Source organism: Alteromonas alvinellae, from assembly GCF_902705805.1.
Genome location: NZ_CACSIH010000244.1, coordinates 1 through 44,785, shown reverse-complemented (window position 1 = coordinate 44,785; position 44,785 = coordinate 1). Strand labels below are relative to the sequence as shown.

Below are 44,785 nucleotides of genomic sequence, written 5' to 3'. Positions count from 1 at the left end.
CAGTTACACAAAATTAGTTACAGTCTCTTTATGAAAGAAAAAAATCTTCTTGTAGCGGGCCTCTCTCTTAACAAGCTCGCTGACTTACTTATCTCAGCTAAAACAACTTTAACCGCAATTCTTGTAAGCGTTGGGGCTCCGATTTGGATGGTGGGCTGGTTAGTACCAATCAGAGAGTCGGGTGCACTTCTTCCTCAGGTTTTTATCAGTATCTATCTTCGCAAACATACTCAAAGGCATGTCGTCTGGCGTGTGGGTATGATGGTGCAGGCATTCTCAGTACTCGTAATGCTGTTATCTGTCGTGTATTTTTCTGGCTTTACAGCGGGAGCGCTGCTTCTTTTTGCACTAGTACTTCTAAGTTTAGGCCGCTCTGCTTGTTCATTAACCGTTAAAGACATGGAGGCTGATGTTGCGAAAAAAGGCGAGCGGGGAAACCTTATAGGGATAGCGTCTACTGTATCTGGTGTTGTGACCTTAGCAATAGCGATACCTTTAGTAATTTTCGATGAGGCTTTATCGTCCAATGTTCTACTGTTTATTTTAGGTGGAAGCCTGCTCTCATTTGTGCTGACATTGATTTGTGTATGGCCGGTGAAGACACATGTAGATACCGGAAGAGACGAGGGGCAAGCATTAAACGTTAATTTTGATTCTACCGTTTATAAGTTCATTTTTGTAAGAGGGCTTTTTGTCCATTCGGCACTCGTGGCTCCTTATTTCATGATTGAACGAAGTGAAGACGCGAAAGAGCTTCTTCCCATATATATAGGCGCTGAAGCTTTGGCGGCGCTCCTATCGTCTATTATTTGGGGAAAAGTCGCAGATAAAAGCGCTCGGTTAACTCTACAGTTGTCAGGGGTATTAGCATTGAGCGCATGTGGCGCGCTTCTTTTTTTAGAGTCCACTTCAATTATTACTTCTGCAATTCTGTTTTTCCTACTTTCAATTGCTCACACAGGTGTACGAACAGGTAGAAAGACTTATAGCTTAGATGTTAAAGATGGCCATGAGAGAACCGAACTTGTTGGCTTTTCTAACACTGCAATAGGGATAGTATTGTTATCATTTGGTGCGCTCTATGCAGCGCTAACGCCTGTTCTACCGTTTTCTGTAGTTTACATCATGACCGGTATGCTTTTGATTGCCATCGTTATGACCTTTATTCTTCCCTCTGAAAAGTAGACTAGGCAGGGTCAAAGCAAAGCGTGGCAGATGTTTGTTTAGCCATCCGCTTTCTATTAGTGTGTATTTTAAACTTTTGCATAGAGGCCGTGTCTCCAGCAGCGACCGAGAACGCACTCTCAAAGTGTCTTATTACCTGAGCCCACTGAGTTTGGTTTAGGCCGACTAGCTCAAGCTCCGAGTGATTTTCCCTTGGTGAGGCGTCCTCGTCGTGGTTACGCAATGATTTAATTGAGCTGTTTAAAAGCTCATAATAGCTTTGCAAAGAAAAGTTTAAGCAGCGTCGATTTCGACTCATTCTTTGGCATTTAAATGGTATCAATCCTTTTTCGGATTTATTGGTAGACATACGAAGAGTCAATCTTTTATGAATGCTCGTATTAAGCGATTCTTCTAGGCTCGCTGCAGCTCCTGCTCGTATCGGGTTTAAATCAACATAAGCCATACACGATAATAAAGCCTTTTCTGTTAGCAGTGCTTGAGAGCGAAAGCGTCCCTCCCAAAACCTGCCGGTGCAATCATCTTCTTCGTTCGCTTTCCTTGCGATAAACTCGTTTAAGTTTCTCATGAACCAACTAATGTCAAAGAGCCTTTTTCTATACACTTCAGCCGTACTTTTCACCGTTTCTAACTCCCTTTCGCTAAGTACTTCGCCTTTCATGTATTTTTGCGTCAAGAGTGTACCTTTGTGCATTTTATGCCACTGTTTTAACACCGAGTTTATTGACCAGGAAAGTGCCGCGTTTTTGTTAACGCACAAAACAATATGTACATGGTTGCTCATTACTGCGTAAGCACAGATTTCGATGGCGAAGACTTTGCTTAAAAACAAAAGCCTTTTTTCAACCCAGGATTTTCTGTGCTCGTAACTGATGTTGCTAACGCGGTCGAACCCGCATAGGTAGCTTCGTCTTACGCAGCGAGAGATACAATGGTAATAAGGCGTGTCTTGAAGGCTAATAAGTGACTTCCTGCTTTGTGCCATGTCTAATTATTCATCTAGGTAGTATTAATGATTTTAACCTTAACATTGTATGGGGAAGACTGTGACCTGAACGAGAGGGCGGTTTTACGCTTGAAAACTGGTTGTTTGGTAAAAAGTGAAGCGTTATTAAGACACCCAACAAATCAGTGAGGTGCTGCATAGACACCCAACATATCAGCAACATATATGCTTAAGATGGGTGTCTACTTACTAAAGGAGGCTGAATAAAAAATGACTATTTAGTTAAAAGCGCATTGGCTGCTTTCGATACAGGTGAGCGCCCTAAAACTTCAGATATATATGAAGACGCCGAAAGCAATTTTTCAATACTCACTCCAGTTGCGATCCCCATACCGTTGAGCATATAAACAACATCTTCAGTGGCAACATTTCCACTTGCTCCTTTGGCATATGGGCAGCCTCCTAGGCCAGCGACAGCTGAATCTATGGTCGCCACACCGTACCCCAAAGCCGTATATAAATTTACTAACGCTTGTCCATATGTATCATGGAAGTGGGCGGCAACTTTGCTGACATTAATCTCTTTCAAGACGTCATCTAATAACAGTCTTGTAGACATTGGTGTGCCTACGCCGATAGTATCGCCAAGGGATACTTCGTAACACCCCATGTCAATGAGTTCCTTACTTACGTGTGTTACGGCACTAGGTGAGACTTCACCCTCATAAGGGCACCCCATTACGCATGAAACATAGCCCCTCACTTTGATTTTGTTTTCGCTTGCCAAGTCAAACACGGCCTCGAAACGCTTTAAGCTCTCGTTTATAGAACAGTTGATGTTCTTTTGTGAAAAGGACTCAGAGGCAGCACCGAATACTGCAACCTCTTTCGCTCCCGCTTCAATGGCTGCTTCTAAGCCTTTGAGATTGGGTGTCAATGCAGAATAATGAACCTTGTCTTCTTGGTTAAGCGCTTTAAAAACCGCATCTGAGTTTGCCATTTGTGGCACCCATTTGGGAGACACAAAGCTTCCTGCTTCGATACGATTAAGGCCAGTTTTAGAAAGAAGTTGAATAAGTTCAATCTTTTGTTCGGCGCTTAAGGCCTGCTTTTCATTCTGAAGGCCATCTCGAGGACCTACTTCAACAATACTCACTTCTTTAGGAAACATCACATCAAACCTCGGCAGCTTCTTTAGTGGAGAACGCCAACAGTGTTGCGCCACCGTCAACTAGTTCACCAGGATTGAAAAAGAACTCTTCCACTGCACCATCGTGCGGGGCAATGATGCTGTGCTCCATTTTCATCGCTTCCATAACTAATATAGGATCGCCTTTTTTGACCAATACACCCTTTTCGACCAAATGCGCCACTATGGTTCCGTTCATCGGGGCACTGAAATTAGCATCATTAGCATCGCCACTATCGTCACCTAGTGATGCTGAGATTCTGCTGAAAGTAGCATGGGTGTCTTTGTTAAAAAGAGTGAACGTATCGTTAGTGTTTGAAAATGTGAATGTTGATTTGTAGCCATTAATCGTTGCTTGCAAAGTGCTATCAACAAGGTTGCCGTCTACTTTATAAGTTTTTTCGCCTACAGTTAGTTCCCAAGCATGTTCCGCTGAGAGGTGCTTAACCTCAACATGCACTTCGTCTTGATTGCAAAGTAGGCTTAGGGTTTCTGTATTATTTGCATTGGCCCGCCACGCACCTGCAGTTGACCATACCGCTGGGGTCTTATTACTCCCTGAAGTCTTTCTATTTAATAGCGAAAGTAATGCCATTGCTGGAATGTTAGCGTGGGTGTCATTGCTAGTTTCTTCGTTAGCGGTCGCGCTAAACAACGAATCGTGGTGTTTCTCCACAAACGTAGTTGTAAGCTCAGCGGCAACGAACGCAGGGTGTGTAGCGACACGCTTTAGGAAGTCGATATTTGTGCTTACACCATCAATATAGTAGTCACCCAAAGCACTAATTAGACGCTTGAGCGCAATCTCGCGGTTCTCTCCCCAAACTACAAGCTTGGCAATCATAGGGTCGTAAAAAACGCTTACCTCATCACCTTCGACAACGCCGGTATCAACGCGAACTACGTCATTTTCTTTTGGCGTACGTAAAAGGCACAGTGTGCCGGTAGAAGGTAGAAACTCGTTGTTTGGATCTTCGGCATAAATGCGCGCTTCGAATGCGTGTCCTGTTAACGAGAGTTCACTTTGCTGTTTAGGAAGGGGCTTTCCTTCGGCAATAGTTAATTGCCAGTGAACCAAATCCTCACGGGTGATCATTTCTGTCACAGGATGCTCTACTTGCAAGCGTGTATTCATTTCCATGAAGTAAAATGAATCGTCTTCATCAAGTAAAAACTCAACCGTTCCCGCACCTACGTAGTTAATGGCTTTCGCCGCGAGTATCGCCGCTTCACCCATTTTTTCTCTAACTGACTGAGACATGTTGGGGGCAGGGGCTTCTTCAATAATCTTTTGGTGTCGGCGTTGAACTGAACAATCACGCTCGAAAAGGTATACGCCGTTGCCATGGGTGTCACAGAAAACTTGAATTTCAACATGACGCGGGCGCGTCAGGTACTTTTCAACCAGCATGTGGTCGTCACCAAAGCTCGCCATAGATTCACGTTTGGCTGCGTTTAATGCTTGAGAAAACTCTTTTTCACTCCAAACTTGGCGCATGCCCTTACCGCCACCGCCAGCAGCGGCTTTTAGTAGAACTGGATAGCCCATTTCATCGGCAGCGCCTTTTAATACCGCTTCATTTTGATCGTCGCCGTGATAACCCGGTACCAAAGGAACACCTGCTTTTTCCATAATGTGTTTGGCGGCAGACTTAGACCCCATCGCTTCAATTGCAGATGCTGGTGGGCCTACAAAGATAATATTGTTTTTGGCGCATAGATTCGCAAATTCAGCATTTTCCGAGAGAAAGCCGTAGCCTGGGTGGATAGCGTCTACACCAAGCTCCTTTGCTTTTTCAATGATCAACTCGCCTCGTAAATAACTTTCCTTTGATGGAGATGGCCCTAAATAGATAGCTTCATCAGCCATTTGTACATGAAGGGCATTTTTGTCGGCGTCAGAGTAAACGGCGACCGTCTTTATACCTTGAGCGTTGGCTGTCTTTATAACGCGGCATGCAATTTCACCACGGTTTGCAATTAGTAATTTATTTATCATTCTTAACCTCCACCCATGAAGCACTGCGCTTTTCTAAAAAGGCTGACAGACCTTCTTGACCTTCTTCAGATGTCCTAACTTGTGCGATAAGTTTGCTTGTCTTTGTGAGAAGCGCATCGTTAATCTCTTGTGTAGACACCCATTGCACTAAGTCTTTTGCTTTCGCCACTGCTTGGGGGCCGTTTTTCAGTATGTTTGATAAAATATTGTCGATAGTGCTATCGAGTTCGTCTTCTGTAACTGATTCACTCAGAAGCCCAAGCCGCCTTGCCCTGCGCGCAGAAAATACTTCAGCGGTCTGGAAGTAGCGTCGGCATACTCGTGCGCCCATTGCTTCCACCACATAAGGGCTGATAGTTGCTGGAATAAGGCCAATTTTAACTTCACTTAAGCAAAATTTACTGAGTTTGCTTCCAATAGCAATATCGCAGCATGCAATTAAACCAACAGCGCCGCCAAAAGCTGCGCCTTGTACTCTTGCTATTGTGGGCTTCGGCATTTTATAAAGCGTCTGCAGCATGGTTGCTAATGCAAGAGCATCACTTTCATTTTGCGCTTCGGTATAACTGGCCATTTTTTTCATCCAGTTAAGATCGGCCCCTGCACTGAAACTTTTGCCTTCAGCTCTTAGGATTAGTGCCCTAACGCTTTTATCTTCCCCCGCTTTTTTAAAAACGCGAGTAAGCTCGTTTATCATTTCGTCGTCAAAGGCATTATGTTTTTCAGCTCTGTTTAAAGTAACAGTGGCAATGTTTCTTTCATCTACGCTGTAAATAACTGATTGTTCCATTACCTGCACTCCTACATTCTAAATATGCCAAATTGGGTGTCTTCGATAGGCTTGTTTAGCGCCGCTGAAAGCGATAGACCAAGCACTAATCGCGTATCTGCTGGGTCAATAACGCCATCATCCCAAAGCCTTGCAGACGCATAGTATGGATGTCCTTGTTTTTCGTACTTATCGATAACAGGTTGTTTAAATGCCTTTTCTTCTTCTTCCGACCATGATTCGCCTGAGCGCTCTTTTTGGTCGCGCTTAACCTGAGCGAGAACGCCTGCAGCTTGTTCACCACCCATTACAGAGATTCGAGCGTTTGGCCACATGAAAAGGAAACGTGGGTCATAGGCTCTGCCGCACATGCCGTAGTTGCCTGCACCGAAACTGCCGCCGATAAGGACAGTGAGCTTTGGCACATTCGCACATGCAACGGCGGTTACCATTTTTGCGCCGTGTTTTGCGATACCGCCGTGCTCGTATTGCTTACCGACCATAAAGCCTGTGATGTTTTGCAAAAACACGAGAGGGATTTTTCGCATGGCGCATAGTTCGACAAAATGAGCACCTTTAAGCGCGCTTTCACCGAACAGTATGCCGTTGTTAGCCACAATGCCTACGGGGAAACCGAAAATGCGCGCAAAACCACAAACCAAGGTTGTGCCGTAAAGCGGTTTGAACTCATCAAAGTCTGAGTCATCCACAACACGCGCAATGATTTCTCTTACATCGTATGTATGACGACTATCAGCAGGCACAATGCCGTAAATTTCTTTGGTGTCGTAGCGTGGAGGTTTTACCTCGGCCACATCTAGGCATTCTGGCTTCTTTCGGTTTAGTCTGGAGACAGCATTACGCGCTAATGAGAGTGCGTGGTGGTCGTTGTTGGCGAGATGGTCGGCAACGCCCGAAATTCGAGTATGAACGTCACCACCGCCAAGCTCTTCTGCGGTAACAACTTCACCTGTTGCAGCTTTAACAAGCGGTGGGCCGCCCAGAAAAATAGTCGCTTGTTCTTTAACGATAATGCTTTCATCAGCCATGGCGGGAACATAAGCACCACCAGCTGTACAGGAACCCATTACTACCGCAATTTGAGGAATATTCTTAGCAGACATATTCGCTTGATTAAAAAAGATGCGACCAAAGTGCTCTCTATCTGGGAATACATCATCTTGGCGAGGTAAGTTAGCGCCACCTGAATCTACTAAGTAAATACAAGGTAGGTTATTTTGCTCTGCGATAGTCTGAGCGCGAAGGTGCTTTTTCACGGTAAGGGGGTAGTACGTCCCGCCTTTTACAGTAGCATCGTTAGCTACAATCATACACTCGATACCTGCAACGATACCGATACCGGCAACGACTCCGGCACAAGGTACATAGTCTTCGTAGACTTCCCATGCAGCCAATTGGCCAATCTCTAGAAAAGGCGTGTCTGGGTCAATCAGTGCGTTGATTCGGTCGCGTGGTAGAAGTTTTCCTCGAGACACGTGGCGTTCAGCTGCTTTTTCGCCGCCACCTTGGCAAATTTGTTCGATTTTTTCGAGGAGATCATTTACCTGAGCCTGCATGTATTCGGCATTTGCGATAAATGTTTCAGATTTCGTATTTATACTTGAGCGAAGAACGGGCATAACCCCTCCTTGTGTTGGGCCTATGCGACGGCTGTCGCGTTAGCCACTAGTTAGCAAGATGATTAGCAAGACACCCATGCTAAGCGCTTTCGCTGCGGTGGGTGTCTTTGCAATTCATTAGCCTATTAAAAGTTCAGCTTTTCTAAATCTACTTAAAATGGAGAAGAGTGGGTGTCTTCCTAACTTCTATGACACAAGGAATGCCTAAGCTTTTCTTGTTTCAAACGAAGTTTTTTTCACCCAAAACTCCGTGTTATTTCGATTCGTTAAATAGCTCGCGGCCTATAAGCATTCGGCGAATTTCAGACGTTCCTGCGCCAATTTCATAAAGCTTGGCATCACGTAATAGTCGGCCTGTCGGGTATTCGTTGATGTAGCCATTACCACCAAGTAGCTGAATGGCGTCTAATGCCATTTTGGTTGCTAGTTCCGCTGAATAAAGGATAGCGCCAGCAGCATCTTTTCGCGTTGTTTCACCGCGATCGCATGACTGTGCAACGGTGTAAACATACGCGCGTGCGGCATTCATTTGCGTATACATGTCAGCTACTTTACCTTGTACTAGCTGGAATTGACCAATTGATTGCCCAAACTGCTGACGGTCGTGAATGTAAGGTACTACGATATCCATGCACGATTGCATAATGCCTAGCGGGCCACCTGACAAAACAAGGCGCTCATAATCTAGGCCACTCATAAGTACGCGAACGCCTTCGCCTTCTTTGCCAAGAATGTTCTCAGCTGGTACTTCGCAATCTTCGAATACTAATTCACAGGTATTAGAAGAGCGCATACCAAGTTTGTCGAGTTTCTGTGCGCGGCTAAAGCCAGGGAAATCGCGTTCTACGATAAACGCTGTGATCCCTCGTGGACCCGCGTTAGGGTCGGTCTTCGCGTAGATAACAAAGGTATGTGCATCAGGACCGTTTGTGATCCACATCTTATTGCCGTTTAAGATGTATTTGTCGCCGCGTTTTTCAGCTTTCAACTTCATGCTAACAACGTCCGAACCTGCATTCGGTTCACTCATTGCCAGTGCACCAATATGTTCACCGCTTACTAACTTAGGCAGGTATTTTTCACGCTGAGCATCATTACCATTTTTAAAGATTTGGTTAACACAAAGATTGGAATGCGCGCCATAGCTCAAACCGATACCACCTGATGCGCGGCTAACTTCTTCCATTGCGATAGTATGCGCAAGGTAGCCCATATCAGAGCCACCGTATTGCTCTGAAACAGTAACGCCCAATAGGCCCATATCGCCAAGTTTTTTCCACAATTGGTTTGGGAATTGGTTATCTGCGTCTGCTTGTTCAGCAAGAGGAGCAATCTCATTTTGTGCAAATTGATAGACCTGATCACGTAACATCTCGATGTCTTCGCCAAGTCCAAAATTTAAAGTAGGGTAGGAGGTGTTCATGCGATATTTCCTCGTTTGAGTTCTGCGAGTTCTTCACGGCAACGTGCTTCAACATCATCCAGTTCAGTCATTAACATCTGGATATCTTCTAACTGCTGTTTAAGCACCGCTCTTTTCTGTTCAGTCATTTCAAGCATGGCTTCTAACTGAATAGCCGAATTGGGGTTGGTGTCGTACATGTCGAACAGTGTTTTGACTTCAGCAAGGGAAAATCCTAGTCGTTTTCCTCGCAAGATCAGCTTTAAGCGCACTCTATCTTTGTTCAGATAAACGCGATTTTGTCCCGTTCTTGACGGTGACATTAGGCCTTGTTCTTCGTAAAAACGAATTGAACGAGGAGTAATGTCAAACTCTCGAGCGAGTTCGCCTATTGCATATGTTGTTTCGTCGTCGTAATTGCTCATTACACGTACCTTGTATTTCAGCGCTGTTTAACACCCTTGTTTTAACGTGGGTGTCTTTGTAATTAAATTCTCTGTATTAGGTTGGGTGTCATTGCAATAGCACTATCGTTTTAAGGTAGATGGTTTTATATACCGCTATATTAAAACGTAGTGTTTGGTTGACACATACTTAGTACAGGTTTACGTTAACGTTAATTACATTTTACGTTAAGGTAAAGTAACATTTTGCTAACGTCAATTTTTCATGGTGAAGGTAAAGCGTTGTAGCTGTTAGGGGTGTTTACTTTTGTATACATCTACGTGGTTTTCTTCACTTAACTCTATAATTTAAATGAATTTTAAGGGCACGGTTATGAGTAACGAATCAGTAGTTATTGTCGCGGCTAAGCGCACACCAATGGGTGGTTTCAACGGTAATTTGTCTTCGCTTGCTGCGACCAAACTTGGAGAAGTTGCGATTAAAGCAGCCTGTGAAGAGATGGATGTCTCTGTAATTGATGAAGTCATCATGGGGTGTGTATTACCTGCTGGTCTTGGTCAATCTCCGGCGCGACAAGCGTCACTGGGGGCGGGGCTTCCGCTTAGTGCAGGTGTGACAACTATCAACAAAGTATGTGGGTCGGGCTTAAAAGCGGTAATGATGGCGCACGACTTAATTAAAGCAGGCAGTGCGACAGCAGTCGTGGCAGGCGGAATGGAAAGCATGAGTAATGCGCCATACATGTTGCCTAAAGCTAGAACGGGATATCGTATGGGCCATGGTCAAGTACTTGATCATATGATGCTAGACGGTCTGGAAAATGCCTATGACGGCAAAGCAATGGGCTGCTTCGCGCAGGATACTGCTGATGAAGAAAATATTTCTCGCGGTGAAATGGATGAGTTTGCACTAAGCTCGCTTTCGAAGGCACATGAAGCAATAAACAGCGGAACTTTCGTCGATGAAATAGTACCTGTTACAGTTTCTTCTCGTAAGGGCGATACTGTTGTTGATACCGATGAAGGCCCAGGTTCCGCTCGCCCAGAAAAAATTCCAACACTAAGACCGGCTTTCAAAAAAGACGGTACGGTCACGGCTGCTAACTCAAGCTCAATCTCTGACGGTGCAGCGGCACTGGTTGTAATGAGCGAAAGCAAAGCAAATGAACTTGGTCTAGCACCGCTTGCGCGCGTGGTTGCTCACGCTACAAATTCTATTGAACCTGAAAACTTCACCGTTGCGCCTGTTGGCGCTATGGAAAAAGTGCTGGATAAAGCAGGTTGGACGAAAGAAGAAGTCGATCTTTTCGAAATTAACGAAGCATTTGCCATGGTAACCATGTTGGCAGTCAAGAAGCTTGGACTAGATGAAAGTAAAGTAAACGTTAAAGGCGGCGCTTGTGCATTGGGTCACCCAATTGGAGCCTCTGGTGCACGCATTTTGGTAACACTAGTTCACGCGCTTAAGCAACGCGGTGGTCGCAAAGGTATCGCATCTTTATGTATTGGTGGTGGTGAAGGCGTAGCGCTTGCAATTGAAATGCTATAGGCTGAAACGAGCGTAAATATGTCAAAAAATTAATCATGGAGTACCATCACATCGCTGGTACTCTGTGGTTCAATAAAAATAAAATCGACAAATATGAAATTCCCTCTCAACCCAGTCCGTACAGCCATTTTAACGGTGCTCATTATTTTTGCACCTGTAACTTATACTCACGCGATGCCAATACAGAAAGTGGATATCAATTTAAGTTACAAAGACACCCACATCAATAAACTGAGCTCTAGTTCGAATGATGATTCGAATGACACTCATTCAGACTCAACGCCGATTACTCACGCTAACGTCGCTGCTTCTTCTGCGATGGATGTCTCTCAAACAAGCTTAAATTACAAAGACACCCACATTAATCAACGGAAGTCGCCCTTGAATGTTTCTTCGAATGACACCCACGCCAATATCCATCCAAACCCAGACTCGAATGCAAACTCGCACTTCCTGACTCAGGTTCCATATTCTGCCTTGGGTGTCTTGCCAATGAGGGAGCATGATTCTCAGTTCAGTTATGGCGAAGACCCGCTTCAGACAGTGTATATGTGGCATGGCCGCAATGGTGTTCAGAGTAGGGTTGCTGGGGACGCCATAATTTTTGTGCATGGTGGATGCTGGCTAAATGCATACGGATACGACCATGCTAAAGGATTTTATAACGCGTTGGCGGAGTTAGGGGTGGGTGTCTTTGCAATAGAGTATCGGCGTGTCGGCGATGAGGGTGGTGGCTGGCCTGGTAGCCTGAATGATGTAACAAAAGCAGTGAAAGCATCGCTAGAAAAAATAGTTACGGCAGATGATTACCGCAATATTTTTGTGGTAGGTCACTCAGCAGGTGGCCATCTTGCCTTGCTTGCTGCACAGCAACTTTCGCGCAGTGATTTAGGCAAAAACATCAAGCAGGTGATAGGGCTTGCCGCTATCACAAATGTGCAAAGTTATGCACTTGGAGAAAATAGCTGTCAGACCGCTACGCCTCAATTTATGCAGGGCTTACCCTCTGAAAAGGAACACGAGTACCAACTGGCCACGCCAGTAGCAACTGACATTCAACCTTCCGTCACCTTACTGCAAGGTAATGAAGATAGCATTGTTCCCGAACACCACGCTACAATGCCCGGCGCAAAAAATAGAATAATAACAAACGGTGGGCATTTCGACTGGCTCCACCCCGACTCATCATCCTTTGATGCTTTACTTGAGGTTTTAGGTGAACATGATAAATAAGGTTTTTACTGCCAAAAAATACAATCTATCTTGACGGTAATTCACTAGGACCATTGCCAAAAAACGCAGAAAAGCGGGCAAGTGAGGTGGTCAAAATGCAGTGGGGTGAAAGTCTTATTACAAGCTGGAATAAACATCAGTGGATCTCATTACCGCAACAGGTGGGTGACAAAATAGGTACGCTCGTCGGTGCGAAACAAGGGCAAGTGATATGTTGCGACTCGATTTCGATTAACCTTTTTAAGGTACTTAGCGCTGCATTGAAAATGCACCCCGAAAGAAAAGTGATCGCGACAACAAGGGATAATTTCCCCACCGATATTTATATGGTGCAAGGTTTGCTGGATTTATTGGGCGATGATTACAGTATTCGATATGTGGATGAAAGTAATATTAGCACTCAGCTGACCGACGATATTGCGGTACTAATGTTAACCCAAGTCAATTTTAGAAGTGGCTTTAAGCTTGATATGAAAGCTATTACTGAGCAGGCGCAAAGTAAGGGAATTCTGACGCTGTGGGATTTGGCCCATAGTGCTGGGGCATTCCCTGTGTACCTAGATGATTGTAACGTAGACTTTGCTGTAGGTTGCACCTATAAGTACTTAAATGGCGGCCCTGGTGCGCCAGCTTTCGTTTATGTTGCTCGTCGCCATCAGGCTAGGTACAAACAGCCGTTATCTGGTTGGATGGGGCACAACTCGCCATTTTCTTTTTCTCCCGATTACACCCCCGATACCTCTGTTAAACAAAACCTGTGCGGAACGCCGGGTATTATCGGAATGAGCATCTTAGATGCAGCACTTGATGTGTTCGATGATGTGTCACTGAAGGCTATCGACGAAAAGTCGAAAAAATTACAGGCATTTTTCATAGTTGAGGCTAAAAGGGCGAGTCTTCTAGAGGAACTCAAAGTTGTAAGCCCGCCGCTGGATAACAGAGGAAGCCAAATTGCCTTTGCACATGAGGATGCCTATGCCATTTGCCAAGCATGGATTGCACAAGGTGTTATTGCCGATTTTCGTGCACCTAATATTCTTCGCATTGGCTTTGCGCCGTTGTATTTGAGTTTTGCTGATATTGAAAAAGCCGTTATGTCACTGGCAGCAATTATAAAAGAAAAACGATATGATCAGGCTATATTCAAGCAGCGACAGAGTGTTACATAGTCAAAGAATGATGTAATAAGCGAATTTATTGCATTTTTTGAATTTACCCTTAATACTCCGCGGTTGATTTGTTGTTGATCTATTTAAAATTTTTGGGTGTGCAGTTGAAAAAAATAAGAAAAAACCTGCTCAGCACAGTGCTGTTACTGGTAACCACTTTCTTTAGTACGCTTTCACAGTCGGAATCCCAGCAACCATCAGCCTCTCAAAAAGCAAGTGAAGTAACCTATTGTATCGACCCTAACTGGGCGCCTTATGAAGCGATTAGAAATGGCATTCACGTTGGTATTTCAGCCCAATATATGCAGCTTATCGCTGAACTTGCTGACCTTAAGTTTAAGCTCGTCCCAACACAAAGCTGGCAGGAAAGCTTAGAATTTGTTCAACAAGGCAAATGCCAAGTTATTCCTATGTTGAACACGTCCGACTACCGCAAGCAGTTTTTAGATTTCAGTATGCCGTATTTTGAAGCGCCCAACGTGCTTGTTGCCCGTGCAGGTATGCCAATGTTACAAGGTTATTCCGGCATTGGTAACCGCACAGTTGGGATAGTGCAGGGATATCGTCAGGTCGAGTATATTTCGCGCTATTATCCTGGTCTGCGACTAAAGCTCATCCCTTCTGAAGAAGAGGGGTTAAAGCAACTAGCAAACGGTGAATTTGATGTGATGGTAGGCTCTTTAATGAGCGTGAATATGCACATTAACAATCTTGAACTCGAAGATTTGGACATCGTAGGTTACGCAGAGCCTTTTGACTCTCTAGCATTCGGTATCAACAAGTCTTACAGCTACTTGGTAGACAAATTAAACACCGCAATAGAACGCATTCCAGAGACGCGAAAAGTAGAAATTTATAAACAATGGAATAATGTGCAAATTCGATACAGCCGCAATTATACTGTCATGATACTGAGCTCTATCATTGTATTGATGGGGCTGCTTTGGCTTATTTCGAGAAACCGTCATGTTGGTGGGTACAAGCGCATAATTCAGCAAAAGAATGAGGAGATAAGCGCGCTCCAAGCTAATTTGCTGGAAAAAAACAAAACATTAGGTTTTCTTTCGGCACACGACAATGTTACTGGGTTGTACAATCGCAATCATATGATCCAACGTGCGGAAGAAGAGATTTCACGTTTCCATCGTTTCCATACTACTGCAACCTTAATCGCTATCGATTTAACGCCTGTTGATGAAGGTTTATATAAGCACGATCCGTCTATTCGAGAAGAAGCGTTAAAAGCGGTAGCCCACAACTGCCTTAATACGGTACGAGAGGTAGACGTTGTATCTCGATTCAATGGGGAGCAGTTTGTGGTGCTTTGCCCTCAGACCCAATTAGATTCAGCAAAAATCCTCGCAGACAGGCTACTTGAATGCCTACTTGCGCACTTCCTTTTAGGGGATAAATTCAATGTTGCTATTGGTATGTCTGAATTGCGAGACGCAGAAGAGTTTCCCGATTGGCTGGAGCGCACCATTAAAGCCGTATATCAATCTAAGCGACAAGGCTATGGTAACGTGAGCATTGCTCAGTAGAGAATAAGAATTAAACGACTTGATTAAAATCGAAAGGAGCTCAGCTTTAAAAGGTTCAATTAAAGCTAAGCGCTAACTAAATGATTGGCTCATAATGCCACTGGTGAGAGTCGTAATGAATTTTAGCGCGGTCATATTCCCTTTCAGAACGCCAGTTTCTGTTATTTAACTTGGCAGAAACACCAGGGTAGAGCCTTTTATTAGCAATAAGCTTGATATCTGCTTGATAGTGCTCTTTCGCTGCTTTTACATCATTTGCTTTGTTTTCTAACCACTCAAGTAATGCACTTTCGTTGTTAAAAAGCTCAAGGGCTTCAGCGGCTTTACGCTGCAGCTCTTTAGGTATTTTTTTGGCTTGAATTAAATCAATCTTCTCTTTGTGTTTTAAGTTGTTTTCGCGAATTTGTCTTAATAGTTCGTCAAGCGAGTCTTTTCGCTCTAACAACTGATTAAAACCAGGGCTGAAATCAACTTTTAAAGTACTGCCGGAGACGGCGCCTAGGGTTCCCGCTTCAATACGGTCTTGGCTTATAATGTCACAAGCAAACAGATTCCCCATAGGCTTATCAATTTGCCCCACAATTACCGCTCCGCCGCAGCGCAGGCGGCTGTAGGCAAGTTGTCTTCCGACAGTAATATCACCAGAGCACTGGATATCGATACCTTGCCCATGCTGAACGTGAATACTTCCCGCTGCCACTAATCTGCACTGAAAGTCACCTTGCTTATCATTCACCTTTCCCATGGCGCCTTCAGTGATAATGATATCGCCACCAGATTCAATATAAGCCGATTCAACAAAGCCGTTTATTGTGACATCACCCGCTGCTTTGATTTGCATTTTTTCGGTAACATCGCCATTGACTAATACAGCACCTTCATAGTTTATGTGCCCTGTACCAACGTTCACGCCGTTACAGATAAAGGTGTCATCAATATTCATAATTTGATCGCGGTATTTCGGCATTCCTGAAATTGACGATATTAATAGGTTTGCGTCACTGTCAGACACTACCGTTCCTGTCCCCATTTTGAAATCTATCCATTCTCCTTGAACAGCAGGAATAGTGTTTCCTTTCACGTCAAAGCCTGTACGGCCCTTTGTCGGCGGTGTACGGCGCAGAACAGGCGTGTTTACCTTCACGCAAATGACTTCGCCTAAGTTACGCATATCAACCCGCTCGCCTTCGTTGGTTTGTGGCCTAAGCACGCGTTCTAGCGCGTTGGGGACAAGTGGAACAAATTTAGAATTTTTGCCATTTCTAGCGGGAAGGCCTTTGGCAATGGTTTCTTCTAAAACTGTACCGGGCGCTGCATTTCTAGCTGCTTTCAGCATTGCTTCTATTTTTTTAGTGCTGACACCGCGAACAACTCTATTTTTAACGGCTAACGACTTTACTGTTGCGAGGGAAGGGAGCTTACCGCCGTATGGCGTGGTAAGCACTAAATTTGCCACCATGCCATCTTCAGGCAAACGAAATTCAACTTCTGCATTTTTTCGTTCGCCTATACGTTCCTGAACCACGGTACCATCACCCGTTTTAAAGTAATGGTTCGCCGTGTCGCAGGCAGATTTGAGCGATTTCTCTGACACATAAAGACGCTTAGTTTCACCGCTTTCTAACTGCTGCCTAACTTCACGACTGTCAACCTCTGACGTAAACTCAGAAGGATTTAGCATGATGTTGATGTAGGTTCTTGATTTATCGAGACTTATTGTTACGCCGTTCATGACATCTTATTCCCTTGCGCACGTGTATTGTTCTTATCGGCGGAGTTTACCAATTCCTTGACTAGGTTTTATCCTTTACCGCCTTTGTCCAAGCAGGTTTAATTTATGATGTTATAAAATCTCCGTCAAAGGTTTTTAGCATATTGATAGAGCGCTCGTAATATAGCCTGCTTGTCAGGATTATCGCTGTGTTCGTGCGCCAAAGACTCAAGCCTCATCATGTAGCTTTCTAAGGTAATCGAGCCACCAAACGCTTGATCTGTTAGCCGTGCTTGGCGGTGATACTGCCATTTAGTCATTTCATCTGCGGTAAGCGTATTTGGAAAGTTTCGTGCCCGATACCTAAACAGCTGTTTGCGCAATCCCTCGTGCTGAGTGTTTTCGCTAAGCGTTGCAAGGTCATCAGGCTTTGCATTGATAACACTCTCGCACCAACGTCTATCCTCGTCATTCAAGAAACCACCACTATATAGAGCATGATCTACATCAGGTTCTGGACTGCTGACTTCTTTGTTGTATACCTCAACAAGCTTAGCTACGAGCTCAGGTTTGCTTGCAAGCGTCTTGTAATTATTAAGGCAATGTTCACGGTCAAGCCCTAATCTGACAGCGTTTTCTTCCGTCATGGCTTTAGCCGTTGTGATGAAAGGCGAGCGATTGATATGGATAAGTTTCAGTCCAGGTCGCTCTTTTGCGTCAGAGTATGCATCTGCTGGCGCATATAGCGCCTGACCAATGTCTTCGGCTGAGTCGTTTATTAAGCTGTCGATATCATGCGACAAATCTATGGCAATGATGGCATTTGAATTGGTAGGATGCTTTGCGATGGGCATCACCCAGGTACAGCAACCCTGTGATGCCGGTAATTTCGACGATATATGCAGAAGTACAGAGGGTTTGCTCAAGTCAATTTGCTGCATTACCGTGTGTTTATTGCGAAGTGAAAGCGCGTACTCAAATAAACGGGGTTGCTTCTCTTTTATCAATTTGGCAAGTGATATAGTTGCGTAAACATCGCTTAGCGCGTCGTGCGCGTTTTCGTGGCCAATATTATTTGCTTCGGTAAGCGACTCAAGTTTGAAGCTAGGCGTGCCATCTTCTCGCTGCGGCCAATTGATCCCATCAGGTCTTAATGCATAACATGCTCTTGCTACATCAATTATATCCCAACGGCTATTCCCATTGCGCCATTCTCGTGAGTAGGGATCGTAAAAGTTACGGTAAAATAAGTAGCGCGACACTTCGTCATCAAATCGAATACTATTAAACCCTACACTACAGGTATTTGGGGTCGACATTTCTCGGTAAATTCGCGCAGCAAAATCAGCCTCATTCGATCCATCCCTTATCGTTTGCTGAGGTGTTATGCCCGTCACCAAACAGGCTTCTGGATGAGGAAGGTAATCATTGGCAATGGCGCTCATAATATTGATGGACTTGCCCACAACATTTAAATCCATATCCGTTCTTACCGCGGCAAACTGGCATGGAAGATCTTTTTGTGGGCTTGTGCCAAATGTTTCGAAGTCGTACCACAAAAATGTAGGTGCGTGCATAACCACCTGTGCTTATCAAAAAAATATTGCACGCAGTGTACACCGCAAGAAATTGAATACCAAATGCTGTTGATTTTATATACCAAAGGTTTAAAGCAGAATATATAAATTTGGCTTTTGTGCTGTAAGTGCTCCGACTTTCGGCGCCTTCAGTGATTTTTACTCCGTCAACTTGCGTAACAAGAAAACCCTTACTAGCTTTGAGTTATTACAAGTTATACGGAAATTACCTGCTTGTCGTTCCTACCATCAAAACCTGCTTTTAATGAAGCGAAAAGCACGTTTGCGGTAGCCATCGCGCTCGCTGCGACGCTAATTGTGCTGGTCGTTAGTCTGTTTGAGAGCAACATTAAAGCAACGGCTGAAAGCCAAGCTTTTAAGACGCTAGAGAAAAGTGCGTTGAATGCAGAAAACGTAGCAGAAACGCAGGTTGTAAAATATCTCAATGCGCTAAATTTTTTGCATCAAACACCTCCGATAAGCGGTATTGTTCGTGCAACTCAGAATAGCAATGTAGACCCTAAAGACGGCACTACTCTTGTTCAATGGAAGCATCGCCTAGAAACTATCTTTGTTGCCTTTATCGAAAATAACCAGGAAATAGACCAGTTAAGAGTAATAAAGGCCGATAAAGAGGGGGCCGAATTTATAAGGGTTGAGCGCAAGGGGGGGAGCGTTTTAATTGCTCGCGACGCTGATTTGCAGGCAAAAGCGTCTCGCGATTACTTCATTGAAAGTGTAAAAAGTGACAAGAACGAGTTTTATATATCTGATATCAATTTGAATCGGGAACATGGCAAGCTTGAGTACCCTTATAAAAGTGTGATTCGTTTATCCTTACCAATTCTTAGCGATGAGGGAGAGCGCTACGGGTTCATTATTATGAACGTCAATGCGCAGTATTTGCTCTCCCAAATGATTAAAGCATTAATGGGAAGTCAGGCACTTTATGTCACTGACCAAGATGGATATTTCGTGTTACACCCTGACAGTCAAAAATCGTTTTCTAAAGACCTAAATCCCGCAGTAACTTGGCAGAGCGAGTTCTCAGTAACACAAAGTATTGGGCGCTCGAAAATAATGCCTCAAAGTGAACCGCAGGGTCTGCAATTCGCGGTTTCTCGGGCGTTTGCTATAGGAGCAAGACATCGTCACACGCCTTTTTACCTTCACATACTGCTACCTCAAAACCAAGTCAGCGCGTTAATAAACGAAAAACGTTTAAGTGTTTATAGTGTAATTGGTATCGTTTCAATTATTTTCATAAGCATTTTGCTGTTCGTGTATCGCAGCAATAATAAGAATATTGAACTGGCCAAAGTGCGCGGTGAGTCCGTCGCTATTGTTGATATTTCAAAGGACGCTATATTTAGTGTCGACTCAATGGGCATAGTGAAAAGCTGGAATAAAGCTGCCGAGTCACTTTTTGGCATCCCTTCTCAGGTAATCATTAACCAACACTATTCGTCTTTTAAGCCATTGTCTTTGCTAGGGCTTGAAGATGTACTTGCTAAAGGAGGCAAACAAGTCACCTTTACAAAGCCTTACGTTGATGATGAAAAATATGAACATTCATTATTGATAACTGCGTCAACGATTTGGGGCGAACAGTCACAGTTCTCTGGTGTTGCCGTCGTCATCCGCGATGTTACAGACGAACATAAGGCGAAGGATGCCATAGAACGAGTAAACCTAAAGCTTGAAGAAAAAGTGGTGAGCAGAACAAAAGAGCTGGTAGAAGCAACGCAAGAGGCTCGTAAGGCCAGTAAGGTGAAGAGCTCCTTTATATCCAACATCAGTCATGAAATGCGCACCCCTCTAAACGGTGTGGTTGGTTCTCTTGCATTATTGAAGCGGCAACCGCTTAATGAAAAAGCGGAGCAACTGGTTTCCATGATGGAGATTAGCTGTAATAACTTAAGCGTGCTGATAAATGATGTACTTGACCTGTCAAAAATAGAGGCTGGGAAACTGGATATCAACCATCAGTTTTTCGATTTAATCGAGCGCATTAATTGGTGAAATTGACAAGATTTGGCAGCGCCACGCTAGGGGTAACGATATTAGCACCATGCCTATGGTATTTATTCTTCAAAAGCTAGAGGGGGCACCTTATGAGTTTACGCATTTCACCCCATTGTATTTACCCAAGCCCTTGTTTCGCTCTACGTTTGTTACGTTAAAACAAGGTTTAGATGCCGTTCAAACCGATGGCAGGATAAAAGTAGATGCCAAGGCAAAAAGCGAATGTGATAAACAGGAAGTTGACACTCCTAGTGAACAAGATGCAGGTGCGTCACCTTTCTCTATAGAGGACACACGTCTTCTTATTGTTGACGACAACATGATTAATAGAGAGGTAGCTAAAGGTGTATTGGAGTGTTTACCGTCTAAGTTATTTACCTGCGCAGACGGGGAAGAAGTGATTGCTTTTCTTCAAAAATGTAAAAGTAAAGGACGCAAAATCCACAGTATATTAATGGATTGCCAAATGCCAAACATGAATGGCTACCAGGCTACCCGCGCTATTCGTGAGGGGAAAGCAGGGATGATGCATGTAAATGTGCCGATTATTGCAATGACTGCAAACGCTATGCTTGGTGAAAAAGAGAAGTGTTTAGAGGCGGGAATGAACGACTTTGCCACTAAACCCATAATTGCTGATGTACTCATACCCAAAGTGAGGCAGTGGCTAGTTCACCAGGTTACATCACTGGTAAGCACCGATATTATTGGTATCCAAAGCCCGGCTTTAGAAAATGCAAAACAAGGTATCTATGATGAGAACAATCCACCGCTGGTGGATAGCCTACTCAGTGCGATAGATAATGAAGTTAAACAGCGTGTTGATGCAGCCGATGATTTCAATGAAACAGGGAAACATAATATGAGCGACGATGTCCTAGCAAACGCTGAACCCAGTGAGCTTTCAGCTAAACCCGAGAAAGAGCCAAACCAGAGGTTGAACGCTTTAAGTGATGAATACTGGCAAAAAGACGATGCTATCGAACGTATTATGGGGGACAAGGCACTTTTTACTCGCGTGTGTGACCTTTATTCACAAAACGCCCCAGAGAAATTTAAGCTTTTGGAAAAGGCAGTTGAAGGGCAAGATTTTACGCAAGTGCAAGTTTTGTCGCTTAAACTTAAAGGCATGTCAGCTGATATTGGCGCTGTGCAGCTGCAAAAAGAATTCGAAGCCTTATGGGAGTTGTCAAAAGTCGCCGATTGGGTGAAAGTAAAAGCGCAGCTCCCTTCCATTGGCGACGTCTTAATACCTTTTTAGAGCTTCTTGAGGTGGCCTAGCTTGTCTGTCGTTTCTGTGTCATCGTAAGCTATTGTGAATAGGATAATAACGTCCCACGCACTAGCTTCATACATCATTACTTGAAGCGGTATTTTTTATTAAAGGAGTAACCCGTTTGTTTTCATCTCGCTTATCTTGCCAACCAGATAGGATTCACCGCACTCTGTATACCATAAGCACCCTGGCGGTTTCTTTAGCTTTCACAAGTGTTCCAGCATTTGCGGCTGATCTCGAACCGCAAGGAAAACCACCCGTAGCTATCGCTATACATGGCGGTGCAGGCACCATTTTAAAATCATCGATGACGCCAGAGAAAGAAGCGGACTACAAAAAGGTATTAACTCATGCGGTAAAGCATGGTTACACATTGTTACAGGAAGGCGAAAAAGGTGAAGTGGCGGTAGTAGAAACCATCAAAATTCTTGAAAGTTCGCCGTTGTTCAACGCTGGTATTGGTGCGGTGTATACCTTCAACGGTGAGCACGAACTTGACGCGTCGATTATGCATGGCGGCAGCAAAAATGCAGGTGCTGTAGCGGGCGTTAAAACGATAAGAAGCCCAATTGAGGCGGCGTTACTGGTAATGAATGAATCTCCACACGTTATGCTTTCCGGTAAAGGGGCTGAAGACTACGCAAAAGAAAACGGCCTTGAGCAGGTAGACAATAGCGTTTTTGATACTGAGTTTCGCAAGCAGGCCTTAGATAAGGCGAAAGCGCGTATGCAGCAAGCTTCAAATGGTTACGGTTTACAGCGAGGCAATGAACGCTTTGGCACCGTCGGGGCTGTGGTGTTGGATAGTGAAGGTAACATTGTCGCAGGAACATCCACTGGCGGAATGACGGCTAAACGATACGGGCGTATTGGAGATTCCCCCGTAATTGGTGCAGGCACCTATGCCGACAATGAAAGCTGTGCGGTATCGGCCACTGGGCATGGTGAGTATTTTATACGGTACAACGTGGCGGCTGATATTTGTGCCCGAATGAAGTACCAAGGTTTGTCGTTGAACGACGCTGCGAATACCGTGGTGAACGACGTGTTAGTTAACGCTGGTGGTGATGGCGGTGTAATTGCTATTGACGCAAAAGGCAACGTAGCAATGCCATTTAATTCTGCGGGTATGTACCGCGCTAGCATTGATGTAAATGGTAATGTGAAAGTGGCAATCTACAAAGACTAACCACTGAAAAATCTATTTGTTATTTTAATGTTAAATGTGCTGGCTTGTACGCAACGAAAGGTCTAATCTTAAAGTGTGGGGGAAAGTTGCTTTCACATGTGGTTAAAAATAATTGAAGTGCCGTAACGCCAAATAAGTCGCAGTATCGGTCACATTAGGCGCCACGGCTGGAGAATTGAAAATGGAATCGTTGCAAGTCAGTGATTATATGAATACTCACCCAGTGAAGCTTAATGTCGATATGCCCGTTGCGCAGGCTGTCGAAGCGTTGTTAGCCAGTGGGCAAAGTGGTGGTCCGGTACTCGATAGTAAAGGAAAAGTGGTAGGCTTTTTGTCTGAGCAAGACTGTATCGCTCAAATGATTGCGTCAAGCTATTATCGCGAGCAAATCTGTAGGGTAGGGGAAATCATGAAAACGCCGGTGGTGTCGGTGAAACCTTACATGTCAGTAATAGAGCTAGCGCAATTGCTGCTTAAGGAAAAACCACGGGTTTACCCCGTCGTCGATGATGATGGTGTGCTATTAGGCTCAATTAACCGAACGGCTGTGCTACGCGCCATCGACGTTCAATTGAACGATGGCTATCAGAGAGCTGGCTAGCCCTTATCAGGTTTGCGCTCCTTTTAATCACTATCAGCGCGCTAATGCGAAATTGGACATGTGTTAGCGAGCTGCGCCTGCAAGGCGCAGCTCTGTTTCAGCAATAAGTTCGTCACTCAAATCGCTTGCCCTTAGTCTTGAGGTTCTACTAGCTCCCTTATGGCATCTTTAAGCGCTGAACCTGCGACCAGTTTAAAGTTTTGATTTTGGCTTGGCATTACGTTTCGGCCATCTTGTACAACCCAAAGTCCTTCGGTGAAAGCACCGCCAAGGTCGGCATTCGTTGCTTCCAGTCCGTCAGTCTCCGATACCCCGTCAATTTGCTTTGTCCTGTCAGCAGCAATTTCAACTAGCCCCATAAGTGTTAGCGTTTTAGGGCTTTCTTCATGTATGTGATAGATGGCGTAGCTGTTATTGCCCTGACTTGATGCGATGAGGTATTTCTTGTTATCAACGGTAAATAGTGCCAAACCCTCTATATCAGCTTCAACTGGCGGGGTTATTGCTGAAATAAATGTAGGTGTATTATCAGTAGAGCTGATATCTAGCACCCAGATACCTGCGGCCTCTTCTCCGAGGTAAGCTGTATTGGTGTGGGTATCTACCACGCACCCTTCAGGCTGTGATGGAAGAGAAAAGGTCTGACTTAACTTTCCTTCAACGGCTTTGCCTTGGTTGATTGATAATTCATATCGCTCGAAGCGACCACTGGTATCATTTGCAAACACATGAGCTATCCCTTTATTGACAAAAAGACACATTCCGTAAATATCGCTTAGCGTTGTCTTAATCTCACCTAAATGTCTGAGTTTACCGCTAGAGTCTATTTCTAAAACAGACAAGCTGTTATGTGTTCGGTTTGAAGCAACGGCAATATCAGTAAATTCTTCTGCGCTGGCGGTGTTCACATTGGCTACTGCAACGTTATACCCGACATCAACATTATTGACTCTTCCTATCGGCAGGCTTTGAAATTGCTGGCCGGAAAGATCGTAAGTAACCAATGCGCCTTTTTTGTCGGTGCCAATGATGCGACTTTCTGAAGGGCTCTGCGAATTTGCCCAAATAGCAGGGTCATCAGCCGCATCACCAAAGTTTTGTACAGGCTGAGTTTGCGCAGAGGGCAAAACCTTGACCACCTTATGTTGGATATGAATATCCTTGTCGCTTTGAGCGACACCGCCTTTTTTAGCCAGACACCCATCGTTAAAATATACAGCGGCCGAATCAGCCGACAGTGCTGCTGAATAAACCCTGCCCGATGCGTCATCATCTACTACCACAGTAATTCCTGGCCCTTCTTTATTTTCAAAAGTGGCTAAGTGAATAAATTCAGGCTCTATGCTTTCAGCGGTTCCATCTTCGTCGCGCATTAACGTTACGAATTCAGCATGACATTGATTTTGAAGCCATAGGCCGCTTTTATCTGGGCTTACCCAACCAACAAGGCTGCTGTTTGAATTTAGGGTAGTTGAGGGTAAGACGCTCACGCCTTCGACTGGTGTATCTGTTTCATGAAAAATAAGCGTTTTCTCTAACTCACTCTCTATATTGGCGTTAACCTTCCATACCCCGGCGAATTCGTCGGCCAAATAGATGCTTTGCGAAACAAGGTCAACACTGCAACTCTTAATGCCAGGGCCTATGGAAAAGCTGCGTAGCGACAAAAAGCGATCATGGTGCAGTTCATATTGATTGAGAGTGCCCGTTGCATCTACATTGATAATGTGCGGATGTCCTTGCGCGCCCATTGCTGCGCATATGGCCTCTGAGCCTTTTGCGGGTTCGCTAAGCTGCTGTTGCACCGCCATGGTGTCAACAGATATGCGATACGCTTCAATTTGTTGCGTGTTGTTGTTAAACACTACCAAAGACACCCATTGCTTGTTCGCCGAGCTAGCTACTTCAGCATGTGCAACAACATAGCTTCCTTTAATAAAATGAGTTTTACCTTGGCTGTTAGTTAGTGAAATGCCTTTATGCTCGTTTATTTGAAGGTCAATAGCATGGGTGTCTTTGTAAGACACTGCTGGCATGGGTGTCTTTGTAAGCGCTGTAGTTTTTGTGTTGCTAGCATGGGTGTCTTTGTAAGCGTTAGCTTGATCATTGTTTTGGTAATAAAGCGTTTGCTTAAAACCTTCTTTAAGGTGTGTGAGCTTAAGTACAGTGCCTGAAGACTTGCTTTGGGTTTTTGAGTCTGTTTTATCTTGAACTGCACAATTAAAAAGTGTGGCTAGAGCACCGGTAAAAACGACGGCCTTTGCTGCTGCGCGAAGCAGCCCTTTTGTTTTTCTGTTATTCATTGTCATTTTTAATCCTGAGTCGTGTTCGGCAAAGATGCTGTGTGGGTGTTATTCATTGTATGTGTATAAATTGTCTTTCCATTATGGTCGATATAATTAAGGAAGATGTTTTTAGCTGTCATGCTCACACTGACAAAGCCGCCCGTCGATTTTGAGAATTGCGTAAAGTCGTAGTTACCAACAGGGCGCACTTCTGAGCCGCCACCGGATACTATGTGCACCAGATCATCCCCGGGTAATTGGTTGTGTTGAAGGTCGTGCTCGTGCCCAGCAATATAAAGGTTTACGCCATGTTCGTGAAAAATAGGTTCTAACACGTCTTTGATAGCGTCTGTTTTGCCGAAGCGTTTACCACTTGAATAAAGTGGATGATGGCCAATGACAACTTTCCAGGTGTATTGCTCTTTGTCCAGCATAGTATTTATCCAAACAAGCTGCTCAGACGCTCCTTGTGAGTAAGCTTCCTGGTATTTAGCATCCCCTGCATAGTCGGGGTTTAGCGGCGACGTATCGATAAACAACAAGAGAGCTGAGCTTCCGTCGTCAAGTATTAATGTTTTGCTGTAATACTGCGCCGGCATTTCCCATCGTCGACTCTTATTGCTGTAATCTATTTGCGCCTGCCAGTTTCCTCGATAGTCATGGTTACCTAGCACAGGGTACCAATCTATGAATAAATGAGGTTGATGGTAAATGTTTTCGTAAGAAGACAGCCAGTAAGGGTCATCAATTGAGGCTACACCGTTGTCGTAGAAGTTATCGCCGGTGGTGGCGATAAATTCTGCATCTAGTTGGTAACTTGCAATATCTAGCCATTTAGCAACGTGTTTTTGATAAAAGTGACCGTTACGGCCCCAATCACCTAACGTTAAAAAAGAAACCGCGTTATCCGGTACCGATAAGCCTTCTATAGTGGTGTGCGCATAATAATTACGTGAGTACTGCTCGTTGGTAGCGGTCGCATTATTAAAAGCGTTAGTTTTTGCCACGGAATGAACTGGGTTTGTTTGCTCTGCCTCTACACACTCTGAAGTAAGGCTGCAAGTGAAACAAAACGCAACCGCAAACAAGGTTGCCAATGTTGGCTTTGTGGTAGGGAGAAATGTAGGTAAAACGTGCATGAAAGACTCTCAAAAGCAGATGGCGCAAGCCCCATGAAAAAAGCTTGCGAACACCTGAACATTAACAACAAATAAAAGTGATTAATTTAGCTGCCAAGTAAAACCTAGCTCGAAGGTACGGCCATACTCCTCGTACTGCGCGTTTTGACTACGTGTATCAAAGTAGTTATAGAAAGGCTCGTCACCTAGGTTAATGCCGTTGAAATACACCTGCATGCTGTCGTTAATGTAATAACGGGCCATGAAATCAATCTGTACATGGTCATCTTCAAATCTCAGCATATCACCGTCAATCTCTTCAAAGTTTTCACTTTTATACGTGGTGGCAAGTCGTACGCTGAAATCATTCGCTTCGTAACCAATGGTTAAGTTACCAATGCGATCAGACTGATTCGGTAATTGGGTTTCGAACGTTTCGCCGTCTAAGAAAGTTGTCGCTTCAGAGTCGGTAAAAGTGGCGTTTGCAGATACAATAAACCCGTTATTAAACGCTTTGACCCAAGAAAGCTCCAAGCCGGTCAAGTCAGCAGAGTTGCCGTTAATTGGCTGAATAACTTCTTCAAAGCCTTCCCACCCAGTGGTACCTGCAACATCTGCATACACAACAAAGTTGTCGATAGTCTTATAGAACAACCCCGCTGAAATTACACCAATGTCACCCGGGTAGTACTCAATCGACAAATCAACGTTTTGTGCTTCGTAAGGTTGAAGGTCAGGGTTGCCAACTTCCGCCTCACGTTCTGTAACGAAAATGCCATCGTCTTCTTCGGTTTTACTTTCGATAATTTGAAACGCAGCCACATCTTCAAATTTTGGACGTGAAATAGTTTGGGTGTAGGCAGCGCGAAGCTGAAGTTTATCTGAAACAGTGTATCTGGCATTTACACTGGGTAACCAATGATCGTAGTCGCGCTCTGCTTCCCATGGCGTATTTACCACTTCTTCCACGTCGGTTTCTTCGTTTTCTACAAGCTCTACTCGCATACCCGATGTAGAAAAGTCAGTACGTTCATAGCGTACACCTGCTACCAAATGAAGTTTATTTATATCTACGCTGCCCATGATATAAGCGGCAAAAATATCCTCTTCATTCACATAGGTCGCGCCACGAGACTCTACTTCAGAATTTAGGCTGTCTAATTCCAAGCTCTCGCGGTTTTCGTTAAAGTAGCTACGCATTTCACTTCGATTAAGCCCAGGCCCAAAGTCATCAAGAGAGTAGTCTGGACTGGCAGCTCCGAATTGCGAAGCGTCTAGGTCGTCGAATTCTCCATCAAAAATAGCGATGCTGCTGTCGCGGTCTTTTTCTCGGCTTCGGTATTTCGAGCCAATTTTTAACTCACCGATATAACCACCAAGGTTGATGGGGCGGGCGGCGTCGAATTTAATACTGGTTTCGGTATCTTTCGTGTAGTTATCTTCAAAGCTGATCTCATCGACTTCATAGGTTGATAAGTCCATGGCATCAGCGTTTTGTGACACGGTTGGACGCATAGTATTTAAGTCTGCGTCGATACTGTCATTTTCGGTTTTGAATACGTAATACAGTGCATCTGGCTCGTCTTCATCAGACTTTGCATAACCGAGCTGCCAGTTTGCTTTCCAGGTATCTAATTGGTGTTCACCACCAAGCGCCACAGTAAAAATACTCTGGCTTTCAAAGCGGTCTTTACTTTCTCTTTCTATTTCTGAGTCTTCGCCATCGAACGTGAATATATTACCTTGACGGTATTCGTCGTCAGAAAACTCACTGTAAAGTGTGCGAAGAAAGTATTGGTTGTTGAAGTCAGGACGAAAATCTATATTTAACGCACTCCCCAAACGTTCGCGAGTGATCGTGTAGTGACGTTGCTCAAGCTCATCGTCACCGTTACTTTCAACATTGTCTGAACCAAAATCTCGGTCAAAGTAGGAAATGGCGCCAGCCACCCCCCATTCAGGGGAAAGCTTCTTGGTAAACGTACCAGAAAGCTTTGGACTGGTTTCATCGCGTAAATCATTTTGACTGGCTTGCACGGTAATGCTCGCGGTATCACGAGCCTTATCAAACGCACTCACGCTTTTCACCGCGACTGAACCACCAATGGCGTCTCCGTCCATGTCGGGCGTTACCGATTTAGATACCTCCAACGTTTGGATGAGTTCAGAGGGAATAACGTCAAGGGCTACTGAACGTACGCCTGATTCAGGCGAGGGAATATTCAAGCCGTTAATGGTTACGTTATTCAAGTTGGGGTCGATACCGCGTATGCCGACGAAACGACCTTCACCCTGATCTCGCTCAATCGACAAGCCAGGTAAACGCTGTAACGACTCAGCAGCATTTTGGTCTGGAAATTGTCCAATGGCATCTGCGGATACAATAGACGAAATACGATCTGACGTTCGCTGCTGGTTTATGGCACTTGCCTGACCGCTTCGTTGACCACGTACCAAGATCTCATCGATGGTATCGCCGCTGCCAAACTCCACGGCTGCGCGCGCAATGCCGTTGTCCGTCACTTTTATCGCTTGCGTAACCGTTTCCTCACCAAGATAAGAAATTTCTAGCGTGTAAGTACCCTCTGGAATAGAGGGAAACCGAAATGTACCGTCTGTGCCAGCTTCAGTAACCAGTCCTAATTCTTTAAGCTTAATTTGAGCACCGGTATAGCTGCGCGTCTGTGCGGTGTCTTTTACTGAACCGATAATTACGCCATCAGCAGCTGAAGCAGGTATAGCGACGCTAAGGCCCATTGCCGCTATGCAGGCAAGTGTTAGAGAAGAGTACGCGGTTTTAATTTTCATTTATTTTCCAATTAATTAAGCAGTAAAAAGGCGTTTTGAATAAGTGCTAAGTAAGTGAATGAGTACCCTAAGAATCCTGCATGACAGTTATATGACGATTTGATGGAACAAGCGGTACACAATCGGTAATTGTCGCCTATTTGCAATTGGCTGAGCTAAATTGACCCTTGCTTAAATTACTGATTTTGTTTGGTTTATGTGTCTTTTTTTATGCTCCTAAAGTTCGCTGCCATCAAGATGTCACATTGCTGAGCCAAACTGACCCTCGACAGTTTCATCAGATTTGGGCAAGACTCTCGTTTTGTTATGAGCGCTGGCGGTGGCCGGACTAACGCGTGATGTATCCAATTCAAGAGATTTCCAAAGAGAGCACTATGTTTACCTTTACAAATTCAACACAATTTAGGCATCACAAGCTTTGGCTGGTATTTACGTTTTGCGTGGTAACGTTGGCGGTTTGCCTGGCTTTTATGTTTGGCAATGCAAAAGAAAGCACCGTGATATCAGGCCTCGATATTGTGGGAGAGGGAAGCATTGCTTTTTTAACTTTGGCGTGGATGCTAGCTGCGCTTGCCAGCCGTCCTCCAGGTAAAGTAACGAGCCTTCTCACGGTAGGACTCGGCTTCTTTCTATTTTCAGTCAGTTTAGATTTCTTGGATGAGTTTTTTCATTATCCTGAAGAGGCTTATTGGCTAAGCATGATTGAGTCTTATCCTGCGGCTGTGGGTATGGTAGTAATGACCGCGGCACTGTATCAGTGGCACCTAGAGCAGCGCGCGTTAAATTTGCAATTACGACGTCGTGAATGGGACGTTCGGGATCACGATGCTATCGATCCTATTACTCAACTTTACCGTGCAGAGTATTGGAAAGCACAAATAAATAAATTACAGCATTCCGGAAAGTCAGCTGTAATTGCCATCATCGATATCAATAACTTCTCTAAGTTTAATCAAAAGTATGGATACACAGAAGGCGACAGGTATCTGCACGACATTGCACAATTGGTGGTTATGAATTTGCGGCAGCAAGATCTAGCGTGTCGTTACGCTGGTGATAGGTTTGCTATTTTGATGCCAGACGTCTCGCCCATGCAGGCCGATGTCATCCTGAATGATATCAAAGTAAGTATTCAGCACCTTGCTTTTAGACATAGTCTCAATGCCAACGCCATTTATACCACCGCACGCAGTACTCAAGTAACGTTGTTACCTAATCAGCGCCTTGCGACTGTGCTAAACACCATGCTCTTTGAGCTTGAGCGTTCTCATGACAGTGCAGCGTAGGTTGGTCAGATTGGTGAAAGTAGCTTGTGTATGTGCACGAAGAAGCCTGCGCTGAATATCTAATGGATTTAACGTTACCACGAATTAACGCACTGCGAGATTCTGCAAACGAAGATGCAGCTTCCGGTGCTGGGCGCTACCATTCAACACGCATATCTAGCATGGGTGTCTCTGCAAAAGGGGATGCTGATGATTTAGGCGTGGGTGTCACTGGTAGTGATAGTGCTGGTCGCGAGCAGGTAGTGATGTCTAGCCAAAATAAAGTCATCGTTGGATATTGGTTAGTGCGGGCGGTACTTAATGTGGCGCTCTCTCGTGGCGGTAATAAGAATAAACTCTTGCGCGGTACAGGCATTTTTGAGGAGTCGTTACAACCCAATTCGCTAATAAGCATAAACCAATATTCATCGCTGCTAGTCAATGTTCATAGTCAAACCAAAGGTAATGATGTCAGTTTTTTATTGGGTGGAGCTTTCGCTTCGCAGTGGCTTGCTAGTCCGCTGCACGTGCTTAAAACATGTGAAAATATTGAGCAGCTACTTTTACACCTTACTCAACACCCAACATTTAGGTGGTGTAGCTTACCGCTATGTCAGTTTCAGCGTTTTGAAAACGCAGACCAAATAATGTTAGTGCCTCAGTTTACAGGGGTAAGCAGCAAACAGCTTCAGTTCTCCATTGAAGTGGCATTCGCAAGCGTTGTTGCACTTATGAAAAGTATAGCGAATAAGCGAATTCCTTTATCTTTCTCTTTTACCGAGAGTCGACCAAGAAATATTGCTGATTACGAAACCCACCTTGGGCTTAAGTTATCGTTTAATCGCGCTTTTAACAGTATTTGCATTGAGAAAGACGTATTACGCCAACCTTTGGAGCTAATAGCTCAGTCGGATTGTTCTGCTGAATCACATGTTTCTCTGGAAGGTGTCGTTAGTAACAGCGCAACGCAAACAAAAGAAGGGGCTTCTATTGAATTGCAAAATCGCTTGTCTTTGCCTGATTTTGTGAGGCGTTATGTTTATGCATCCTCCAACACACAGGCAGCAAATATCGGACTACCTGAATTAGCGGAAACCTTAAACGTCAGTGTGGCTACGCTAAAGCGGAAACTAAAAGAGTACGGCACTAGCTATCGCGCGCTCTGCGAGGAAGTACAGCGCAATCATGTACTTTTACTTCTTTCGGTGCACAAAGTGAGTAACGAGACGGCGGCCAATGCAATGGGCATTAACGATTTACCTAACTTTCGACGAACGGTAAAACGGCTTACAGGTAAAACCCCTAGCGAGCTTAGAATTTAACGTAAATGACTGATAGCGCCTGTCCATATTTCTACGTAACAGAGCTATGCCACACACTTATGCCAAACATTTATGCAACACTGCTATTAAAAATAGCTGGGCGGCAGTCGCGTTCTACGGCTAAATGGTTGTAGCGTCACTCCTTTAATAACTCGAAATCCAATCGTAGCGTCTGGAACCGTGCAGATGAGTTAATTATTGGAAAGTAAATGTCTTTTCAATACCGTAAAAACCTTTTATCCTTTGCAGCTTTAGCTTTTCACCGTCAAAAACCGTCACAACATGGTTGGTTGAAGCTTTTTTTACGCACTCGCAACCGGCAGGTGGCTTTTCAGCGTAGCCTTTAAACCTTTGCTGTCACGCAATAAAACCCAAAAGAGAGTTTTCTGTGCACGAAAATAATGACATTGCACCAAATTCTATCGCACCCAACCCGTTAGGTTTAACGCCCATTTTGCTTTTTGTAATACTTGTTGTAGTGACAGGAATTACCACAAACGATATTACTGCGATGCCTATTTTGGTGGCGTTTTTTATCAGCGCTGGGTATGGCCTATGTTTAAACCCGAAAGGGAAAAAGGTCAGCTTCTCTGAAAAAGTACAAACGTTTTGCAAAGGCGGTGGCGATAAAAACATTATTCTTTTGGTGCTTATTTTCCTGTTAGCCGGTGCGTTTTATGCGGTAACTATTGATATTGGCGCTCGGGATGCCACGGTTAATATGGCGCTGCAATTTGTGCCTTCCGCACTTATATTGCCAGGCCTCTTTTTGATTTGCTGTTTCATATCATTTTCAATGGGTACTTCCATGGGTACCATCACTGCGCTCTCGCCAATAGGTGCAGGCCTTGCCACAAGTTTGGGGCTGCCGGTAGAAATGGCGCTAGGTATTGTGGTGGGGGGCGCAATGTTCGGTGATAACCTCTCGTTTGTTTCAGACACCACCATTGCCGCAACCCGTACCCAAGGCGTTCAGCTTAAAGACAAGTTCAAGGCAAACTTAATGGTTGCTGTGCCGGCATGCATCGTCACCATGGCGTTGCTGCTTATGGTGGATGTTGATACTTCTGGCATCGTTGAAGGCGGCAGCTACGATTTTTGGCGCATAGTGCCTTACTTGTGCATTATCGCTTTTGCGCTAACAGGGTTTAACGTCATTAGCGTACTTGCAGTGGGTATTGCCAGTGCCTGCGTAGTAGGCTTGCTACAAGGAAGCTTTACGCCACTTTCAATGATGCAAAGCATTCAAAAAGGGATGGGCTGGATGCAGGACTTAGCGATGATTGCCATAACCATAGGCGGTATTGTGGCACTTATGCACGCTAACGGCGGTATAACCTGGTTAATCGAGCGTTTAACCCGTAAAGTCACGTCAAAGAAAGGCGCTGAGTTCAGTATTGCTGGCTTAGTTAGCTTTTTGGACATTACAACGGCGAACAACACTATTGCGATTGTTACCGCTGGTCCAATTGCAAAAGACCTGAATGAAAAATACGGCGTTGACCCTCGTCGTACGGCATCACTTTTGGATATCTTTTCGTGCAGTTTCCAAGGTTTAGTCCCTTACGGCGCGCAGCTTTTAAGTGCCGCAGCCGTAGTGGGTATTTCACCATTAGCTATTACGCCGTACTGCTGGTATCCCATGCTGATTTTTGTGTTTGGTGTGGCGGCCATTTGGTTCGGTTTTCCCCGTTTTAAAACGCCCCAGGACGATGAATTAACCCAAAGCGCTTAAATTCTCGTAACGCTTAACACACTGGCTTTTTAGGGCGGTATCTTCTAGGATCACCGCCCGAATTTTATTGATGATTAGATACACGCTTTAGGATGTCACTTTGTCTTCACCATTTGCTATAAAACCTCTTTACAACAAACTAGACGATTGTTTAAGCGCAGATAAGTTTCGTTTAAAGCGACGCATTACGCAGCTTGCACAAAAAGTGAATGATACATCTGGTGTTGAAGGAAAAGGCGCGGAGAAAAAAGCTGCTAATCCCAAAGCTTCAAAACGTGACATTGCGGTTAGCGAAGAAAGCTTAAAAGCGCAGTTTGAAAAGCTCGAAAGCGACATCAATGCATCGATAGAAAAACGCCAATGGCGTAAAGACAACCTTCCTAAAGTTGAATACCCACCGCTGCCGGTTAGCGATAAAAAAGAAGATATCAAAGAGGCGATTGCGAATAACCAAGTGGTGATTGTTGCGGGTGAGACCGGGTCGGGTAAAACTACGCAGCTACCTAAGATATGCTTAGAGTTAGGTCGCGGTGTAAATGGCATGATAGCCCACACCCAGCCAAGACGATTAGCGGCGCGAAGTGTAGCCACTCGTATAGCCGAAGAGCTCAACACGCCGCTTGGCGAAAAGGTGGGTTTTAAAATTCGCTTTAGCGATCAGGTGAGCGAGCGAAGCTACGTTAAGCTTATGACCGACGGTATGCTGCTAGCTGAAATGCAGCAAGACCGCTTTTTAAATCAGTACGATACTATCATTATCGATGAAGCCCACGAGCGAAGCCTGAATATCGACTTCTTGTTGGGCTATTTGCGTCAGCTTTTAGATAAACGCCCTGATTTAAAACTCATCATAACATCAGCTACTATTGACCCAGAGCGATTCTCTAAGCATTTTAATAATGCGCCTATTATCGAAGTGAGTGGACGTACTTATCCGGTAGAAATTCGTTACCACGCGCCAGAAGACAATGATGACGATATTGATCAAAGTGACGCTATCGTAAACGCAGTCGACGAGCTAATGCGTGAAGCGCCAGGTGATATCTTAGTGTTCTTAAGCGGGGAGCGCGAGATACGCGACACCCAAGATGCCTTGAGCAAACAGCATTATCGCAACACTGAAATTGTTCCGCTGTATGCGAGGTTGTCGGCGGCAGAGCAAAACCGCATATTTCAGTCTCACAGCGGCAGACGCATTGTACTTGCTACCAACGTGGCAGAGACCTCGCTCACGGTGCCTGGCATTAAATACGTCATTGACCCGGGGTTTGCCCGTATTTCACGCTACAGCGCCAGAAGTAAAGTGCAGCGTTTACCTATTGAGCCAATATCTCAGGCGTCAGCGAATCAGCGGGCAGGGCGATGCGGCCGTGTGTCTGACGGTATTTGTATTCGTCTTTACAGTGAAGAAGACTATTTAGGCCGCCCAGAATTTACTGACCCAGAGATCCTACGAACCAACTTAGCGTCGGTTATTTTGCAAATGCTTGCTTTAGGGTTAGGCGATATCGCTGCGTTTCCATTTGTTCAGCCGCCTGATAACCGCAATATCAACGACGGTTTCCGCTTACTTGAAGAAATTCAAGCTATCGCAAAAGGCAAAGATAACCGGAAAACCAAGCAAAGCGGCAAGATGCAGCTTACTCCTTTAGGTCGTCAAGTAGCACGATTGCCTATCGACCCTCGCTATGCTCGTATGGTGATTGAAGCCGAACGCACGAACGCGCTTAGCGAAGTCATGGTGATTGCAGCGGGACTTTCAATTCAAGATCCGCGAGAGCGTCCACAGGAAAAACGCCAGCAAGCAGACGAGAAGCACAGCGAATACCTCGATAAAGATTCTGACTTTATCAGTCTTTACAACTTGTGGGTGGCGTTTAGAGAGCAACAAAACGCGCTGAGTCAAAACCAATTGCGCAAATGGTGTAAGCAAAATTTCATCAACTATTTACGTATGCGTGAGTGGCAGGACATTGTTAGCCAACTTAAAAAGTCTATCGCTGAGCTGGGCTTTGGCATTTCAAAGCAAGAAGCCGACTATCAGGCTATTCACCAAGCCATCGCAAGCGGCTTGCTGTCTCACATGGGCTTTAAAGATAAAGAGCGCGAGTATATGGGCTCGCGTAATTCGCGCTTTCTTATTTTCCCGGGTTCAGGGCTATCAAAGTCTCAGCCCAAATGGGTAATGGCAGCTGAGCTTGTAGAAACCTCTAAGCTATTTGCTCGTATGGTGGCAAAAATTGACCCAGCATGGGTAGAGCCTTTGGCCGAGCATGTTGTGCAAAGAAGCTATTCAGAGCCACACTGGTCTAAAAAGCGCGGCGCGGTGATTGCCTTTGAAAAAGTAACTTTGTTCGGGTTACCCATAGTGATGAAGCGTGCGAAGGTTTATAGCCTTATCGACCCGCCAAGTTGCCACGAGCTATTTATCCGCGAAGCGTTAGTCGAGGGCAATACTAAGCTCAATTACAGCTTCTTACAGGAAAATCAGGCACTGCTGGAACAAGCTGATGAATTTGAGCAAAAGACTCGCCGTCGCGATTTGATTGTAGATGATGAAGAGCTGGTTAGCTTTTATGCCAAGCGTATTCCGGTTGAAGCCAATAACGACGCGGCGTTTAAGAAGTGGTTTAAGCAACACGGAAGCAACGACAATTTAACGTTTAAAGAAGAAGACGTATATCGACAGCAGCCGGGGCAATCGGTAGCGAACGCGTTTCCTGATGTATGGCGCCAGGGCAATATTACGCTGCCGCTACGCTATAACTTCGAACCTAACGCTGAAGACGATGGCGTAACTGTTGTCATCCCGCTGCCTGTGCTCAATCAAGTTGATAACGTAGGTTTTGATTGGCTGGTGCCGGGGCTAAGGCACGACCTTATTGTGGGGTTAATTAAAACCTTGCCTAAACGCTTGCGTCGTAACTTTGTGCCTGCGCCCAACTTTGCTGAAGCGTGCCTTGCTGATATCAGTGAAACAGATAAAAACAACCGCCCGGTGCCTTTGCTTGAAGCTGTAACCGATAAGCTACGCAAAATGACAGGCGTGATTATTGAGAGCGAAGAGTGGAATCTAGATCAGCTTGATAAGCATTTGAAAATGCACTTTGCGGTAGTTAATGACAACGGTGATGACATTGCCAAAGGTGACGACCTGCACGCGCTTAAACAACAGTGTGCAGGGCAGGTGAAACAAACCTTTGAGAAAGCCGCAACACCGGAGTTAGAGCGAAATAACATAGAACAATGGGATTTCGAAAGCTTGCCAGAAACCTTCGTGCAGAAAGTAGGCGGGTTTGAAGTTCAGGCGTTCCCAGCGCTGGTACAAAAGGGCGATAAGGTAGATATTGCGCTCATTGAAGAAGCAGATAAAGCCCAAGTGCTGCATAAGCAAGGCGTGAACGTCTTGATTAAGAACGCCATGCCGTCGCCGCTTAATTACTTACAAAGCAAATTACCTAACAAAGCCAAACTGGGTTTGTATTTCAACCCATTTGGACAAGTGAAGGCGCTAATTGATGATTGTATTTTTGCGGGTATCGATGCCATTGTCAGTGATTACTGCAAAACCAATAACACCGACATTCGCAGCAAAGCCGATTTTGAAGCCTGTTTAGAGATTGCTCGTGCAAACATTAATGACAGAGTGTTAGAGATTGCCAAACAAGTGGAGCAGGGGCTTACCCTCGCGCATCAATGCCAAAAGCAAATGAAAGGTAATGTGCCGCTGACTATGATAAACGCCCTAGGTGACTGCAAAGCCCACTTGGCATCACTAGTTTTTCCTGGTTTTGTTTCTGAAATTGGCGAGAGCCGATTAGATGATTGGAATCGCTATATTAAGGGCCTAGCCCGCCGTTTGGAAAAGCTTCCCATCGATCCTAACAAAGACAGAATGCATCAGGTCACGGTAGAAAAGTCGATTAAAGAATGGGAAAAAGCGTGCAGCAAGTACCCCAAAGGTAAAGTGCCTCAAGCGCTTAATGACGTGCGCTGGATGATAGAAGAACTGCGGGTTTCTTTGTTTGCGCAACAACTCGGAACGGCTTACCCGATTTCGGCGAAGCGCATTACGCTTCATTTGGCGGACTTTTAAGGCCGAGAACGGTAAATATCCATTTGACGCGCAGGGGGTAGGGCGCGAATAGGATCTTAAGTGTATATGCATCAATTTTTTTCATGACAACAGGCACGCTCGCCACCAAGCGGTCGTGGCATCGACCCATTCACAGAGTAGAAAATACCTAATGCAATTACCCAATGGCTATGTTTCAACGTACGATTGAGGTAAGACCAATATCATTTTTACAATATTGCTGAATAAATTTTGGACAGTTCGATTGACAAGTTATCGTCATCACCCTATAACAACAGTGTAGTCGAAAGCGTAAAGCTAAAAATCGGGAGATGTAGACATGTTGGGATACGACGATAAGCGAAATTTTTTCAGGATGATGGTAAATTCGCCTTGTCAGTTGCAAATTACTGACGATGAGTCGAGCCGCACCATGCAGGCAATGTGTAGAGATATCAGCGCTACTGGTATGTCTTTAGAGGTTGATGAACCCTCGATTGAAGTAGGCACTCAGGTGAGTGTGGCTATCGAATCATCTAGTTCTCAAATTCCCTCTTTGGCCGCGTTGGCGACTGTTGTTCGCTGTAAGCCTGAATCTGAGTCTAGTTGCATAATAGGTGTTGAAATTTCTCAGATGAAGTAGTCACTTTTCTGTTACTTAGGCGAAGCTCCCCCCTTCGCCCCATTCAGTCGTAATACACGAGACATTATTTTCATTCAGTATTTCGAATAAGCCGTTCAATTTTTTCTATTTTAACTTCCATCCTCAATTGATAATAATTCTCATTAATGCGAAAGCAAACAAATTTAAACTTTTGAGAGAGCGATTATTATGAAAAAGACATTTACCTTTGCAGTCATGCACTTTTCGGTTGCATTCACCGTTGCTTACTTACTAACAGGTAGCCTAATAGTGGGCGGTGCAGTGGCCTTGGTCGAGCCAGCGGTTAATACCGTAGCATTTTATTTCCACGAAATGGTATGGAAAAAATTGGAGAGTAAAGAGGAGGTTACTGAAGGGCAAGCATGTGAGTCTGCACCGCATCTATCGAATGGCTTTTCAGATAATAGTGGGTTTTCCCCAAATGACGTAACCTTCGCTTCTTAAAATGTAAGGTTTATTTCTCGCTTTCTAAGCTATTTGTATAACCTATGGCAATTCAATAAATGAAATCAGCGCCCAAGTTCTTATAACAACGAGGGCGCTTTTTCATTTCTAATCGTCGGTGACTTCACAAACTAGACCTTTCAAATAGTAGCCTTCAGGGTAGCTACCAATGATAGGGTGGTCAGACGCTTGATTTAGTCTTGCAATGATTTTTATAGTACGGCCAGCATCAAGGGCTGCGTCGGCAACGACCTTCTGGAATAAATCGGCAGGCATAAGACCTGAACAGCTAAAAGTCAGCAACAACCCACCAGATTTAACCGCATGGATACCGTACATATTAATGTCTTTATAGCCGCGGGCAGCGCGATTTAGTGTTGCCTTACTGTCGACAAACTTTGGCGGGTCGAGTATTACCATATCAAACTGTTTGCCCTGCTCGTGATACTCCCTGAGTGCCTTAAACACGTCTTGATTTACGTAATTGGCTTTGTTTTCGTCTAAACCATTGATGGCTACATGGTGTTTGGCTAAATCGAGAGCAGGCTGAGATACATCAACGTTAGTCACGGATTTAGCACCGCCAGAGAGTGCGTAACATGAAAACGTACCTGTGTAGCTAAAACAGTTGAGTACGTCGGCATCTTTCGCATAGTGTGCAGCTGCGGCACGGCTATCACGCTGATCGAGATAAAAACCGGTTTTATGACCGTGTTCTATATCAACAACGATATTAATACCGTTTTCTTTTACTGTAACCTGCATTGGTGGCTCGCCGTGAAGCACGCCTGTTACAGGCTCTAGCCCCTCTTTTTTACGTACATCAACGTCACTGCGCTCATAGATGTGAACATCAGGCATTAGCTTGGTGATTGCCCATACAATTTTATCTCGGTGCTTTTCACCGCCAGCGCTTAGAAGCTGTACCACGGCCACATTGTCGTAGAGATCAATCGTGATACCGGGAAGACCATCACTTTCAGACGCTACCCAACGAAACGCATTCGTTTGGGTTCGGTCAAACAAGCGCTTACGCAGGTTTAGCGCAGTTTCTAAGCGGCGCAGGAAAAAGCCATTATCAATGCTTTCTTCTTTTTTAAACGTCCACATGCGAACGCGAATTTTAGAATTTGGCGAGTAAGCGCCTCGCCCTAGCCAGTCGCCTTCAGAGTCGAAAACATCTACCGTATCGCCAACTCGAGCACGGCCTTTTAGCTCAGCCACGGCGCTCTCGAAAATCCACGGGTGTTTACGGCGAAGTGATTTATCTCTGGATGGTTGTAATATGACCTGTGCTGACATGTAGGCTCTCGTGGTAATTTAAACAATATATATTTGATGTAAGCCATTCTAGATGCTTACGGTAATGGCCGCGATTATACGCATTTTCAGAGGTTCTGTGTTTAATAATACCAATCTGGGTTGGTATAAACTCATAAGAACCCCAAACTGATTGTTATTGAAGTACGTAGATACATTACGATTAAAATTTTAAGACTAGGATTAGGGGCAAAGTATGCGCTATGTGGATTTTGAAAAGGGATGTACCCCAAGCGAGTTGGTTGTTAAGGAATGCGAAGGTTTATCTCTAACATCAGGAAAAGTAAAAGTAGAGGTCAAAGCATTCGGTGTAAATCGAGCAGATACGTTGCAGCGCCAAGGCAACTACCCACCTCCGCCAGGGGAAAGTGAAATCCTCGGATTAGAGGTCGCTGGCGTTGTAACAGAAGTTGCCCGTGATGTGAGTACCTTTAAAGAGGGAGATGAAGTATTTGGTTTGGTTGCCGGTGGTGGCTATGCTACTGAAGTCATTGTTAATCCTGCCCACCTAATGATTATCCCAAAGGGCATGCCATTTTTTGAAGCAGCAGGTCTTGCCGAAGTTTTCCTTACCGCATTTCAGTGTTTGCGCACCATTGCTCACATTAAGCCCGCTGAACGCGCCTTGATACACGGGGGCGCAAGTGGTGTGGGATTGGCCGCCACTCAGCTATGTCGATATTGGGGCGTACATAGTGCCGTAACAGCGTCAAGCCAAGATAAGCTTACCCTTTGTGAAAACAATGGTGCAGAGCACCTTATTAACTACAAAAAGCAGCAGTTTGATGACGTTCTTAAAAAAGTGTGGCCTGAAGGGGGTGATATGGTGCTTGATATGGTAGGTGGTGACTACTTAAACCGAAACCTCAAAATATTAAAGCAAGATGGAAAAGTGGTTTATTTAGCTATGCTCGCAGGACGTTACGCCGATAATCTCGACATGGCAATGCTGTTGGGTAAAAGAGCTTCGATTATTGGAACAACACTGAGAAATCGGAGTGACGAGTATAAAGCGGACTTGGTACGTGACTTTTCCAACGTATGTTTGCCCGCTTTTGAAAATAAAGAGCTAAATGTAAACATCGATACCCATTACAGCATTGATGACATCGACAAGCCTCATGCGCGATTGGAAAACAACGATACACAGGGCAAGTTGGTGCTTTCGTGGTAAAAGTTCGAGGTAAACGTCTTTGATAAAAGCTATCGGTGAGAGCTTTTAGTCATGGTTTGCAGTAAAGATGTTTCGTGGAGGTATGCTACTTTCCAATAAAGCCTTCATCAGGCTTTGTTGGGTTTGCCTCTGCAGCACCGCGTGCAAGATCATCACAGCGCTCGTTTTCAGGGTGACCCGAATGACCTTTCACCCAATGCCAGTTAATTTTGTGCTTTTTTACCGCTTCATCTAAACGTTGCCACAAATCTGCATTCTTTACTGGCTTCTTGTCAGCCGTGCGCCAACCATTTTTGCGCCAGTTATGGATCCACTGATTAATGCCGTTTTTTACGTACTGACTGTCGGTGGTCAATTCGACGTTGCAAGGTTCATTTAAGCTATTAAGTGCTTCGATAGGGGCTAAGAGTTCCATGCGATTGTTAGTGGTGTGGGCAAAGCCATCGCTCAACTCTTTTCTGTGTTGCTTATAAATTAACACAGCGCCGTACCCGCCCGGTCCTGGATTACCCAAGCATGAGCCGTCGGTGTATATATGAATGGTCTTTTGAGCCACAAGGTTTCCTTTGATTTAACTAGCGTAATTTATCGTATCTTTTCCCTTAGCGGATTGCGAAGGGATTGATATACTATCAAAAAATGAAAGTGTAATTATAGTAGAGGTTCCATGCGCCAAATTGTTCTCGATACTGAAACCACAGGTATTGACCCCAAAGAAGGCCACCGCATTATCGAAATAGGGTGTGTTGAAGTTGTTAACCGCCGTTTGACGGGGAATCACTTTCACGTTTACATCAACCCGGGCCGTCACATTGAACAAGAGGCAATTGAAGTTCACGGTATAACCAATGAATTTCTTGCCGACAAGCCTACATTTTCTCAGGTGGCTCAGGAGTTTGTTAACTTTATCAAAGGGGCACAGCTTGTTATTCATAACGCCCCCTTCGATGTGGGCTTTATGGATCACGAGTTTGGTATGGAAACGTCAACAAAGGGCGTCATTACCAATCAAATCTGTGATGTACTTGATACGCTGACCCTTGCTCGCCAAATGCACCCTGGCCAGAAAAACAACCTCGATGCGTTGTGTAAGCGCTATGGTATAGACAACAGTCATCGAACTCTTCACGGCGCTTTGCTGGATGCGGAAATTCTAGCAGATGTTTACCTGTTAATGACCGGTGGGCAGACTAAACTTAAACTAGCATCTAGCTCTGGCAGTGATGCCGATTCCACCGCGATACGAAGAGTTAAGCGAAGCGCAAATAAATTAAAGGTTATTAAAGCTACCGCCGATGAAATAACACAGCACGAGGCTCGCTTGGACATAGTGGAAAAAGCGGGTGGCAAATGCTTATGGCGTCCTCAGCCTGAAGAGGTGTCTTAGCAGAACATAATCAAATAGAAATAAAGCAGCCAAACAATGCAGGAGCAGCGTAGCGTGAGAGTGTGGTTTTATTGGGTAATTCTTTTATCATTGTTTATACACTTAACCGCTGGCGCTCAGTCGCTAGAGGACGAGCGCGATGCTGCAAGGCAGCTAGCAGATAGTGCGGTACAAAATCCTCAGTCAAATAATCAAAATGTCGATACCTCGCCGCTTACTGACTTAGGCGATAACTACACAAATTCAATCAAACTCCTACAAAACCGATTTCGCGTTGATTATAACGTTGAAGAAATCACTATGGTTTTCTTCAGAGAATATGGCTCTGCCCCAGTAGTACTTGTAAGGCCTGATGGCTCTAAACTGTTTCAAGGGCGGGTGGACGAAGAGAAAGTAGAGTGGTTCGATGCAGACACCTTCGACATGATCACCATTAAAAACCCAGTTCCTGGGCCGTGGCAGGCTGTTGGTCAGGTGTTGCCAGAAAGCCGTGTCATGGTGATATCGAACATTGAGTTACATGCGGACCCGTTACCTAACGTTTTGTTTGCCGGTGAAATTTTAAAATCTACGGCGTATCTCACGAATAACGGCGAGCCGATTGATAACAAACAGTTTAGAGATGTGGTTGAGCTCGATATTGAATTTAAAAGCACGAACAATCCTAACTTCGGAAATTTCGGTACAGGCGATCAAAATATTGCTACGTTTCAAGACGACGGCCGAGGAATGGACGAACGCCCAGCAGATGGTGTCTTTACCGGGCAATTTAATTTAAAAATACCGGCGGGTGAGTGGAAGCCCGTTTTTCGCGTTATTACTCCCATGTATACCCGTGAGCAAGAAAGCCAACCGATTGTCTTACATAACAACCCTGTTTCTATTGACGCCGAAATGAATGGCGGTGGTGATGGCTATCACAAGATCATAATTGATGTTGATCGGGAGCTCGTGGATATTGAGTCTTTACTTGTGGATGGAAAAGTAAAGTTCCCCAATGCAGACATGCAGAACTTTTCTTTAACTGAAGGGGGGAGTGAGCCTCGTGAGCATCTAATTGTTGCCTATGAGAAAGGCATTTTTAGAGTAAAGATTACTGCGTATGGAACAACAGTGAACGGGCGAGACTTCATTTTGGATGTGCCTGAATTTAGTTTTGTCGCTGAGGGTCCCCAAGAGCCTGAAGTTGAAGATCCATTAATAAATGGAAAAGACCCAATAGTCGACGGAAGTGCGCCGTTAGTTGCGTCGCCAGAAACGACCCCCGCGTCCGTGATGCCAGACGATCAGTCCTCGCAAGATGAAATGGATGACGGTACCTTGACGATGCTATTAATCGCGGTGAACGGTTCAATTGTGTTGATCGGCGTGATTGCTGCAGTTGTCATTATTTTTATGCGTAAAAAGCGCACGTCTCCAAAATCGTCGCCCACCCCAACAAAGCAAGCTTCAACCACGACTGATGCCGATCTTTCCATGGAGGAAGCGCCAAAAGGTTTTAAAAAACTGTTAGGCATGTTTAAGAAAGGGGGCAAATCTGAAAAGCCCTAAATCCCTTTTATTAATCATGTGATGAAGTGTTGCTAAATCACCCAGTTTGAATTTTATTTCGACATAATGCCTATTTAACAGGCAAACAAACCGCAGATGACAATTTTATTAATAAAAAGCGTTGACTCCACATAGGGGAATACGTATTATCTGCGCCGCAGTCAGGGGACAGGGCAACAACAGCCAAGTCAACTTACTGATAACATTGAAGATGCGGAGCGGTAGTTCAGTT

At 44.8% G+C, this 44,785-nt stretch carries 32 protein-coding genes; 18 read left to right on the top strand and 14 right to left on the bottom strand.

Going from position 1 to position 44,785, the window contains the following annotated elements:
* The coding region (locus tag ACX5KA_RS19150; RefSeq protein WP_458731959.1) for an MFS transporter at positions 1-1,185 on the top strand (1,185 nt) is incomplete at its 5' end.
* Between the two features lies 1 nt (position 1,186).
* On the opposite strand, the gene ACX5KA_RS19145 is transcribed toward ACX5KA_RS19150, so the two are convergent.
* The 7 genes from ACX5KA_RS19145 to ACX5KA_RS19115 all read right to left on the bottom strand — a co-directional run bounded on the left by ACX5KA_RS19145 (position 1,187) and on the right by ACX5KA_RS19115 (position 9,555).
* Positions 1,187-2,170, bottom strand: a complete 984-nt coding sequence (locus tag ACX5KA_RS19145; protein ID WP_039223844.1) for a transposase — start codon at positions 2,168-2,170, stop codon at positions 1,187-1,189.
* Positions 2,171-2,405: 235 nt separating this feature from the next.
* The gene (locus tag ACX5KA_RS19140; RefSeq protein WP_458731961.1) at positions 2,406-3,302 is read right to left on the bottom strand and encodes a hydroxymethylglutaryl-CoA lyase; all 897 of its coding nucleotides are present in this window, start codon (positions 3,300-3,302) and stop codon (positions 2,406-2,408) included.
* Positions 3,303-3,306: 4 nt separating this feature from the next.
* Positions 3,307-5,319 carry an acetyl/propionyl/methylcrotonyl-CoA carboxylase subunit alpha gene (locus tag ACX5KA_RS19135; protein ID WP_458731958.1) on the bottom strand — a complete coding sequence of 671 codons (2,013 nt, stop codon included), beginning with the start codon at positions 5,317-5,319 and terminating at the stop codon, positions 3,307-3,309.
* Positions 5,309-6,109, bottom strand: coding sequence for an enoyl-CoA hydratase/isomerase family protein (locus ACX5KA_RS19130; RefSeq protein WP_014949158.1), 801 nt, complete (start codon positions 6,107-6,109; stop codon positions 5,309-5,311). Before ACX5KA_RS19130 ends, ACX5KA_RS19135 begins: the two co-directional genes overlap by 11 nt.
* Positions 6,110-6,120: 11 nt before the next feature.
* Positions 6,121-7,728 (bottom strand): carboxyl transferase domain-containing protein, encoded by a 1,608-nt coding sequence (locus tag ACX5KA_RS19125; RefSeq protein ID WP_458731957.1) that lies wholly within the window; start codon positions 7,726-7,728, stop codon positions 6,121-6,123.
* 253 nt (positions 7,729-7,981) lie between these two features.
* Positions 7,982-9,151 carry an isovaleryl-CoA dehydrogenase gene (locus ACX5KA_RS19120; protein ID WP_014998097.1) on the bottom strand — a complete coding sequence of 390 codons (1,170 nt, stop codon included), beginning with the start codon at positions 9,149-9,151 and terminating at the stop codon, positions 7,982-7,984.
* Positions 9,148-9,555, bottom strand: coding sequence for a MerR family transcriptional regulator (locus ACX5KA_RS19115; protein ID WP_458731956.1), 408 nt, complete (start codon positions 9,553-9,555; stop codon positions 9,148-9,150). The genes ACX5KA_RS19120 and ACX5KA_RS19115 overlap by 4 nt, the downstream gene beginning before the upstream one ends.
* Before the next feature lie 352 nt (positions 9,556-9,907).
* On the opposite strand from ACX5KA_RS19115, the gene ACX5KA_RS19110 reads away from it, so the two are divergent.
* The 4 genes from ACX5KA_RS19110 to ACX5KA_RS19095 all read left to right on the top strand — a co-directional run bounded on the left by ACX5KA_RS19110 (position 9,908) and on the right by ACX5KA_RS19095 (position 15,026).
* Positions 9,908-11,083 (top strand): thiolase family protein, encoded by a 1,176-nt coding sequence (locus ACX5KA_RS19110; protein WP_039223857.1) that lies wholly within the window; start codon positions 9,908-9,910, stop codon positions 11,081-11,083.
* Between the two features lie 93 nt (positions 11,084-11,176).
* The gene (locus ACX5KA_RS19105; RefSeq protein ID WP_458731955.1) at positions 11,177-12,316 is read left to right on the top strand and encodes an alpha/beta hydrolase family protein; all 1,140 of its coding nucleotides are present in this window, start codon (positions 11,177-11,179) and stop codon (positions 12,314-12,316) included.
* Complete coding sequence (gene kynU, locus ACX5KA_RS19100) at positions 12,313-13,485, top strand: kynureninase (RefSeq protein ID WP_458731960.1); 1,173 nt, start codon at positions 12,313-12,315, stop codon at positions 13,483-13,485. The genes ACX5KA_RS19105 and kynU overlap by 4 nt, the downstream gene beginning before the upstream one ends.
* Positions 13,486-13,589: 104 nt before the next feature.
* Entirely contained in the window at positions 13,590-15,026 is a 1,437-nt protein-coding gene (locus ACX5KA_RS19095; protein ID WP_458731954.1) for a diguanylate cyclase, read from the top strand.
* A gap of 76 nt (positions 15,027-15,102) precedes the next feature.
* On the opposite strand, the gene ACX5KA_RS19090 is transcribed toward ACX5KA_RS19095, so the two are convergent.
* Complete coding sequence (locus tag ACX5KA_RS19090) at positions 15,103-16,758, bottom strand: FapA family protein (RefSeq protein ID WP_458731953.1); 1,656 nt, start codon at positions 16,756-16,758, stop codon at positions 15,103-15,105.
* Between the two features lie 125 nt (positions 16,759-16,883).
* On the bottom strand, positions 16,884-18,314 hold the full coding sequence (gene sbcB, locus ACX5KA_RS19085) for an exodeoxyribonuclease I (protein ID WP_458731952.1): 1,431 nt from the start codon (positions 18,312-18,314) through the stop codon (positions 16,884-16,886).
* A gap of 234 nt (positions 18,315-18,548) precedes the next feature.
* On the opposite strand from sbcB, the gene ACX5KA_RS19080 reads away from it, so the two are divergent.
* From ACX5KA_RS19080 to ACX5KA_RS19065, 4 genes are all read left to right on the top strand, one after another.
* On the top strand, positions 18,549-20,336 hold the full coding sequence (locus ACX5KA_RS19080) for a histidine kinase dimerization/phospho-acceptor domain-containing protein (protein WP_458731951.1): 1,788 nt from the start codon (positions 18,549-18,551) through the stop codon (positions 20,334-20,336).
* Between the two features lie 49 nt (positions 20,337-20,385).
* Positions 20,386-21,600 (top strand): response regulator, encoded by a 1,215-nt coding sequence (locus tag ACX5KA_RS19075; RefSeq protein ID WP_458731950.1) that lies wholly within the window; start codon positions 20,386-20,388, stop codon positions 21,598-21,600.
* A 136-nt stretch (positions 21,601-21,736) separates the two neighbouring features.
* On the top strand, positions 21,737-22,804 hold the full coding sequence (locus ACX5KA_RS19070) for an isoaspartyl peptidase/L-asparaginase family protein (RefSeq protein ID WP_458731949.1): 1,068 nt from the start codon (positions 21,737-21,739) through the stop codon (positions 22,802-22,804).
* Positions 22,805-22,985: 181 nt separating this feature from the next.
* Entirely contained in the window at positions 22,986-23,405 is a 420-nt protein-coding gene (locus ACX5KA_RS19065; RefSeq protein ID WP_039223874.1) for a CBS domain-containing protein, read from the top strand.
* A gap of 131 nt (positions 23,406-23,536) precedes the next feature.
* Here ACX5KA_RS19065 and ACX5KA_RS19060 read toward each other — a convergent pair whose 3' ends face one another.
* The 3 genes from ACX5KA_RS19060 to ACX5KA_RS19050 all read right to left on the bottom strand — a co-directional run bounded on the left by ACX5KA_RS19060 (position 23,537) and on the right by ACX5KA_RS19050 (position 29,616).
* Positions 23,537-25,708 (bottom strand): phytase, encoded by a 2,172-nt coding sequence (locus ACX5KA_RS19060; RefSeq protein WP_458731948.1) that lies wholly within the window; start codon positions 25,706-25,708, stop codon positions 23,537-23,539.
* Between the two features lie 8 nt (positions 25,709-25,716).
* Entirely contained in the window at positions 25,717-26,829 is a 1,113-nt protein-coding gene (locus tag ACX5KA_RS19055) for a metallophosphoesterase (RefSeq protein ID WP_458731947.1), read from the bottom strand.
* A gap of 81 nt (positions 26,830-26,910) precedes the next feature.
* On the bottom strand, positions 26,911-29,616 hold the full coding sequence (locus ACX5KA_RS19050) for a TonB-dependent receptor (RefSeq protein WP_458731946.1): 2,706 nt from the start codon (positions 29,614-29,616) through the stop codon (positions 26,911-26,913).
* A gap of 374 nt (positions 29,617-29,990) precedes the next feature.
* Here ACX5KA_RS19050 and ACX5KA_RS19045 point away from each other — a divergent pair, with 374 nt between their 5' ends.
* The 6 genes from ACX5KA_RS19045 to ACX5KA_RS19020 all read left to right on the top strand — a co-directional run bounded on the left by ACX5KA_RS19045 (position 29,991) and on the right by ACX5KA_RS19020 (position 39,121).
* On the top strand, positions 29,991-30,902 hold the full coding sequence (locus tag ACX5KA_RS19045; RefSeq protein ID WP_039223881.1) for a diguanylate cyclase domain-containing protein: 912 nt from the start codon (positions 29,991-29,993) through the stop codon (positions 30,900-30,902).
* A 62-nt stretch (positions 30,903-30,964) separates the two neighbouring features.
* A complete protein-coding gene (locus ACX5KA_RS19040) occupies positions 30,965-32,203 on the top strand; it encodes an AraC family transcriptional regulator ligand-binding domain-containing protein (RefSeq protein ID WP_458731945.1) in 1,239 nt (412 codons plus the stop codon).
* A gap of 388 nt (positions 32,204-32,591) precedes the next feature.
* On the top strand, positions 32,592-33,938 hold the full coding sequence (locus ACX5KA_RS19035) for a Na+/H+ antiporter NhaC family protein (protein ID WP_039223884.1): 1,347 nt from the start codon (positions 32,592-32,594) through the stop codon (positions 33,936-33,938).
* 100 nt (positions 33,939-34,038) lie between these two features.
* Positions 34,039-38,034 (top strand): ATP-dependent RNA helicase HrpA, encoded by a 3,996-nt coding sequence (gene hrpA, locus ACX5KA_RS19030; protein WP_458731944.1) that lies wholly within the window; start codon positions 34,039-34,041, stop codon positions 38,032-38,034.
* 319 nt (positions 38,035-38,353) lie between these two features.
* Positions 38,354-38,656: a PilZ domain-containing protein gene (locus ACX5KA_RS19025; protein ID WP_039223891.1), complete on the top strand. Its 303-nt coding sequence runs from the start codon at positions 38,354-38,356 to the stop codon at positions 38,654-38,656.
* Positions 38,657-38,845: 189 nt separating this feature from the next.
* The gene (locus tag ACX5KA_RS19020; protein ID WP_458731943.1) at positions 38,846-39,121 is read left to right on the top strand and encodes a DUF2061 domain-containing protein; all 276 of its coding nucleotides are present in this window, start codon (positions 38,846-38,848) and stop codon (positions 39,119-39,121) included.
* Between the two features lie 108 nt (positions 39,122-39,229).
* On the opposite strand, the gene ACX5KA_RS19015 is transcribed toward ACX5KA_RS19020, so the two are convergent.
* Complete coding sequence (locus tag ACX5KA_RS19015) at positions 39,230-40,423, bottom strand: class I SAM-dependent rRNA methyltransferase (RefSeq protein ID WP_458731942.1); 1,194 nt, start codon at positions 40,421-40,423, stop codon at positions 39,230-39,232.
* A 214-nt stretch (positions 40,424-40,637) separates the two neighbouring features.
* On the opposite strand from ACX5KA_RS19015, the gene ACX5KA_RS19010 reads away from it, so the two are divergent.
* The gene (locus ACX5KA_RS19010; RefSeq protein WP_458731941.1) at positions 40,638-41,615 is read left to right on the top strand and encodes an NAD(P)H-quinone oxidoreductase; all 978 of its coding nucleotides are present in this window, start codon (positions 40,638-40,640) and stop codon (positions 41,613-41,615) included.
* Positions 41,616-41,700: 85 nt separating this feature from the next.
* Here ACX5KA_RS19010 and rnhA read toward each other — a convergent pair whose 3' ends face one another.
* On the bottom strand, positions 41,701-42,171 hold the full coding sequence (gene rnhA, locus ACX5KA_RS19005; protein WP_039223905.1) for a ribonuclease HI: 471 nt from the start codon (positions 42,169-42,171) through the stop codon (positions 41,701-41,703).
* Between the two features lie 111 nt (positions 42,172-42,282).
* On the opposite strand from rnhA, the gene dnaQ reads away from it, so the two are divergent.
* Entirely contained in the window at positions 42,283-43,002 is a 720-nt protein-coding gene (dnaQ, locus tag ACX5KA_RS19000; RefSeq protein WP_039223908.1) for a DNA polymerase III subunit epsilon, read from the top strand.
* Positions 43,003-43,056: 54 nt separating this feature from the next.
* Positions 43,057-44,553: a TIGR03503 family protein gene (locus ACX5KA_RS18995; RefSeq protein WP_458731940.1), complete on the top strand. Its 1,497-nt coding sequence runs from the start codon at positions 43,057-43,059 to the stop codon at positions 44,551-44,553.
* Positions 44,554-44,785 lie beyond the last annotated feature (232 nt).

Bases quoted from the DNA above. Each gene is read 5' to 3' on its own strand.
- ACX5KA_RS19110 (WP_039223857.1), top strand. From the start codon at position 9,908: ATGAGTAACGAATCAGTAGTTATTGTCGCGGCTAAGCGCACACCAATG.
- dnaQ (WP_039223908.1), top strand. From the start codon at position 42,283: ATGCGCCAAATTGTTCTCGATACTGAAACCACAGGTATTGACCCCAAA.
- ACX5KA_RS19015 (WP_458731942.1), bottom strand. From the start codon at position 40,423: ATGTCAGCACAGGTCATATTACAACCATCCAGAGATAAATCACTTCGC.
- ACX5KA_RS19120 (WP_014998097.1), bottom strand. From the start codon at position 9,151: ATGAACACCTCCTACCCTACTTTAAATTTTGGACTTGGCGAAGACATC.
- ACX5KA_RS19130 (WP_014949158.1), bottom strand. From the start codon at position 6,109: ATGGAACAATCAGTTATTTACAGCGTAGATGAAAGAAACATTGCCACT.
- ACX5KA_RS19140 (WP_458731961.1), bottom strand. From the start codon at position 3,302: ATGTTTCCTAAAGAAGTGAGTATTGTTGAAGTAGGTCCTCGAGATGGC.
- ACX5KA_RS19060 (WP_458731948.1), bottom strand. From the start codon at position 25,708: ATGAATAACAGAAAAACAAAAGGGCTGCTTCGCGCAGCAGCAAAGGCC.
- ACX5KA_RS19025 (WP_039223891.1), top strand. From the start codon at position 38,354: ATGTTGGGATACGACGATAAGCGAAATTTTTTCAGGATGATGGTAAAT.
- ACX5KA_RS19020 (WP_458731943.1), top strand. From the start codon at position 38,846: ATGAAAAAGACATTTACCTTTGCAGTCATGCACTTTTCGGTTGCATTC.
- ACX5KA_RS19065 (WP_039223874.1), top strand. From the start codon at position 22,986: ATGGAATCGTTGCAAGTCAGTGATTATATGAATACTCACCCAGTGAAG.
- ACX5KA_RS19040 (WP_458731945.1), top strand. From the start codon at position 30,965: ATGGATTTAACGTTACCACGAATTAACGCACTGCGAGATTCTGCAAAC.
- ACX5KA_RS19050 (WP_458731946.1), bottom strand. From the start codon at position 29,616: ATGAAAATTAAAACCGCGTACTCTTCTCTAACACTTGCCTGCATAGCG.
- ACX5KA_RS19090 (WP_458731953.1), bottom strand. From the start codon at position 16,758: ATGAACGGCGTAACAATAAGTCTCGATAAATCAAGAACCTACATCAAC.
- ACX5KA_RS19105 (WP_458731955.1), top strand. From the start codon at position 11,177: ATGAAATTCCCTCTCAACCCAGTCCGTACAGCCATTTTAACGGTGCTC.
- ACX5KA_RS19115 (WP_458731956.1), bottom strand. From the start codon at position 9,555: ATGAGCAATTACGACGACGAAACAACATATGCAATAGGCGAACTCGCT.
- ACX5KA_RS19010 (WP_458731941.1), top strand. From the start codon at position 40,638: ATGCGCTATGTGGATTTTGAAAAGGGATGTACCCCAAGCGAGTTGGTT.
- ACX5KA_RS19045 (WP_039223881.1), top strand. From the start codon at position 29,991: ATGTTTACCTTTACAAATTCAACACAATTTAGGCATCACAAGCTTTGG.
- sbcB (WP_458731952.1), bottom strand. From the start codon at position 18,314: ATGCACGCACCTACATTTTTGTGGTACGACTTCGAAACATTTGGCACA.
- ACX5KA_RS19125 (WP_458731957.1), bottom strand. From the start codon at position 7,728: ATGCCCGTTCTTCGCTCAAGTATAAATACGAAATCTGAAACATTTATC.
- ACX5KA_RS19135 (WP_458731958.1), bottom strand. From the start codon at position 5,319: ATGATAAATAAATTACTAATTGCAAACCGTGGTGAAATTGCATGCCGC.
- ACX5KA_RS19075 (WP_458731950.1), top strand. From the start codon at position 20,386: ATGCCTATGGTATTTATTCTTCAAAAGCTAGAGGGGGCACCTTATGAG.
- ACX5KA_RS19145 (WP_039223844.1), bottom strand. From the start codon at position 2,170: ATGGCACAAAGCAGGAAGTCACTTATTAGCCTTCAAGACACGCCTTAT.
- ACX5KA_RS19055 (WP_458731947.1), bottom strand. From the start codon at position 26,829: ATGCACGTTTTACCTACATTTCTCCCTACCACAAAGCCAACATTGGCA.